We start from the raw sequence: 56,605 nt of genomic DNA, 5'->3' as shown, positions 1-56,605 counted from the left end.
CCTCCAGCACCTCCGGCCAGCGGTGTTCGGCGGGGTGCCGCAGACCCGTTGCCGGGTCCGCGCCCCAGGTGAGGCTGTCTCCGAAGGCGAGCACCGTTTTCATCGCCCCTTACCTCACCCGATTGTTGTCGATGAAGGTAAAATCGATGTCCTCGCCAAGGCCCGGCCGGTCAGGGACATGCACGAAGCCGTCGCGATCCATCGGGTCCGACAGCGATTTCAGATAATCGTGGCCGTCATCATATTCGAGGAAGGGGTGCAACAGGCCGCGCTCATACCAGCGGCAATTCTTGGTGGCGGCGACAACATGAAGGTTCATGGCGGTATTGCCATGCACCTCGCATTCCATGCCGAAGGCTTCAGCCAGATGCATGGTCTTCAGCGCCGGGGTGATGCCGCCGACATCGTTGACGCCGGTGCGCAGAATATCGCAGGCGCCGGATTTGATCCATTCGGCCCGGTGCCAGTGCTTGCCGGCCGCACTTTCGGGGCCGACGACCGGGATATCGAGATTGTCGGAAAGCCATTTGTAGGAGGACAGAGATTGCTCATCCATCGGCTCTTCGATCCAGTCGAAGCCGAGTTTTTCGAGGCCACGCCCAAGCGCCAGCGCATCGGTGCGGGAATACCAGTGGAAGGCGTCGATCATCAGGCGAATATCGGGGCCGACCGCCTCGCGCACGGCCGCGCAGGCCTTGAGGTCCATCTTCACATCCGGCGCCCAGCTGACCGGGGGCATCCATGTGTGCAGCTTGATGCCCTTATAGCCGCGCTTAACGAGTGTTTCGGCAAAGCGGCCGTAATCTTCCGGAGTCGCCAGCCCGCCTTCAAGCTCGTCGCCGCACATGATGGAGCCATAGGCCAGCACTTTGTCGCGATAACCGCCGATCAACTTGTATACAGGTTGGTTGAGCGAGCGGCCGGCAAGGTCCCAAAGCGCGCAGTCCACCACCGCCAATGTGCGGTCGGTCAGCTGCGCGGCCGAACCACGCTGCCAATGGGCAAGGTCCTGCCACAGTCGTTCCCGGTCGCGATGGTCCTCGCCGATCAGGACTTTCTTGACGAATTTTTCGATGACATGCGGGCGAACGATCTCCGGCGCGGTGAAGGAGTGGCCTTCCTGTCCATCTTCCGTGCGGATGGTCAGCATGGCCTGTTCCACCTGATGCGCCGGCCCCGGATGCGCGTGACCGGCGCTGTCCGAGTGGCGACGGGTCGTCGTGCGGAAAACACGGACCTCGACGTCGGTGATGATCATAATTCCTCCCTCATGCAGGTATGGCAGCGTTTGTGATTGCTGCAATGTCATACATGTATGTGTTATTTGTCAACATGTATGATAATCTGTATTACATGTTGGTGCGGAAAATCAAGGCCATTTGCGCATCGTGTTGCACAGCTCTTCAATGTGAGAGGGCGACTGAGGGATATCTTGCCATTCGGAGAAGAAGGTCCAGCGGGAGGCGTGAGCGCGGCCTATTCCAAAGGAGGGGTGGTAATCCATAATTTTAGTAGACTATTGAATCGCGCAATGATCTTTCAACAAAGGCCGGGACTATAAACGAACATGCCGTGCCAGCCGTGCCTGTCATCATGCATTCTACATGGGTATGCGCCGCATTGAACGGCTGTCCGGAACGGGGATGGCTGCATCTGCGCTGCTGAGCTTCAACAGTCATTTCCGGATGTACAGCCATGCCTCTTTCCCATATCTCCCAATTTGCCTTTCTCGTTCCCGGCAATTATCAGGACGACGATCCGGCACGAGGGCTGGAAGAAACCCTGCGGCTTTTCGAAACCGGAGAGGCGCTGGGTTATCACAGCGCCTGGGTTCGCCAGCGCCATCTGGAACGGGGCGTGTCATCGGCGGCGACTTTCCTCGCGGCGGCATCGCAGCGCACGAAACGGATCGGCCTCGGCACCGCCGTCATTCAGCTTGGTTACGAAAATCCCTTCAGGCTGGCGGAAGATCTGGCCACCGTGGATGTCCTGTCGCGCGGGCGGTTGAATGTCGGGGTTTCGGTGGGCGCGCCACCCTTCGCCCATCTTATTTCGGATTATGTCGATACGGTTCCCGATGCCGATTACAGCCATGCCCGCGCCGAAAAGCTGGCAAGGGCCCTGCGGTCGGAACCGCTATCCAGCGAGACGGAAGCGGGTAATGCGGCCGGCGCGCAGGTGCCGCGCCTGCGTCCAGTCGCCAGGGGGCTGACGGACCGGCTATGGTATGGCGGTGGATCGCAGAATTCCGCGCTTTGGGCGGGGAAGGCAGGCTTCAATCTTCTGACGGGCAATATCGTCAGCGGCGAAAATACCGATGATTTTCTGACCGCGCAGGCGGCGCTGGTCAGCCGCTTCCGGCAGGAATGGGCGCATGAGCGCCAGCCGCGTGTCGCTCTTGGCCGCGTGATCCTGCCGACCGATAGCGCGAGCCCCGCGACCCGCCGCCGTTACAAGGAATTCGCCGCCGAGCGTGACAAGCGCACGACCACGCCGCATGGCGCGCGCCGCACGCTTTTCCTGCCCGATATCGTTGGAACGACGGACGAAATTCTGGAGAGACTGTCGCGCGATCCCGTTCTGCCGCACGTCTCGGAATTCCGCCTCGAACTGCCCTATGAATTCCAGCCGGAAGATTATCGCCAGATCGTCACGGATTTCGCCTCCGTCCTGCCGCAGCTCTCAGGCGGGCAGCCGGTTTTGAAAGTGGCGACGGGCCAATAATATGTTCCGTTCCCGCCATTCCCGCCTCATGCGGGAGGGGCGGGAGATCGACATTTGCGATAGCGCCACCGCTGCTATTCAATCTGGATAAGGCAGGCCATAGCGGTCGCGGATCGTCGCGCCTTCATATTGGCGCGGGTAAACACCCCGATCCTGAAGCACCGGCACGACCTTTTCGACGAATTCAGCAATGTCGTCGGGTGCTCGCGGCGGCTGCAGGGTGTAACCACCCGGCCTGCTGGGTCTCGTCACGGCTGAAAAGGATGGCGGCTGGGGCGAGGGCATGGAAACGGCACATGCCGTCATTACGGCCATTGCAAAAGGCGATCCGTCGACCGCCCTCATCCTTGCCATGCATTACAGCGTTCATGCCGCGATACGGCGCGGCAAGTGGCCGGCAGCACTTGCGGCAAGGGTACTGGCCGCCAATAGCAGGGAACCGGCGCTCCTGAACAATGCGCAGGCGGAGCCGGGTGTCGGTTCGCCGGCCCATGGCGGCCTGCCGGAAACGACGGCGCGGATCGAGGGCGATTTCTGGGTAGTCAATGGCCGCAAGAGCTTCGTCACCGGCCTGCCGGGCCTGAAATGGGCGATCGTGCTTGCCGTGACGACGGAAGAGACGCCGCGCCTCATTCAGCTTCTTGTTCCTCTCGATGCGGCTGGCATCGCCCAGGAAAAAGCATGGGAGGCGACCGGCATGTATGCCACAGCCAGCCATGATCTGGTGCTGGAAGACGTGAAGGTGCCGCTTGCCGATATCGTCGCCGAGCAGCCGGCGGATGAGCCACTGCGGCGCGATGAAGCGGACGGGTATAATTTCTTCGTTCTGCTGGCCTCCGTCTATCACGGTGTCGCGCTTTCGGCGCGGGACGATTTGTTGCGCCATCTGAATGGCCATGTTCCGGCAAGCCTTGGCGCACCGCTGTCCTCCATCCCCCGCATTCAGGAAGGTCTCGGCCAGATCGAGGTGCTGCTGGCGGCGAACCGACGCCTCCTTCTCTCCGTCGCCCGCGATGTCGATGCGGGGGAGAGGGTGGGAACCGATGCACTGGCCGTTCGTCATGTGGTTATCGACAATGCCGTGGGGGTGACTGATCTGGCGCTGGAGCTTGGCGGCAATCGCGGCCTGCGCCGGGATTACGACCTTGAGCGCCATCACCGCGACGCCATAACGGCAAGGGCGCATGCGCCGCAGAGCCATATGATCCGAACGATTCTCGGTCGTCAGAGCATCAAGGCGGCGGGCGGCTGAAAGCAAAAGGGCGGCCCTGTCCGAGGTGGGCCGCCCATTTTCAGGTTACGCCCATCAATCCAGCAGCAGCGGCAGCAAGCTCTCGCCCTGCCGCTCGATTTCCTTGAGATAGGGCGTGTCGGAAAGCACGAAATGGCTGATGCCCAGCGCGCGGTATTTGCGCAGTGACGCGGCGACATCTTCCGCCGAGCCGACAAGCCATGTGGTTCCCGCCCCGCCGCCGCCGAATTTGCCCGGCGCGGTATAGAGATTGTCGTCCAGCACGTCGCTCTGACGGTGCAAATCCAGCAGGCGGCGCTGGCCGACCGCCACGGCCTGAAGATGGTCGTTCCAGCGTACGCCATTGTTTGCGGCCATCTCGGCAACTTTCGCTTCCGCATCGCGCCATGCCTCGGCTGTGGTTTCGCGTACCAGCGTGGTGATCCGCAGGCCGAATTGCAGCGGCGGCAGATCGCGGCCGAGCTTTTCGCTGAAGTGCCTCAGCCGCTCGATCCTTTCGCGCACGCCAGCGAGCGGTTCTCCCCAGAAAAGCTGCACATCGGCCTCGGTTGCGGCAACCTGCTCGGCTGCTTCGGAAGCGCCGCCGAAATAGAGTTTGGGATGCGGCCGGCCTTCGCGCACGGCGATGCGCGGCGAAACGGTGGAGTTCGTGACCCGGAAATGATCGCCATTAAAAGTGACGTTTTCCTCGGTCCAGAGCCGCCGCACCAGCCGCATGAATTCTTTCGTGCGGGCATAACGCTGCGCCTGATCGCCTTCTTCATCGCCATAGGCGGCAAGCTCATCCCTGCCGGAAACGATGTTGATCCGAACTCTACCGGCGGAAAGCTGGTCGAGCGTGGCGGCGGCGGATGCGAGGTTGGCCGGCTTCCAGTAGCCGGGACGGATAGCGATCAGCGGCTCGAATGTGGTGGTGCGGGCCGCAAGCGCCGCCGCCACCGTAAATGTATCCGGACGTCCCCAGCCGGTGCCGAGCAGCGCGCCTTTCCAGCCATGGGTTTCAAGCGCTTTGGCATGGCTCGTCAATGTATCGAGACTATTGTGGTTTTCGCTGACGGCGTCGCCCCGGTGGCCGGGTTTGACGTCATTGGGGATGTACCAGAGAAATTCGCTTGTGCTGATCACATTATCCGCCTGAATTTTCGTTTTATGGTGCGGTGGAATGGCCCTGCTGACGTTTGGCCTTCACCGCTTGTGTCTCCCGCGAGGCGCAAGCCTCCGCAGCTGCGAGAATGGCAAAGCGGCGGCGGCCCGGCGAAGCAGCGATGTTTCTTTTGTCATGCGGCGGAGGAAAAGCTTTCCGTCTGGAAAGACTATATTGCACATATTTTCTATATAAAAAATTTGAGGAAATGATTCCCTACGGACGAAATTATTCCCTCCCTGGAGAACGCATTTTCTGCATGATCTAAATTGGATGGATCGATTTTCCGCGAGGCTTCGAAAGGTGAGCAAGGCAATAGTCGACGGAAATCGCGAAATTCACCATGCTTGCGGCATACCGCCCACAACTCATGGAGCAGGCATGTGTACCACCTTGATTGTCCCTGGCCTGAATGGTTCGGATGAAGGACATTGGCAGCGGCACTGGTTGCTGGATGATCCCGACTCGAAGCTTGTCGATCAGGACAATTGGCAATGCCCGGTTCTCGCGGACTGGCTCGATCGTCTCGAGGCCGCGCTGGCGACAGTCGAAAGCGCTTATATCGTCGCCCACAGCCTCGGTTGCCTGCTGGTGGCGAATATGGCGTCTCGTCCCTCGGCCGCCAAGATAAAGGGCGCGCTTCTGGTCGCACCCGCCCATCTCGACCGCGTCGAGGCGATGCATCCATGTATCGTCCGGTTCGGCGCGTTTCCGCGGCAACCGCTTGCTTTTCCCAGCCTCGTCGTGGGCAGCATGAACGATCCCTATATGGATTGCGAAGAGTACGCGCGCAGTGCGAGCCTGTGGGGGAGCGATCTCATCAATCTCGGCGCCGTCGGACATATCAATATTGCCAGCGGCTACGGACGATGGCCTGAGGGTTATGCTCTTCTCGAACGGTTGAAGGCAGATGGCGCACCTGCAAAGGCGGTGGCCGGATCGAGGCTGCGCAGATTGACTGCCCTGGGCGACGCGCATTTTTGAGGAAATGACTGATCGTTCGGTTCCGTGCCCGATTATTGGCAGCCGGAAACGGATTTTTTCCCGCCGCCGCAACCTTAGTCCACATTTGCCGGCGATCCTCCAATTATAGAATAGTAATTTTATGGAAAATATTGACGATTTCGGACGGTCGCCTGAGGATAAGGGGAGTTGAGCAAAGGAGGCGCACATGCCGCAGGGACTTCATGCGTTTACTTTCGATCTGTTCGGTTTGACCCGGCGTCAGCCGCGGGAAGAGGAACAGGTCAGCCTTCATCCTCTGGATCATTCCGGACGCATCAGGCAGGAGAAAAGCGATCTCGAACTCGAACGGGAAGAGATCTGCGAAATGAACTTTGCGATGCTCGGCCTTTATCCGGTCTTCTGACTACCATCAGCGAGGGTTCCTTTTCCCTTTGCAGCGCGGTTCATCCGGGAGAGAAACTCTCCTCGCCGGATGGAAATTGGAACAAAATTTCTTAAACGCGCCGGGGAATTGGCTACCCTTTTATCATCAAGCGCATTGCCCAAGGGCAGATTGCAAAGGACCTGCCGATGAGCACATCCGATAAACCACTCGATTTTCTATGGTTCATACCTACCTCAGGCGATGGCAGCTATCTCGGCTCGGATGATCTTTCGCGTCCTGCCGATCCCGGCTATTTCCGGGAAATAGCCCAGGCTGCCGATCGGCTCGGTTATTCAGGCGTGCTCATCCCCACCGGTGTCGCCTGTGAAGAATCCTTCATCCTTGCGGCCAATCTCGCTGCCTATACCGAGAAGCTGAAATTCCTCGTCGCCATCCGTCCGGGCGTCGCTTCGCCCGCCTATTATGCGCGGCTTGCTTCGACGCTCGATCGCGTTTCCCATGGCCGGCTGCTTCTCAACATCGTGGTTGGCGGCAGCGCGCAGGAATTGGCCGGTGACGGCATCTTCCTGCCGCATGACGAGCGTTACGACCACGCCGATGAGTTCTTCCAGGTGTTCAATTCGCTGATCGAAACCGGCAAGGGAAGCCTCGACGGCAAATATATCAAGGCGGTGGACGCGAAACTCGGGCTGCCGCCGGTGCAGGAACCGCGCCCGCCGCTTTATTTTGGCGGCTCTTCCGATGCCGGCATCGAGTTTTCCGCCGGTATCACCGACAAATATCTCACCTGGGGCGAACCGCCGGCGCAGGTGGCGGAAAAAATCGCCAAGGTGCGCGCCGCCGCCGCCAAAAAGGGGCGCAAGGTTACCTTCGGCATCCGTCTGCATTTCATCGTTCGTGAAACCGACGAGGAAGCATGGGCAGATGCAGAGCGGTTGATCTCGAAGCTCTCCGACGAAACCATCGCATCCGCTCAGGAAGTCTTCTCTAGGGCTTCGGATTCCGTCGGGCAGGCGAGAATGCAGGCGCTGCACAATGGCCGGCGCGACCGGCTGGAAGTCTCTCCGAATTTGTGGGCGGGCATCGGTCTCGTCCGTTCGGGTGCGGGCACGGCGCTGGTCGGTTCGCCGAAGACGGTAGCGGCGCGGCTCAGGGAATATCAGGCGCTAGGCATCGATACCGTCATCGCCTCGGGGTATCCGCATCTGGAGGAAGCCTATCGGCTATCCGAACTGCTGTTTCCGGAAATCGGCCTTGGCGGGCCTCGCAACCAGATACGATCTTCTTTCGGCGCGAAACAGGTTTTCGGTGGCGGCGGTCATGGCGGCAACGTCAAGCTGGTGTCCGGATCCTGATCCTTCGAGGGGAGGCGACCTGTGCCTCCCACCTTTTCGGCAGATAACCTTGCAGTGGGAATAAATCGGACGGCGGCACATAAAACATTATTTCTATAGAATATTATCATTATGGAAAACGATGTCTATTTCATCCCCCGCTGCCGCTGCTAGCTATTGAACAATTCAGCTGTTTTCAGGAGCAACCCGATGACATTGCAATATGCGGCCAAGGATCAACAATTCATCAACCTCCGCGACCCGGTCGCCGGCAGGGCGGCGGATGCCGACAGCCTCAAGGCGGCGCTGAGAACGCTGGGCGGCGGTGTCAGCGTGATTACGGCGGGTGAGGGCGACGAGCGAACGGGCGCGACCGTGACCTCGGCCACCGCTTTGTCGGTCGATCCGCCGCGCATTCTGGTGGCGCTCAACCGATCCTCATCCACATGGCCGGTGGTGCAGCGTTTCGGTCATTTCGCCGTCAACATCGTCGGGGCGAACCATCAGTTCGTCGCCAATCAGTTTGCCGGCATCGGCGGCCTGAAGGGTCCGGACCGGTATCGCGGTGCGGAATGGACACGGCTGTCGAGCGGTGCGCCCATTCTCGAAGACGCTGTTGCCGCGATCGATTGCACCATTGAAGAGACGATCGAACGGCACAGCCACGTCATCGTCATCGGCAAGGTTGAGGCGATCCGCATCGGCTCCGGCCATTCGCTGCTCTATCAAAACGGGCGTTATCATTCTCTGGACTGAGCGCCGGTCGTTCGGCGCTTTCACTTTGTCATTCTTTGAGGGAGTTGAGCATGGGATCCGTCACGCCTCTCGGCGAAAGACTTCGTTTCGTTCCTCCACGCCTCGGCGCGGATATCGATGTGCTGACCGTTGCCCGCACGATCGCCGAAAACTGCGCCGTTGAAAGTCCGGGGCAAATCCATGCGCGGATCGCCCGTTCCGGTCTTCTTGCTCTTTCCGTTCCAACGGAACTGGGCGGGACGGACATCACCAATGATGTTCTCTCGCAGGCGCTCGCCATCATTTCCGCAGCCGATGCGGCGGCGGCGCATGATCTCGTCGAACATTTCACCGCGCTTGAATTCATCAGGAATGCGGGCAGCGAAGACCAGCGCAAGGCGCTCTTCGCCCGTCTCGATCTTGGCGAGACCTTCGCACTGGCAGTATCTGCCGCGGATCTGGATCAGGCGGTTACGGTGACGGAAGACGACTACGCCCTGCGGCTTCCCGATGACGTTGCGGGGTCGGTGAGGGGCCACGCGGACTGGATTGTCGTGCCAGCCGTCAACACGGCCGGGCAGCCTTTGCTCGTTGTTCTGCGCAACCGCCCCAATACGTCATGGGAAGGTCTGTTACGCGCGGATCAGGTGGTGTTTCTGGCTCAGGGCGCCGGAAATCTGGCCGTTTCCGTTTCCACCCTTTTGAAAGCCGCCGTGGCTCTGGGGCAGAAGCAGCGTGAACTTTCGGCGCTGCTGATCGACAGGCTGGCCGGCGATGGCGCGGCGCGACCCGTGATAGGCGAAATATTTCTCGCCATCGAACTCCTGAAGGCGCAGATATCCAGCCTTGCGGCCAACATCGATGCGGCCCAGGTGGGAGCGGAAAACGTCACCTTTCGTTCGGTTCGCAACAATGCCATCACGCTTGAAATCCTGATGGCGCGCCTCGGTCTTGTCGAAGGCGTCAGTGAAGCCGGGCTGATCGCGTCGCTGGACGACGATCTGCGCAGGCAATAGGCAAATCTCGGATGGAGGGCCGTGCGGAATCCTATTCGCCGGCCGGAATGGAGCGGGCGTTCTGCCCATCCTTGGCCACGAATTGTGCGAGTGTCATGTTGTCCAGAATGGTTGCGATGGCGTCACGCACGTCCGTCATCGAAACCCTAACCTGACAGGTCTCCGGATCATCACAGTCGTCACAGGCTTCAAAAGCCGTGCGGCTTGCGCAGCGAATGGGGGCCAGAGGTCCGTCCAGCGTGCGGATGACCTGCCCGATCATGATTTCCGATGGCGTTTTCGACAGCGAATAACCGCCATTCGGACCCTTCTTGGAGCGCAGAATGCCGCTATTGCGCAGCTCCAGAAGAATAGTATCCAGGAATTTTTTCGGGATATTGTTGCGGGTTGCAATTTCGGTCACGAAGGCGGTCTCGCCCTGGGGCAACCGCGCCAGATCGACAAGAGCCTTTAATCCGTATTTGCCTTTTTTGGTCAACATCGCATGATCCGAAAAGAGAGTCGGCACGTTTTACGGCGCCGAGCCATATTATTCCTAACTTACTAAGTAGTTTTTAGCGAATTCTCGCGCAAGCCCGTTTCGTCCGGGTTTGGCGTTGAAAGCGGCCTGTTGCAGCCTTTTGGCGCCATTCCTTCGGCTCTATCGATGGCTTTGCAAGGGCTGGCTTCCGAAAACATCACTGAAAACAATATTTTCTCTGATCGCGCTGCAACGTGGAACGATCATCCTTTATTAGAATATAAAATCGGTAGACAAAGTATGCATCAAAGACACGCGAGGTGATGATGTATACGCTCAGTTTGCTGGACAAGAGCCCGGTTCCAACGGGTGAGGACGCGGCGAGTGCATTCCGCGACACGATCAATCTTGCCAGGCGCGCCGAAGAGCTGGGTTACCGCCGTTTCTGGGTGGCCGAACATCACAATTCGCCGGAGCTTGCCGGTTCCGCACCGGAAGCGCTGGTTTCGTGGATATTGGCGAAAACCTCCCACATTCGCGTCGGCTCGGGCGGCGTCATGTTGCAACACTATAGCCCTTACAAGGTTGCCGAGGTTTTCAATGTCCTGTCGTCGCTTGCGCCCGGCCGGGTCGATCTCGGCATCGGCAAGACACCGGGCGGGTTGCCGCTGGCGACGTCGGCCTTGCAGCAGGCCTATGATCCTGCCAGCAAACCGGATTTCGAAACGGCCTTCAGTGAACTCACCACGTTTTTGTCCGGCGCCGCGCCGCAGGACCACGCACAGGCCGAGCTGCGGGCAACACCTGCGCCGCCAGTCGCTGCGGAAAGATTTCTGCTCGGCGCCAGCCCGGAAAGCGCAAGGCTTGCGGCTTCAAGGGGGTGGAATTTCGTGTTTGCCGGCCATCTCAATGGCGATGCGGAGGTTCTCCGCCGCAGCCTCTCGGCTTTCCGGGAGGAAAGCGGCGGAAGCGCTCCGATCCTTGCTTTGTCGGCTTTTGCGGCCAGCGACCCCGCCCATGCCGCGAGACAGGTGGAAGGTCAGCGCATCTACCGTGTATTCCTCAGCGACGGCCGGGCGTTCAACCTCGGCCGGCGTGAACAGGCGGAGGAATTCGCCCGCCAGTCCGGCGATACCGATTACCGCATCGAAGAGCGCAAGCCCAACGTCCTGCATGGCGGGCCGGAGGATATTCACAAGGCGCTTCGTGCGCTTTCCGAAGAGCACGGCATCGAGGAATTCATCATCGAGCCGCCGCATGTCGGTGCCGATCAGCGGCTTGCCTCGATAGAACTGCTTGCCACGCATCGCCTTTCCCGGGCGGCGTAATTTTCTCTGAGGAGGGAATGACATGACGAGAAAGAAAATCCGTTTCGGCATCATGCTTCAGGGCCCCGGCGGGCACATGAATGCCTGGCGGCACCCCAAAAGCCCGGTGGATGCTAGCGTCAATTTCGATTTCTTCAGGAAGACCGCGCTGAAGGCGGAAGGGGCGGGCATCGCCTTCGCTTTCGTGGCGGATGGGCTATATATCAATGACAAGTCGATCCCGCATTTCCTCAACCGGTTCGAGCCGCTGACGATCCTTTCGGCGCTCGCCTCCGTGACCTCGAAGATCGGTCTCGCCGGCACCGTTTCGACCTCCTATAGCGACCCCTTCACCATTGCCCGTCAGTTCGCCTCGCTCGATCTGCTGAGCGGCGGCCGCGCCGGGTGGAATGCCGTGACGACGCCGCTTGAAGGTACGGCGAAGAATTACAGCCGCAACCACCCCGAACATGCGCTGCGTTACGAGATCGCCGACGAATATCTCGAAGTGATCAAGGGCCTGTGGGACAGCTGGGACGACGACGCTTTCCTGCGCAACCGCGAGACGGGACAGTTCTTCGACCGCGCCAAACTCCATACGCTCGGCCATAAGGGCCGCTTCTTCCAGGTGGAAGGCCCGCTCAATATCCAGCGTTCGCCGCAGGGGCAGCCGGTCGTATTCCAGGCCGGTTCCTCCGATGCCGGCATCGGTCTTGCGGGCAAACATGCGGATGCGGTCTTCACCAATTCCGCTTCGCTGGAGGAAAACCAGACCTTCCTCAAGCGTGTAAAACAGAGCGCCGTTGCGCAGGGCAGGTCCGCTGCCGATGTGAAGATTTTCCCTGGCATCGGCCCGATTGTCGGCGAGACGCAGGAGGAAGCGGAGGCGAAATACGACGTCATTCGCAACCTCATCACCATCGAGGATGCGCTCGCTTATCTCGGCCGTTTCTTCGATCATCATGATTTCAGCGCCTATCCGCTGGACGAGCCTTTCCCTGAGCTCGGCGAGATCGGCAAGAACAGTTTCCGCTCCACGACCGACCGCATCAAGCGGCGGGCCAAGGAAAAGAACCAGACGCTGCGCGAGGCGGCGCTGGAGGCAGCGACCCCGCGTGAAGGTTTTATCGGCACGCCAGACAAGGTGGCTGACGAAATCATCCGCTGGGTGGAGCACGATGCGGCCGATGGCTTCATTCTGGGCTTCCCGGTGATTGCCGAGGGATTGGACGATTTCATCCGCCTCGTCATCCCGGTGCTGCAACGGCGCGGTTATTTCGATCCGCATCTGGAAGGGGCGACGCTGCGCGACCATCTCGGCCTGCCTTTCAGGGAAAGCGTCTATTCCCGCCGCGAAAACGGGTCGGACAAGGCCATCGCCTGAGCTTGCTGCCGGGCGGAGACGATTGCCGCCCGGTGCAGATTTCAAGACGCGGCGCGTAGCGAGCCGCGCAGGAGACAGAACCATGAATATCCGCATTGACGGCGCGCGTCCGCAGGACGACGCCGAACGGGGAATCCTCGCCTTCATCGACGAGAGCATCGCCATCCGGCATGATCTCCACCGGCATCCCGAGCTTTCGCTCAAGGAAAAACGCACGGCGGCGCTCATTGCCCGCTATCTCTTGTCGTTCGGATATGAGGTGACGGAAGGTGTCGGCGGCCACGGCGTTGTCGCCACGTTGAAACGCGGTCATGGCGAAAAACGCGTCGGCATTCGCGCCGATATCGACGCCCTGCCGATTGTCGAGGAAACCGGCCTTGCCTATGCCAGCCAGACGCAGGGCGTCATGCATGCGTGCGGTCACGATGGCCATACGACGATCCTGCTTGCCGCTGCCCGGTATCTTGCCGAAACATCGAGTTTTTCCGGCACGCTGACGCTGATCTTCCAGCCGGCCGAGGAAATCGGCGCCGGGGCAAGGGCGATGATAAAGGACCGGCTTTTCGAGCGGTTTCCGGTCGATGCCGTCTTCGGCCTTCATAATTGGCCGGGTGTCGACACCGGACAGTTTGGCTTCGTCGAAGGCCCGGCCATGGCCTCCGTCGACAAGGCGAAGGTGCGGATTGTCGGCAAGGGCGGGCATGGCGCCGCGCCGCATGAGACGGTCGATCCGGTTCTCGCCTCGGCAAGCTTCGTCACCGCCCTGCAGAGCATCGTTTCGCGCAATGTCGATCCGCGCGAGATGGCGGTGCTGACGGTCGGCTCCATCCATGGCGGAACCGCCTCCAACGTCATTCCCGAAAGCGTCGAGCTTCACATCACCGCCCGGGCTTTTTCGCCTGCCGTGCGTGACAGGCTGGAGGAGCGGCTCCCGGCGCTGGCCAAAGCGCAGGCCGAGAGTTTCGGCGCGAAGGCCGAGGTCGCCTATTCCCGCGGCTTCCCGCCGGTCATCAACCACATCCCTCAGACGGGTTTCGCCCGCGATATCGCCAAACGGTATTTCGCCGCCGGGCAGATCGCCGAAGCGTTCCAGCCGCGCACGGCGAGCGAGGATTTCGCCTTCATGCTGCAGGAGCGGCCCGGTTCTTATCTCTTCGTCGGCAATGGCGACAGCGCACCGCTGCACAGTCCCCACTACGATTTCAACGACGCGATCATCGCGCCGGCAGCACGCTTCTGGGTGCGGCTGGCGGAAGCCTATCTCTCCTGACGCGAAAATTAGGACAAGGACATGAGCGACAGTTTTTTCTACACATCCGTCAAGGATCCGCTCGCAGCGCCGCTTCTGGAGGAGTTGCTGTTCGAATATGACAGCCGCTACGGCACGTTCTTCAATGCGGAAGGGGCCAAGGCGGAGCTGAACAAATATCCGCCGGAAGCCTTCAGCCCGCCATCGGGCAATTTCCTGCTGCTCCTGCGCGACGGCAAAGCGATCGCCGGCGGCGCCTTCATGCGTTACGACGACGAAACGGCGGAATTCAAACGGGTCTGGACCCATTCCGCCCATCGCCGGCAAGGGCTTGCGAAAATCGTGCTCCGGGAACTGGAGCAGCAGGCGATCCGGCAGGGTTATGCCCGCGTGTATCTGACCACTGGCTTCCGTCAGCCGGAAGCGGTCGGTCTTTATCTCACCAATGGTTATCGCGCTTTGTTCGATACCGCGGCCGATCCCGAGACGATCCGGTCGTTGCCCTTCGAAAAATGGCTGTCCGAACCCGCACCCGTCTCTGTTCCGGGAGGAGCGCCGATAGCGACTGTGCGGCCGCAACCCTCTTCCGCCCATCCGTGAAAGGCCTTTTTCCGATGACGATAGCCTCTGATTTTCCGCATCTCGCCGTGGGCGACAAGAAGAGTGAACCGATCACGGGCGGTTACTCCCATTTCCGCATCGTTCCGGCCCGCTACCCGCTGCGGACGGTGGGCACGGTTTTCTCCGTCCTCATCATTGCCGCCGTCGTGCATTCCGTTTTCGGCAACCCGCGCTGGGGCTGGGATGTGTTTGCCGAATGGTTCTTCGCCGAACCGGTGCTGGTGGGTCTCGGCCGGACGCTGCTCCTGACCGCGCTCGGTGCGTTGTTTGGTTTTGTGTTGGGAACCCTGCTGGCGCTTGCCCGTGTTTCCCGTTCGCCGCTGCTGGTCGCTGTCTCCTGGACCTATATCTGGATTTTTCGCTCCATCCCGCTGATCGTGCTTTTGCTGATCCTCAACAATCTCGGCTATCTCTATGAAACAGTGACAATCGGTGTGCCCTATACCGGCATCAATTTCTTCAGCTGGAATACGACACAGCTGATGACGCCCTTTGCGGCGGCCGTTTTGGGGCTGACGCTCAATCAGGCCGCTTTCGCCTCCGAAATCGTTCGCGGCGGAATCCTTTCAGTCGATCAGGGGCAGCTCGAAGCTGCCGCCGCGCTCGGCCTTCCGCGCAGGCGGCAGGCGTCCCGCATCGTCCTGCCGCAGGCGATGCGCTCTATCCTGCCCACGGCCTTCAACGATATTATCGGCTTGGCCAAGGGCACGTCGCAGGTCTATATCCTCGCGCTGCCGGAGCTGTTCTATACGATCCAGATCATCTATCGCCGCAATCTGGAAGTGATCCCGCTGCTGATGGTCGCCACCGTCTGGTATCTGGTGATCCTGACCGCGCTTTCCATTGTTCAGCATCACATCGAACGCCACTTCTCGCGCGGTGCGCTGCGCAATCCGCCGCCCTCGCTGTTTGCCACGCTCTATCGCACATTCCTGCCGCGCAGGCCCTTGCCGGAAGCGGTGGAGACGCCAGCGCCCCCCATTGAAAGACCTGAACGACCGGCTGCCGCCAGGACGGGAAGTTTCCAGCTCGGCAATCGTGGCGGTTCGGTCAATATCCACGGCGTTTCCAAGTCCTTCGGAACACTGAAGGTGCTGGACGATGTCACGCTCTCCATTCCGGCAGGCAGTGTCACCACCATTCTCGGCCAGTCCGGCTCCGGCAAGTCCACATTGCTGCGCTCCATCAACCATCTGGAGCGTGTCGACGACGGCTTCATCGCCATCGACGGCGAGCTGGTCGGTTATCGTCAGAAAGGCGACACGCTTTATGAGCTGAAGGAAAAGGACATTCTGAAGCGCCGCGCCGAAGTGGGCATGGTGTTCCAGAGCTTCAATCTGTTCCCGCATCTGACCGCGCTTGAGAACATCGTAGAAGCGCCGGTCGTGGTTCGCGGCATATCGAAAGAACAGGCGGAAGCCGAGGCGCGCGATCTTCTGGCCCGTGTCGGTCTGGCCGAAAAGGCCGGTGCTTACCCCCGCCAGCTTTCCGGCGGGCAGCAGCAGCGTGTGGCGATTGCCCGGGCCTTAGCGCTGCGGCCGAAGGTGCTGCTCTTCGACGAGCCGACATCCGCGCTCGACCCGGAGCTTGTCAATGAGGTGCTGGATGTCATCAAGGAGCTGTCCCGCTCCGGCGTCACTCTCATCATCGTCACCCACGAAATCGGCTTTGCCCGCGAAGTCTCCGACAGGGTCGTCTTCATGGAACAGGGCCGCATTCTCGAAACGGGCACGCCGGAGAAAGTGTTCAACAAGCCGGACCACCCGCGCACGGCCGAATTTCTCGCAAAAGTTCTCTAATCAACAACAAAGGAAACACTCACATGGCATTTTCATCGAAATTATTGTCCCTGCTTGCCGGCGGTCTTTTCACCGCCACTGCTGCGCTCATCCCGGTCGTGCATGCGCAGGAGGTTGACCTGTCTCCCGAACAGAAGGGGCGGGTGCGCGTCGAAAAGGTGGAAGAGGCAATCAAGCTTCTGCCCGCCGGCCACAAATTCATCGCCGACGGAAAGCTGACGGTCGCGACCGTTCCCTTCCGGCTGCCGCTGGTGGATTATGCGAGCGACACAAAAACGCCGATCGGCGTGGAACCGGATATCGCCCAGCTGGTCGCCGACAGCCTTGGCCTTGAGCTGCAGCTTGTGCCCATCGCCTGGGCGGACTGGCCGCTCGGTCTTGCATCCGGCAAATATGACGCCGTTACTTCCAACATCACGGTGACGGAAGCCCGCAAGGAACAGTTCGATTTTTCCAGCTACCGCAACGATCTGCTCGGCTTCTATGTCGGCAATAACAGCAAGGTCACATCCATCGGCAAGCCGGAGGATGTCGCAGGGCTAAAGGTCATCGTCGGGGCCGCCACCAATCAGGAGCAGATCCTGCTGAAATGGATCAAGGACAACAAGGCGAAGGGGCTGGCCGATACCGAGGTGCAATATTATGACGATCAGGCCGTGCTTGACGTCGCCCTGCAATCCGGCCGTGCGGATGCCTATCTCGGCCCTAATGCGACCTCTGCCTTTCAGGCGGCAAGCCAGAAGAAGACGAAGCTTGTCGGCACCTTCTCCGGCGGCTGGCCGGAAGCGGCCGAGATCGCCGTCGCTTCGAAAAAGGATGCAGGCATAGCGGAGGCCATCACCGCCGCGCTGAACGCCCAGATCAAGAACGGCAATTACGGCAAGGTTCTCGCCCGCTGGAATCTCGGTTCCGAAGCCATCACCGAATCCCGCACCAATCCGCCCGGCCTGCCCAAGAGCTGAGGCCAGATTTCGAAAAAGCTGAGTTGCCAAAAGCTGAGTTGAAGGTGGGACATCACTCAGCCGGTAGCGCGGGCATCCTCCCGTCCGCGCTACCTCCGTCCCGCAGTCATTCTATCGGGAAACCACAATGACCTTCACCTCTCGTCTCGCCACGGCCACGCTCGGCGTCTTTCTCTCCATCGTCGGTCTTGGGTCGGCTTCGGCAGCGGATGTTTTCGACCTGTCGCCGGATCAACCCGGCCGCATCCGGGTTGAAAAAGACCCCGGCGCAATTGCCGCCGTTCCCAAGGATTTCAAATTCGTCACGCCGGGCAAACTTACTGTCGCGGTCGCACCCGGCGGACCGCCGCTCGCGACCTATGCGACGGATGCAAAAACGGTGGTCGGCGCAGATCCCGACTATGCGCTTGCGGTGGCCGACAGCCTTGGCTTGGAGCTGGAACTGGTGGCGGTGGCCTGGGCGGACTGGCCGCTGGGGCTTGCCTCCGGCAAATACGATGCGGTGATCTCGAATGTTGGCGTTACCGAGCAGCGCAAGGAAAAGTTCGATTTCTCCACCTATCGTCAGGGCCTGCACGGATTTTTCGTCAAGGCAGACAGCGGCATAACCGCCATCCGCGAGCCGAAGGACGCGGCCGGCCTGAGGATCATCGTCGGCGCCGGCACCAATCAGGAGCGTATTCTGCTGAAATGGAGCGACGAAAACGTCGCCGCCGGATTGAAGCCGATCGAGCTGCAATATTACGATGATGAAGCGACCCGGCTTGTGGCGCTTTCAGCGGGGCGGGCGGATGTGATCGTTCAGCCGCATGCGCAGCTGGTCTTCATCGCCGCGCGTGACAAGACCATCAAGCGTGTCGGCACCCTTTCCGCCGGCTGGCCGGAGCGGTCCGATGTCGCCATCACCACCCGCAAGGGATCGGGACTGGCCGATGCGCTGACGCTTGCCACCAACGACCTGATCAAGAGCGGCGCTTACGCGAAGATTCTGGATCGCTGGCAGCTATCGGAAGAAGCCCTGCCGGAATCGCGGACCAACCCGCCCGGCCTGCCGAAAAGCTGACCGGTCGAACACATGCGGCGGACTGCAATACCCGCAGGCTCAGGCCTTGCGGGTATTGTTTTGTCCGTCAATTCTGGGCGGGAAGGGCGCGAAAGAGCTTTCGCAATTCACCGACGAAGGGTTTGAAGAAGCGCGAGAGCGGCCGGGCCGTGTTGGTGGAAACGGCGACATTCATCGTTACGTCAGGCATGAATGGGCGCACCGTCACCCCCTCGAAACTGTTCCAGCGCACCAAGCCATCGACAAGGGCGATGCCGATGCCGCCGCGTACCAGCGGTACGGCGCCGACCGATGAGGTGACCTGCACCGAAACGTCGCGCACAAGCCCGTCGCGTTCGAAGACCTCGTTCAGCTGCGGGCCGATCTCGTCCGCATGGTTGCCATAGGAAATCAGCGGCCTGCCGGCGAGGTCGCGGGGCGTGACCGTCATCATTTCGGCGAGAGCATCATCATGCCGCATCACTGCCACGACCGGTACCGAGGCGAGGATTTCGCTGCGCACCGTTGGCGCCTGAATGGTGGAAAGCGTTACCGCAAAATCGATGTCACCCAGCAGCAATTGTTCGGCAATCTCTTTTTTGGGCAGGGCGTTGAGGTGGATTTTGACGGTTGGATGCGCCTGCCGGAAGGCAAGCAGTGCCTCGGGCAGCACGGAATAGGTAACCGGCAGGCTGGCCCCGATGCGCAGAAGGCCAAGCTTGCGCTCGCCAATGGTGCGCGTCAGCTTTTTCAGAACTTCAAGTTCGCGAAAAACCCGGTCGGCATCCTCATAGATCAGATGCGCTTCCATCGTCGGCACCAGCCGCCCGCCAATGCGCTCGAACAGCTTGTAACCCAGCTGGCTTTCCAGATGGTGCAGCACCTTGCTGACGCCGGGCTGGGAAACGGCAAGCGAATTGGCGGCCGCCGTCACCGAGCCGTCGCGCATGATGGCGCGGAAAATTTCAAGCTGTCGGGCGTTCATGGAAACCTCCAGCGTCATCTCTTCCATAACCCAAGGTTCTGTTCAAGCGACCATTTGCGATTGGCGGCAAACCTTCTGCCGTGGAAATCTGTGAAGGTGCAGGAGAGGTGCCTGCGAAGATTTCGGGAAAGGAAACGCGGATGCCGGCCAGATTCAGGCGCATTGCCGAAGAGCGACGCGCGGCTTGCCCTGTCCTGGTTGACGGCATGCCGGTCGAGGCGCTGGAGGGCGACACAGTGCTGACGGCGCTGATGCTCTCGCGCGGCTTTGCCCGTTTGTCCGAGTTCGCCGATGGCGAGCGGGCGGGGTTCTGCCTGATGGGCGCCTGTCAGGATTGCTGGGTCTGGACGGGTGAAGGCGAGCGGCTGCGCGCCTGTTCCACCGCCGTACTCCCGGGCATGGATATCAGAACCGAGGTTCCGGAGGGGTTATGGCCGATTTGCGCGTCGTGATCGTGGGCGCCGGCCCTGCCGGTACGCGTGCCGCCGAGGCGTTGGTGCGGGCGGGGCTCCGCCCCGTCGTCATCGATGAGGGAGATCGCAGCGGCGGCCAGATCTATCGCCGCCAGCCGCAAAATTTCCGGCGTTCCTATGCGGCCCTTTACGGCACGGAAGCGGGCAAGGCGAAGGCCTTGCACGAGGCATTCGATGGGCTTTCGGGCCATATCGATTACCGGCCGCAGACCCTGGCATGGGCAATCCGCGACAATCGCATTCATATTCAGCGCGCCGAGACAGCCGAAGCTCTCAATTTCGATGCCCTTATCATCGCATCGGGTGCGACCGACCGCATCATGCCTTTGCCGGGCTGGACGAGACCGGGATGTTTTTCGCTTGGCGCGGCGCAGATATCCCTGAAGGCGCAGGCCTGCGCGATAGGCCGGCGCGTGGTTTTCATGGGCACGGGACCGCTGCTTTATCTCGTGGCTTATCAATATATGAAGGCAGGCGCGGCCCCCGTGGCGGTGCTGGATACCACGCCGTTTTCCACGCAGATCAAGGGTCTGCCGGGGATGACGGCGCGGCCGTTGCAGCTCCTCAAGGGCATGCGGCTCGTTGGGGCGCTGTTGGCCGGCGGGGCAAGGATCGAGCGGGGTATCGTCCCGTTAGAGATTATCGGTGACGCCGAGAGCGGTGTGACCGGTATCCGCTACCGGAATGCCTCCGGTGAGGAAACGCGCCTCGCCTGCGATGCGGTCGGTATGGGTTATCATCTGCGGGCGGAAAGCCAGCTTGCCGATCTTGCCGGTTGTCGCTTTTCCTTTCATCCGCCGATCCGGCAATGGTTGCCGGATGTGGACGATATGGGGCGCAGTTCGGTGCCGAATATCTATCTGGCGGGCGATGGCGTGCGTATTCTCGGTGCAGATGGTGCGGAAGCCTCCGGCCGGCTTGCCGCCTTCGCGCTTCTTGAGGATCAGGGTTTGAAGCCACCCCGCGCGGAGATCGGCCACTGCCGGAAGCAATTGAGAGCTGCGAGGCGCTTTGCGCAGGGAATGGCCCGGGCCTTCCCCTGGCCGCACCAGTTGGCGCAGACACTTGCCGACGACACGATTATCTGCCGCTGCGAGGTGGTAACGGCGGGAGAGCTGCGCGCGAGCGTGACCGGCAAGGGCGCAACGGAGGTCAATCGCTCGAAAGCTTTCTCGCGGGCCGGCATGGGCCGGTGCCAGGGGCGGTTTTGCGGGCAGGCGGGACAGGAGATTGTTGCCGCCGCCTCTGGTCTGCCGGTGGAATCGGCGGGACGGCTGCGCGGGCAGGCGCCGGTAAAACCGCTGCCGCTGGCGATTGTGAGGGGAGACGATGATGCGTAACACGCTTGCGGAGGCGGATGTCATTATTGTCGGCGGGGGTATTGTCGGAACGGCCACGGCATTCTTCCTGCGGCAACGGGGCGTCAGCGTCATTCTGCTGGAGCGTTTCCTCGTCGGCCAGCAGGCGAGCGGCACCAATTTCGGCAATGTCCGCCGTCAGGGCCGTTACCTCGGGCAGCTTCCGCTCGCCAACAGATCGCGGGATATCTGGAGCCGCATCCCGCAACTGACCGGCGCGGATGTGGAATTCATGCCCGTCGGCCATATCCGGTTTCTCTGGACGGAAGAACAGATCGCCACGGTCGAGAAATACCGCGACGATGCCGCGCAATATGGTCTGGAATTGCATATCCTCCCGCGCGAGGTCATCCGGCAGAAATTCCCCTTTATCGGACCGGAAGCGGTTGCCGGATCATGGTCGCCGCATGATGGTCACGCCAATCCGCGCCTCGTCGCGCCCGCCTTCGCCCGTGCGGCGCAGCGGGACGGTGCAACGATCGTGGAAAATTGCGAGGTTCTGGCCATCGAAAAGGCCGGTGAGGATTTCCGGGTAATGACGGTGGAAGGGGATTATCGCGCGCCCGTCGTGCTGGTCGCCAGCGGCGCATGGGGCGGCGGGTTTGCTGGCGCTTTGGGCGAGGCGGTGCCGCTGGAGGTTGCCGGCCCGCAAATGGGCGTGACGGAACCCTTGCCATGGTTCATTCACCCGGTCGTTGGCGTCTCCACCAAAATTCCCGGCGAAGTGATCTATATGCGGCAAATCCCGCGCGGAAACGTCATTTTCGGTGGGGTGAAACGATGCGCCGCCGCGGTGGATGAACGCCGGGCGAAATACGATCCCGCCGGGCTCGATGCCCAGCTGCGTCAGCTTCTGCGGCTGGCGCTCGCCTTGCGCCATGCCCGGCTGATCCGCACCTGGTCCGGCGTGGAGGGCTATATGGCCGATGATCTGCCGGTCATGGGAGACAGTGCCGCAACCTCCGGCCTTTATTATGCCTTTGGCTTCAGCGGCCACGGTTTCCAGATCGGCCCGGGTGTCGGCGACGTGATGGCGGAGCTGATAGCGACCGGGAAGACCACGACGCCGATTGCGGATTTTCACATCGGCCGTTTCCGTCGTGGTCAGCCTGTCGCATCCCACTAAGCGAGGATCAGAAATCCGCGACCTTGCCCCAGGACGAGTTCAGGAAACGGCTGGGGTGATAGGGGGCGGCATCGACGATCGGGTTCGAGCCCGTCACAATATCGGCGATCAGATGGCCGGCGCCCGGCCCTATGCCGAAACCATGGCCGCTGAAACCGGCGGCGAGAATGAAGCCGGGCAATTCGCTGGTTTCGCCAATTGCGGGCACGCCATCGGGCGTGCTGTCGATGAAACCGGCCCAGGCGGCGGAAATCTGCGTTTTGCCGAGGGCGGGCAGAAGCTCCAGCGCCCTTCTATGGGTCTCGCGGATGGCGGCGGCGTTGGGTTTCGGGTCGAGAATACGAACCCGTTCCATCGGCGTCGGCGCATCGAGCCGCCAGCGTTTCAACGTCTCGTGGCCGCCGCGAATGCCTTCCAGCCCGCCCGGCCGCAGGCTTCGCCAGCGCTTGAGGAACATCGGGATGAATTCACGGGCAAACCGCATCTGCTGCGCCGTCGGGTCAATGCGCCCCAGCCCGCTGATGGCAAGTGTGTAACCGCCGTCTTTTCTCTTCGTTGCCGAAACGGCGGCGGTGTGCAGCGCATCCGGCAGTCCTTCCGCACCCGGTGTGACGGAGAGGATGGAAGAGCGGACGGAGGCCTGCGGGAAACGAATGCCGAGCTGCCGGCAAAAGGACGACGCCCAGGCCCCGCCGGACATGATGGCGGTTTTGGTGCGGATCGTGCCTTTTTCGGTGACGACGGCGCTGACCCGGCCGCCTTCAGTCTCAAGCCCGCGTGCGGCGCAATTTTGATGCACCGTGCCGCCCAGCTTGATGATGGCGCGCGCCACGGCGGGTGCTGCCATGGAAGGATCGGCCGTGCCGTCCGTCGGCGAAAACACGCCGCCCTTCCAGCGCTTTCCCGTGGATCGGCCGCGTTCGCTCGCCTCATCGGCCCTCAGCATATGGGTCGTCACGCCTGCGGTAATGGCAAAGTCGCGCCAGCGCGCCCAGCCGGCAAGTTCGGCCTCATTGTCGCTCAGGTAAAACAGCCCGCAGCGGCGAAAACCCGTGTCCTCGCCGCTCTCTGCGCCAAACTCTTCCCAGAGCGCCAGGCTCTTGGTGGAAATCGGCAATTCGCGGGCGTCGCGGTTCTGCTGGCGGCACCAGCCCCAGTTGCGGCTGGATTGCTCGGCCCCGATCAGGCCTTTTTCGACCAGCGCCACTTTCAGGCCGCGCCGGGCAAGATAATAGGCGGCGAAGACACCGACGATTCCACCGCCGATAATGACGGCGTCTGCGGATGTCGGCAGTTCCGGCGATGTCGTGATCTGTTGCAGCGGGGCGGGCATGGTCGGACTCCTTATATTCGTCCTAATTTACCTCAGCCGGCGTGTAAACGCTGCCAGACTGGGCCTCTTGCCGGAATCTCCTGCTGTTGGGCGACGCCTCTGCAACTCTTTATGCTGCATCAAAAAAATATCCCCACGTCGACAGGGCTCGCCCATGTGGTAAGATTTCCTTTGCCGCGCCAGAATTTTATGCCGCGTGTTCAAAAAACAAAAAAGGGGTTCCGCACGTGATGAAACTTGACCGGATCGATATCAAGATCCTCTACGAATTGCAGAAAAACGGTCGCATCACCAATGTCGAGCTGGCGGAACTTGTCAATCTGTCGCCAAGCCCCTGCCTGATGCGGGTGAAGAAGCTGCAGGCGGAAGGTTATATCGAGGGTTATTCGGCGCAGATCAACATCAACAAGCTCGGCCAGACGCTGACGGTGTTTACGGAAATCACGCTGAAGAACCATCGCCAGATCGATTTCGCCCGCTTCCTCGGCGTTGTCGAAAAGATCGACCAGGTGGTGGAATGCCACCTTGTTTCGGGCGGTTACGATTACCTGCTGAAATTCGTCACCTCTGGCATCGTCGAATACCAGTCGATCATGGAGCGGCTGACCGATATGGATGTCGGCATCGACAAATATTTCAGCTTCGTGGTGCTGAAATCGCCGATCATCAAATCGCATATGCCGCTGACCAGCCTGTTTCCGCTGTGAGGTGGAGGGAGCGCCTCAGGCATCCGCAGAACCGATGGATTTGGGAAGGCGTTGCATTCACCCTCCGTTACCCCGGACTTGATCCGGGGTCCAGCGCGATCAAGTCTTTGATCGCATGAGACTCATTTCACGACGCAGACGCGTCGTGGCTGGATGCCGGATCAAGCCCGGCATGACGGAGGAGAGGTTCTCATACCTGTTTGGCATTCGTCCAGCTCACCTTTTCGAAAACGCCCGCACCAGCTCCGCATCCTGCTGGAGATTGTCGAGCCATGTCGGGTCGAGTTTCGGCACCGAGGAAAACAGCAGTTTCGAATAGGGGTGGGAGGGCGATTTGATCGCTTCGGTTTCCAGGTGCTCCACCTTCTGCCCGCCATACATCACGACAATCTCGTCGCAGATGGTCTCCACCACCGAGAGATCGTGGCTGATGAAGATATAGGAGAGGTTCAGCTCCCGCTGCAGTTCTCCGAGAAGATCGATGATCGCGGCCGCCACCACGGTATCGAGCGCAGAGGTGATTTCATCGCAGATGATGAGCGAGGGTTCGGCGGCAAGTGCGCGGGCGAAATTGACGCGTTGCTTCTGCCCGCCGGAAAGGCCGGAAGGGTGGCGGTGACGCACCGAGCGCGGCAGCTTCACCATATCGAGAAGCTCATCGATCCGGGCGTCGCGCGCCTTGCCTTTCATGCCGTGATAGAAGGTCAGCGGCCGGCCGAGAATATCCTCGATGGGTTTCGACGGGTTGAGTGCGGTATCGGCATATTGGAACACGATCTGCATCCGGCGCAGCTGGTCGCCGGTTCGACGCCGTGCATCCGCATCCAGTTCCCGGCCTTCGAAAATGACATGGCCGCCGGCCGCGGGCAGAATGCCGGCGATGGCGCGCGCCAGCGTCGATTTTCCGCAACCAGATTCGCCGATGATGCCGAGATTACGACCGGGATAGACCGAGAGGCTGACGTTATCCACCGCACGCACCAGCGGCATCTTGTCTTCGCCCTTCGTTCCGTAACCGGCGATCAGCTTTTCGATGTCCAGCAGCGGCGTTGCCTGCTCCTGTCTGGCGGGTGTGATGACACGCGCCTTGTCATGAAAAGCCGTCAGCAGTTCCTTCGTGTATGGATGCTGGGCATTTTCGAGGATATCCGTGGTCGTACCGGTTTCCTGAACCTCGCCGCCTTTCAGCACAACGATCCGGTCGGCGATCTGGGCGACGACGGCGAGATCGTGCGAAACATAAACGCCGCCGATGCCGTTCTTGCGCATTGCCGATTTGAAGGCGCGCAGAACCTCGATCTGGGTCGTGACGTCGAGCGCGGTGGTCGGCTCGTCGAAGATCACCAGCTTCGGATTGCCGATCAGCGCCATTGCGGCGGAGAGGCGCTGAAGCTGGCCGCCGGACACCTGATGCGGGTAACGCTCGCCGATGGTCTCGGGGTTGGGCAGCGACAGTGCCTTGAAAAGTTCCACCGCCCGCGTGCGTGCTTCCTGCGGCGGCATCAAATGGTGGATGCGGGTGACTTCGATGACCTGGTCGACGATTTTCTGCGCCGGGTTGAAGGCGGCGGCGGCGCTTTGCGGCACATAGGCCACTTTTGTGCCGCGGACTTTGGCGCGTTCGACTTCGGAAAGCTGCACCATGTCCTGGCCCGCCACCTTGACGCTGCCGCCGGAAATGCGGCAGCCCGGCCGGGCATAGCCCATCAGGGTCAGCGCGATGGTAGTCTTGCCGGAACCGCTTTCGCCGATCAGCGCGACGATTTCGCCATCGGCGATGTCGATGTCCACGCCTTTGATGATGTCGATACGGCGGCCGGAATCGGTGGTGGCCTCGACTTTCAGTCCACGGATTTCAACGAGATTGCTCATTATTCGCTCCTGTCGCGGATTTTCTGCGGCAGATTGTCGATCAGCAGGTTGACGCTGATCGTCAGGCTGGCAATGGCCAGCGACGGGAAGATGACGGCGGGGGCCGCAAACGGCAGGCCGCCGATGTTCTCACGCACCAGCGCCCCCCAGTCCGCATTCGGCGGCTGCAGGCCGAGGCCGAGGAAGGAGAGGCCCGATAAAAGCAGCACGATGAACACGAAGCGCACGCCAAGATCGGCCAGGACGGGCCGGACGATGTTCGGCAGGATTTCAGAGCCGATGAGGTAGAACAGGCTTTCGCCGCGCACCCGGGCGACGGTGACGAAATCCATGGTGTTGACGTTGACGGCGAGCGCCCGGGCGAAACGATAGGCGCCCGGTGTATAGATGACCGAGAGCGTGATGATCAGCACCGGAATGGAAGAGCCGACGGCGGCGACGACCACGAGACCGAAAAGCTTGCTCGGAATGGAATTTACCGCATCGAGAAACCGGCTGAGCGCCGCATCGAACCAGCCGCCGATGACGGCGGCGCACATGCCGAGCACGACGCCGGAGGTGCAGGCGATGGTGACGGCGGCGAGCGATATACCGACCGTGAAACGCGCGCCCATGAGAATGCGGGAGAACACGTCACGGCCGAGATAATCGGAACCGAGCCAGAGATCGGAGGTCATCGGCCCGAAATAATCGAGATCGACGATCTCACCGACCGGATGCGGAATGAGATAGGGCGCGAAGATTGCGACCATGGCCCAGAAAAAAATGACGAGAAAGCCGAAAACGCCGACTGCGTTGATCTTGTAACCCAAACGCGAGGTCCCCGAAGTTGTTTTGATATTGTCGGCCATCAGCGCAGCCTCGGATTGGACATGATGGCGATGATATCCGCCGTCGTGATGAGGAGGAGATAACCGACGCAGAAGATCATCGCGCAGCTCTGGATCAGCGGCAGGTCGCGGGTTGCGACGCCATCGACCATCAGCTTGGCAATGCCGGGATAATTGAAGATTGTCTCGACGATGATGACGCCGCCGACGAGATAGGAAAGCGACAGCGCCACCGCATTGACGATGGGGCCGAGCGCATTGGGAAGCGCATGGCGAAGCACGATGCGCATGCGCGGCGCGCCCTTCAAAAGCGCCATTTCCACATAGGGCGTATCCAGCGTCTCGATGACGGCGGCGCGGCTCATGCGGATCATCTGTGCGGAAACGACGAAGGTCAGCGTGATGACCGGCATGGCATAGACCCGCAGCACATCGAAAAGCGTGTGAACCTCGCTGACCAGCGACAGCGCCGGAAGCCATTTCAGATAGACGGCGAAAAGCAGCACGGCGAGTGTGGCGATCATGAATTCCGGCACCGAGATGACGCCGATGGTCAGCACGGTTACGGCCCGGTCATAAAGCGTTCCGCGCAGCATGGCGGAGCTGATGCCGAGGGTCAGCGCCAGCGGCACGGCGATGATGGTGGTAATGCCGGCAAGCTTCATGGAGTTGACGAAGCGCGGTCCGATAAGATCGGCAATCGCCATGTTGTTGGCGTAGGACGTGCCGAGTTCACCCTGCAGCAGGCCGAGAAGCCAGCGGACGAAACGCAGGAGGGCCGGATCGTCGAGATGCATGGCGGTGCGCAGGCCGGCCACGGCCTCCGGCGTCGCCGCCTGGCCAAGCAGGATCGTCGCCGTGTCGCCGGGCAGCAGGCTGGTGGCGGAAAAGACGATAAACGACACGATAAGCAGCGTCGTCAGCATGACGACCAGCCGCCTGGCGATAAGGGATAATATCCGGCTGTTCATTCACATGCTCCTGCGACGTGCCTGATTGTGGAGGCTTTCCGCAACGACGGAAAGGCTACCGGGCGCATTTTCGCGCCCGGCCCCATGGTCTATCAGGCTTCGAGCCAGACGTATTCCGCAAAGGCATAACCCATCATGCCGCCGAGCGGATTGGCTTCCAGCCCCTTCAGCTTGGAACTGATGGCGTCGACATTCGAAATATAGGCGGGAATGATGGTGCCGGCTTCGTCGGCGATCATCGTTTCCAGTTCGAAGTAGATCTGCTTGCGCTTGTCCATATCGAGCATGCCACGTGCTTCGAGCATCAGCTTGTCGAATTTCGGCGACTTGTACTGGCTTTCGTTCCACGGTGCGTCGGAAGCATAGAGCAGCGAGAACAGGATATCCGGTGTCGGGCGCGGGTTGATGTTGCCGAAATGGACAGGCGCCTTGAGCCAGTAATTGCTCCAGTAACCGTCCGAAGGCACGCGCTGCACATCCAGTTTGACGCCGATTTCGGCGGCGGAAGCCTGGATGATCATCGCCATGTCGACGGAAGAGCTTGCCGCATCCGACGCGATGACCGGAATGGATTGGCCAATGAGGCCGGCCTTCTGGAAGTGGAACTTCGCCTTGTCAGGATCGAAGGCTTTCGGCTTGAGGTCCGGATTGTGATAGGGGCTCATCGGCGGAACCGGCTGGTCGTTGCCGACTTCGCCGAGGCCGCGCAGGGCCGCCTTGACGATCTGCTCGCGATTGACGATCGACTTCATGCCGGCGACGAAATCGGCATTGTTACCGGGCGCCTGGTCAAGACGCATGTTGAGGTTGGTGTAGTTCCCCGATGTCGTCTTGGACAGAACGACACCGTCCTGCTTGTCGAGCAGGCGAAGTGCACGCGGGTTGATGGAAGCCGCGAGCTGGATATCGCCGGAAAGAAGGGCGTTGACGCGTGCATTGTCGTCCGAAATCGCCATGAATTCGAAGCTGTCGATGTGCGGGCCGCCAGACTTCCAGTAATTGGTGTTCTTGCTCATGATCGAACGCACGCCCGGCTCGAATTTTTCGAGCTTGAAAGCGCCAGTGCCGTTGCCCTTGGAGAAATCCGTGGTGCCGTCGGCAACGATCATGAAATGGTGCAGGGCCAGAATGGATGGCAGGTCGGCATTCGCGTTCGCGAGCGTGATTTCGACTGTGCTCTTGTCAAGAGCCTTGAAGCCGGTCATCTGCGCGGCAATCTTTGCGACCTTGGAACCGACGGCCGGATCGAGATGGCGCTTCAGCGAATAAACCACGTCGTCGGCCGTCAGGGCCTTGCCGTCGTGGAAGGTGACGCCGGAACGCAGCTTCACAGTCCAGGTTTTGGCGTCCTTCGTTTCGATAGCTTCGGCCAGCTCCAGCTGTGGTGTTCCGGAAACATCGAGGAAGCTCAAACGGTTATAGAGCGCGCAGCAACGAACATAGTCCGTCGAAAGTGAGGCTTTTGCCGGATCGAGCGTATCGGCGGTGGAGGAGGACCAGCCGGCAGCTTTCAGCGTGCCGCCGGATACCGGCGTTGCGGCCACGGCATTTGAAGCGCGGCCGAGGATGGCCGAACCGGCGGAAAGGGCGACGCCGCCCGCCAGCAGCATGTGAAGCAGCTCACGCCGCGTTGCGCCGCGCCGGATCGCCTGTTCAACGGCGGCATCGTCGGAGCGGGTCCAGTTTGTAATCCTGTCACTCATGGTCTTCCCCTTTTGTATGATTTGTTGAAATGCGTCTGAAGAAATTTCCGGCATGCCGCATCCCAGTTCGCGGCACGCCATTGGCGGGGCGGCTCAGCCGCCCGTCTGTTTCACTGCTTCGGCAAGGCCGGCCATCGAGGTGAAGTGGTAGTCAGGCTCGGTAAAGTTTTCCGGCTCGATCGTACCGCCATATCCTTTCTGGGCGTGGCGACGCTCGATCCAGCAATTGGTCATGCCCAGTTTCCGGGAAATGCCGATATCGTGGTACTGGCTTTGCGCGACGTGCAGAATGTCGTCCTTCGATGCGCCTTCGCTTTTCACAAAGGCGAAGACCTTTTCGAAGAAGGCGGGATCGGGTTTTTCGGTGCCGGTGTCATCCGCCGTGAAAGCGGCATGAAACGGATTGCCGAGTTCCTTCGAGAAATATTCGAAGGCCCAGCGCTGGGCGTTGGTCATGGCGATGAGGCGATGCGTCTTGGCAAGTTCGGCCATGGCGGCGCGGCTGTCTTCAAAGCCTTTCCAGCTTTTTGCCGCATCGCGCAGGCGTTCACCGAATGCGCGTTCCGCCGGCAGGCCAAGTTCGGGAGCGATGATCAGGTATACGCGGACGAGGTCATCCGGAAACAGGTCGGTCGCGTCGGAATAACGGGCCGCGCGGTAAAGCGCGAGCGCCTTTTCACCATCGACCTCCACGCCGTTTTCCGCGCCGATTGCGGCCAGCGTCGATTTCAGGCCGCCTTCGAAATCGATGAGGGTCCCCACCACGTCGAAGCTCATATATTTGAAGTCGCTCAGTTTTTTGGGCAATGTCGGTCTCCGCTTTGCCGCCTTAAGCCTCTTGGGGAGCCTGCGGCAGATTATTCTGTTCCCGGACGGGATCCTTGCCCCGTTCCCATTTACGATTACGCCCTTTTTTATGGCGTTTAGTGCCGTTTGCATTAATAGTTTGGCACTTTCGGCACACCGGATTCGCCGAAATGGATCGGCTCTTCGGCAGAATATTGCGAATATGCGGTGCGTTGCGACATTTCGAGAGGATGCCGCAACGCCACCCGGCTCGCCTCAGGCCATGGCGGCCCGGACCGCGGGGTCTTCGAGCGTCTGGTCGAGGGTCTTCAGCGTCCGCTCGATGATGGCGTCGATCTCGCTGTCGGTGCAGCAGAGCGGCGGCGCGTAACCCAGAATACCGTTCGCAAAGGCGCGCACGATCAGACCGTTTTCCCAGGCGCGGTCGAAAACCTTGCGTGCGGGGGCCGCAGCGGCCGGCAGCGGCGTCTTTTTGTCCTTGTCGGTCACGAGTTCGACGGCGGCGAGCATGCCGCGCCCGCGGACATCGCCGACCAGCGGATGGCTTCTGAGGCTCTCAAGCCCCGCCATCAGCCTTTCACCGGCGCGGCGGCCGTTTTCCAGCAGCCCGCCCTCGTAAAGTTTCAGCACTTCGAGACCGACGGCGGCGCTGACGGGATGGGCGGAATAGGTATAGCCATGCCCGATTGCGGCCTCGCCTGCGAAGTCGGCTATTGTATCATAGACGTGGTCCCCCATGAAGACGGCGCCCATCGGCACGTAGCCGGAGGTCAGACCCTTGGCGGTGGTGATGAAGTCCGGCACGATATCCTCGTCGGCACAGGCAAACAGCGGCCCCGTGCGGCCAAAGCCGGTGATGACCTCGTCGGCGACGAAGAGGATGCCATAGGACCGGCAGAGGTCACGCATGGCTTTGATCCAGCCGGGAGGCGGCACGAGAACCCCGCCGGAACCCTGGATCGGTTCCGCATAGAAGGCGGCGACGTGGTCCGGACCGATCGTCTCGATCTTGTCCTTCAGGATTTGCAGGGAGGATGCGATGATGGCGGCCGGGTCGCTTCCCACCGGGTTACGGTAGGCGTAGTGCGACGGGATTTTGTGCTGCCAGTCGTAGGGCACGCCAAAACCGGCATGGAAAGCGGGCAGGGCGGTGAGGCCCGAACCGGCGGTGGTGGAGCCGTGATAACCCTGTTCGATGGAAATGAACTGGTCGCGCTGCGGCTGGCCCTTGGCGTGCCAGTAATAGCGGATGAACCGAATGGTGCTGTCCACCGCATCGGAGCCACCAAGCGTGAAATAGACGTGGTTGAGATCGCCCGGTGCGCGGTCGGCAAGCTCCGAGGCCAGCCGGATCGCCGGTTCGCTGCCAATGTCGAAATAGGCGGTTGCATAAGGCAATTCCCGCATCTGCTTTGCCGCTGCTTCAACAATGCTGTCGTGCCCGTAGCCGGCATTGACGCACCACAGGCCGGCAAATCCGTCGATCAGCTGATGGCCGGTCATATCGGTGACGGTGGCGCCGCGTGCCGATTGCAGCACCCGCACGCCCAGCTTTTCATGGCCGCGGAAGGAGGAGACAGGGTGCACCAGATGGGCGCGATCCAGTTCGATCAGTGAATTGCTTAACATGGGGTCTCTCCGGATTCAGCCCAGCGCCTGGCTGGTCAATGCGAATGTTTTCAGTTTTTTGTCGGCGGGGATTTCGGTTTTCGACCGGCGCATTGCGATGCCGCCGCCGACATGGCCAAGACCGCGTTCGGCAAGCCAGGGGGCAAGGCCCGTATCGGCCGTGGTGTCCACACGAAGGAATGCGCCGGGACGTTCAGAAAACACGAATGCTATCAGATCTTTCGCGATTTCAGCGTTTTCCGCCACGACCGGGCCGATGACTTCGCCGCGCCCGAAGGCGCGAAGTGCTGCAAAGCCCTTGATGACGCCGTGTTCCTGCACGAGGGCGAAACGCGCCCTGTCGGCAAGTGCTGCAAAGAGGGCCGTGCGATCCGCACCGAAAGCCTGCGCATCGAGCGCGGCGAGTTCGGCCGGATCGATGGTTTCCGCCCAGGTGACACCTTCCGGTCTGTCGGTCGCGGCCGGAATGCCCTGATGCTGGAGCACCTCGCCGCAGGCGGCGAAGCCTAGCTTTTCATAAAGGGGCAGGCCGTCGGCCGTGGCGACAAGACGGCACTCGCGATTTTCTGCTGCGTCCAATGCCGCGCCCATCAGCTGGCGTCCAAGGCCGCGGCCGCGCATGCTCTCGTCCACGATCACCATATTGACGGTGGCGCAGGTGTCTCCAAGAATCGTCGCCATGGCGGTTCCGACGACGCGCCCGTTTTCCAGGGCTACGAAACCCTTGCTCAGGGAAAGGACCAGCGCCCAGTCTTCTTTCCGGTGCGGCCAGCTGGCCTGGCGGGAAAGTTCAACGGCCGCGTCGAGGTGGTCCGGTTGAAACGTTTGGATATCGATCAGGCTCGCCTGCATGCCGGAACTCCGTTTTTCTGCTTATTCATTGATAGACCGATGCCGAAAGAAGATTGTCCCGACAAATGGGAAGGTTCGATATGTTTCGCTGTTGCTTTTATCCGCCGCCGCATCTTATGCCGCATCTTGTCCGCACCCGGCCGTAAACCGGGGACTGGCGGCGGCTTCCGGTTTGCCTCAACGCAACTCTCTGCCAAACTGGCGGCTGCATACGCAACAATCTGCTTCCGCGAATGGCAATTGCGGTGCGCCGACCGGGCAAAGGCTTTCTATGATCTGATTATTGCAGCCACCACCAATCCCCAAGCAAGGATGACGACGACATGACCATCTTCCGCCCTAAATACATCACTTTCGATTGCCACGGCACGCTCATTCATTTCCAGATGGCAGAGGCTGCCCGCGATCTCTACGGTGATCGTCTGGGAGAGGCGGAGATGGAAGAGTTCATCAAGAATTTTTCCGCCTATCGTCTCGACGAGGTCATGCATGACTGGAAGCCTTATGCAGAGGTCGTCCACAATGCCCTGTCGCGCACCTGCAAGCGCAATGGTGTAGCCTTTAAGGATGAAGATGCAGCAATGATCTATGAGCGGGTTCCGACGTGGGGGCCGCATGCCGACGTTCCGGCGGGTCTTTCCAAGGTCGCCAAGGAGATCCCGCTGGTCATTCTGTCCAACGCCATGAACTCACAGATCATGTCGAATGTCGCCAAACTCGGCGCACCGTTCCATGCCGTCTATACGGCAGAGCAGGCACAGGCCTATAAACCGCATTTCAAGGCTTTCGAATATCTGTTCGACATGCTCGGTTGCGGCCCGGAGGACATCCTGCACGTGTCGTCCTCCTTCCGCTACGATCTGATGTCCGCCCATGACCTCGGCATCAAGAACAAGGTCTGGGTCAACCGTGGCCATGAACCTGCAAATCCCTATTACGGTTACACGGAAATTTCAGACATTTCCGGCCTTGCGGGCGTTGTCGGACTGTAAGAGAGGACATTGATCATGAAGCTCGTCTCCTATTGGCACGACACGGCGCCCCAGTTTTCCGGGGCGGCGCAAGGTCCTGTCGAAGGCCATTATGATGTGGCCGTCATCGGTGGCGGCTTCACGGGTCTCGGTGCCGCGCGCCAGCTTGCGAAAGCCGGTGCGCGCGTTGTCGTTCTGGAAGGGCAGCGCGTGGGCTGGGGCGCTTCGGGCCGCAACGGTGGCCATCTCAACAATGGCCTTGCCCATTCCTATCTCTCCGCCAAGGCGGAACTCGGCAAGGAGCGGGCTATCGCGCTCTACAAGGCGCTCGATTCCTCCATCGATACGCTGGAGGCGTTGATTACGGAGGAGGGGATCGAGTGCAATTTCCGCCGGGCAGGCAAGCTTAAAATGGCGTCGAAACCGCAGCATTTCGAAGGTCTGGCGAAGAATTTCGAGGAGCTGCATGCCGAGGTCGATCCCGATACGGCGCTTCTTTCCGCGGCCGATCTCAAGTCGGAGATCGGTTCGCCCTTTTATGGCGCCATGCTCTCGAAAAAGAGCGCCATGATGCATATGGGCCGTTATGTGGCCGGCCTGGCCGAAGCCGCCAGCCGTCATGGCGCCGTGATCTTCGAAAATGCGGCGGTGACGAAGCACATCCAGAACGGCAGGACCCATGAACTGGAAACTCCGCGCGGCAAGGTGACGGCCGACAATGTTCTGGTGGCGACCGGCGCCTACACGCCGTCCGGCTTCGGTTATTTCCGTCGCCGCATCATCGCCGTCGGCAGTTTCATCATCGCCACGCGGCCGCTGACGGATGCCGAGGTTCAGGCCTCGGTTCCGGGTAACCGCACCTATGTCAACTCCATGAATATCGGCAATTATTTCCGTCTGGCGCCGGACAATCGCTTGATCTTCGGCGGTCGCGCCCGCTTTTCCGCCACGTCGGACCAGCGTTCGGACGCCAAAAGCGGCGCGATCCTGACGGAAAGCCTGCATCGCATCTTCCCGCAGCTTTCCCATGTGCCGATCGATTATTGCTGGGGCGGCCTGGTGGACATGACCAAGGACCGTTATCCGCGCGCCGGTTTTCATGACGGTGTGTGGTACGCGATGGGTTACTCCGGCCACGGCGCGCAGCTCTCGACGCATCTCGGGATGATTATGGCTGACGCCATTCTGGGACGGCCGGACAAGAATCCGCTGAAGGGGCTTGATTGGCCGGCGGTTCCCGGTCATTTCGGCAAGCCGTGGTTCCTGCCGCTGGTGGGCCTTTATTACAAGATGCTGGACAAAATTCAGTAGAAGGGCTGTTAGTTTTTCCGTCATGCCGGACTTGATCCGGCATCCAGCCACCGCGCGTCTGCGCGGTGAAAGAGTCTTCTGCAATCAAGGACTTGATCGCGCTGGACCCCGGACCAAGTCCGGGGTGACGGAGTGTAAATGCTGCGCTTTTCCAAACCTATTTGTGTCAGGACTGTATTTCCAATTCCCGCAATGCCGCTTTTTCAATTCCGCGCTTCAAAAAAAGAAGGGCCGCAGAGCGGCCCTTTAGGCGGGGATGAAAGAAGTGGGCGTCAGGCAAGCCCACCGATATGAAAGGCCTTGGTCTCCAGATATTCTTCGATACCGATCTGTGCACCCTCGCGGCCGAGGCCGGATTGCTTGACGCCGCCGAAAGGGGCGACCTCGGTGGAGATCAACCCGGTGTTGAGGCCGACCATGCCGAATTCCAGCGCTTCGCCCACACGCCAGGCGCGCTTGAGGTTCTCGGTGTAGAAATAGGCGGCAAGGCCGAAGGGTGTTCCATTGGCGATGGCGAGCGCCTCTTCCTCCGTCTCGAAACGGAAGAGCGGAGCGACCGGTCCGAAAGTCTCCTCGCTTGCCAGCTGCATCGCCGTCGTTGCGCCCGTCAGCACCACGGGCGCTGTATATTGCGGACCTTCCGGCAGATTGCGCGGCTTGGTGATGACCGTGGCACCCTTGGAAACGGCGTCATCGATATGGGCGCGGATTTTCGCGATCGCCGGTTGGTTGATCATCGGGCCAATGGAGACGCCCGCTTCCGTTCCGGGGCCAACGCGCATGGCGTCGACGCGATCCGCCAGCTTCTTCGCAAAGGCGTCATAAACGCCGGACTGCACCAGAATCCGGTTAGCGCAGACGCAGGTCTGGCCCCCATTGCGGAATTTCGAAACCAGCGCGCCTTCAATGGCAAGATCGAGATCGGCATCGTCGAACACGATGAAGGGTGCATTGCCGCCCAGTTCCAGCGACAGCCGTTTGATGCTGTCCGCAGCGCCGCGCATCAAAAGCGAACCGACGCGGGTGGAGCCGGTGAAGGAAATTTTCCGAACCGTCTCGTTGGCCATGATTTCGTTGCCGATTTCCGTCGGCATGCCGGTGACGATGTTGATGACGCCCGCGGGAATGCCGGCCCGTTCGGCAAGCACGCCAAGCGCGAGCGCCGAATAGGGTGTGAATTCCGAAGGCTTGATGACGACGGTGCAGCCGGTGGCGAGTGCCGGCGCGACCTTGCGGGTGATCATCGCATTCGGGAAATTCCACGGCGTTATGATGCCGCAGACGCCGACCGGTTCCTTCAGCACCACGATGCGCCTGTCCGGCGTCGGTGAAGGGATGGTACCGCCGCCGATACGCCGGGCCTCTTCGGCAAACCATTTGACGAAGGATGCGCCGTAGCGGATCTCGCCTTTGGCCTCCTCAAGCGGCTTGCCCTGTTCGGTGGTCAGGATCAGGCCGAGATCGTCGATATTCTCGATCATCAGCGCGAACCATTTTTCCAGAAGCGCTGCGCGCTCCGCGTGGGTCTTTTTCTTCCACGGGCCGAAGGCGGCGTTGGCGGCTTCGATGGCCGCGCGGGTTTCTGCGCCGTCCATATCCGGCACGGTGCCGATGACCGCCTGCGTCGCCGGATCGATCACATCGACCGCCTTGCCCGATGCCGCCGCCTTCCAGGCGCCGCCGATCAAGCCCGTCTGGCGAAAGAGTTCCTTGTCCTTCAAACCTTGCATCATCTGTCTCCGAAATCAGTCGAGTGCCGCAAGAACCGCGGCGGTGATGGCGTCTGTCTTGTCCTTGCCCGGCACCGTGCCGATACCCCGGCCGGTCGCCGTTTCCAGCGCCGTCATGATACGCACGGCCGCGTCTTTTTCACCGAGATGTTCGAGCATCATCGCGCCGGACCAGATGGCGGCGATGGGGTTGGCGATGCCGAGATGGGCGATATCAGGGGCCGAACCGTGCACCGGCTCGAACATGGACGGCGCGCTGCGGTCAGGATTGATATTGGCGGAGGCGGCAAAGCCGAGGCCGCCCTGAATGGCTGCGCCGAGGTCGGTCAGAATATCGCCGAAGAGGTTGGAGGCGACCACGACATCGAGGCTTTCCGGCACCATGACCATGCGGGCCGCCATGGCGTCGATGTGATAGCTGGAAACCTCGACGTCGGGATATTCGGCAGCGAGCTTGTGGGTCACCTCGTCCCAGAACACCATCGAATATTTCTGGGCATTGGACTTGGTGATTGAGGCAAGCTTGCCGCGACGCTTCTGCGCCTGTTCGAAGCCGAAACGCAGAATGCGCTCCACACCCTTGCGGGTGAAGATCGAGGTTTCGACGGCAACTTCGTCGTCGGTGCCCTGATGCACGCGGCCACCGGCGCCGGAATATTCGCCCTCCGTGTTTTCACGGATGCAGAGAATGTCGAAGCCATCGGCCTTCAAAGGCCCCTGCACGCCGGGCAGAAGCCGGTGCGGGCGGATATTGGCATATTGCACGAAAGCCTTGCGGATCGGCAGCAGCAGGCCGTGCAGCGAGACAGAGTCCGGCACTTCCGCCGGCCAGCCGACTGCACCGAGCAGAAGGGCGTCGAAGCCGCGCAGGGTTTCGATGCCGTCCTTGGGCATCATCGCGCCGGTTTCCTTGTAGAAGGCGCAGGACCAGGGGAATTCCGTTCCTTCAAGCGCAAAACCGGAGGTTTTGGCGGCGGCGTTGAGCACCTGCCATGCGGCGTCCGTTACGCTTTTGCCGATGCCGTCTCCGGGAATGAGTGCGATGCGATGCGTTTTCAAGACATTACCCCTGTTACAGTCCGATGAGGACGCTTTTGCTCTTGCGGTTGGCGAGATAGGCCTCGCGTCCGAGATCCTTGCCGATGCCGGAGCGTTTGTAACCGCCGGTCGGCAATATGTGGTCGCGCGAGCGGCCGTAACGGTTGACCCAGATCGTGCCCGCCTGAATGGCGCGGGACAGGCGCATGACGCGCGAGACGTCACGGCTGAAAAGACCCGCCGCCAGACCGTAGGTCGGATGGTCGGAAAGCGCCAGAGCCTCTTCTTCCGTGCGGAAGGTCTGCAGCGTCAGCACTGGGCCGAAGATTTCCTCGGTGACGGCAGGAGACGTCTGGTCGACATTGGCGATCAGCGTCGGCTGGTAGAAATAGCCGGGACCGTCCATGATCGCGCCGCCCGTCAGGCATTCGCCGCCATGGGCGACGGCCGCCTGCACGATGCCGTCGATGCGCTTGCGCTGCACCTCGGAGATGATCGGCGAATATTGTGTCGTCTCGTCCCAGGTCGGGCCGGGCTTCACTGCCTTCATACGGGCGATGATCGCGGTGGAAAGGGCATCCGCAGCACTTTCCTCGACGATGATGCGCGAGCCCGCCACACAGGCCTGCCCGGCATTGGAAAGGATATTGCCGGCGATGGCCGCTGCCGCCTTCTCGATATCGGCATCGGCGAAGACCAGTTGCGGGCTCTTGCCGCCAAGTTCCAGCGTCATGGGCTTGATGCCGGTGCGGGCGATGTTGGCCATGATGGCGGCGCCCGCGGCCGTGGAGCCGGTGAAGCTGACCTTGGAGATATCAGGGTGTCCGGTGATGGCATTGCCGGTCACGGGCCCGTCGCCCAGCACGATGTTGATGAGACCTGCCGGCAATCCGGCCTTTATCGCCAGCTGCGCCATGAAGATGCTGGAGAAGGGCGTCATTTCAGACGGTTTCAGCACCACGGCATTGCCTGCGGCGAGCGCCGGGCCGAGCTTCCAGCCGGCCATGGAGACGGGGAAATTCCACGGCGTGATGGCGCCGACGACGCCATAGGGTTCGGTCATGATCATGCCGAGGCTCGCATCGTCTGTCGGCACCAGATCGCCGCCTTCCTTGTCCGCGAATTCGGCAAAGAAACGGATTTGTTCGGCGGTGACGGCGATATCGCCGGCGATCAGTTGGCCCACCGGTCGCGTCGAGGAGAGCGCCTCGATTTTCGCCAGCGTCTCGGCTTCCTGTTCGATCAGGTCGGCCCAGCGCTGCAAGACCTTTGTGCGCTCGCGCGGGCGCACGCCGCCCCAGTTGCTGCTCTTCAACGCGGCCTTGGCAGTCTGCACAGCCTCATCGACCAGCGCCGCATCCGCCTTGGGACAACCAGCATATTCTATGCCGTCCGAAGGGCGGTGCATGTCGATGCCGTTTGCCGCCGGAACCAGCCGGTCGCCGATGAAGTGGCCGATCGGCAGGGATAAGCTGTCTGGATCGAAGCTGAGCGTCATGTGGAATCCTCTTTGGATATGCCCCAACGCTAATCCCTGATGGCAAGCAGCATCGACCGACTGCGGCGCGGGCGGTGAATGAAAATCCTGTTTTGCCACTGGCAGACAGCGCAATCTTCGGCGGCCGGTATGTGCCGCAGGTCAAACGCCGTAGCGGGCGCTTATCCGGTCGAAAATCCCGGCCATCCGCTCGCTAAGGGGGCGGGGATCATCGCCCTCATTTTCGACCGCTTCAAACACCCGGTGTTTCAGGAAGAAGCGCCATCCCACGGGCGATTTTTGCAGGAATTGTGTCAGAAGATCATAACGTTCCCGGGTCCAGACCGCCTCGAAGGCGAGCCGTTCGGGTCCGTAGCTGATGATATCGTCCGTCTTCCGGCGCGGCGCGGCGCGCAGGGCAGCCGTCGCCTCCTCATCGATCTCATCACCGTTGAGCGCCACCCCATAGTGTCTTGCAGCATTTTCTGCCGAGACCGCACCACGCCGCACATCGCGCAGCACGGCCTGCGGCGGGCGGGTGAAGGGGTCGCCGTAACCGCCGGCTCCCGGTCCTATGACACGAATGACATCGCCCGGGCCGCAATGGACGATATCGGTATTGCCGAGCGAGATTTCGCCCTCGGTATCGGGATTGCGCAGGAAGCGGGAAATCAGCCCCGGACCTGCGCCGTTGACACCCCAACTCGCCATAACCGAACGGTTGCGGTTGCGGGCCGTGACCACCGTTTCCGGCGAGGATATTTCAAACTCCATAACAGCCGAAAGCCCGCCGCGAAAACGGCCTGCTCCGCCGGTGTCGCGTTGGAGCCCATACCGGCGGAAGAGGATCGGTACTTCCGCTTCGCTTATTTCAATCGGCGTGTTGCGCAGAAAACCGGTGGCGCCGCCCGCGCCGTCGCTGCCGTCGCAGAAGGGCGTGCCGCCGCCGCCGCCGCCAACCGGGCCGATGGAGGCCATGACCGGGCGGCCGTTCCTGTCGCTGGTCTTGATGTTCATGATGGCGTTTCCGCCGGGTGAGGCGGCGGGAATAAGCTCCGGCAGGGCCTTTGCAAAAGCGCCGATGGTGACGATCTGCGTCATGGCGCAGGTCAGCGAACGCATGCCGACGGCGGCCGGGCGCTGGCAATTGACGATCGTGCCTTCCGGCAGCACGGCCCGCGCCGGGCGCAGGGTGCCGGCATTCAGGAGCAGGCTGTTGTCGAGCGTATAAAGCACATAGGTCAGGCCCACCATGACGAGCGAATGCCGCTCTCGGCCGCCGGTCGGCATGTTCAGCGACGAGCCGAGCTGCGGGTCGCTGCCGGTATAATCGAGGATGGCTTCGCCGCCGCGGATTTTCAGCGTCAGCGCCACGCGGCATGGCCGGCCGCCAACGGAATCCTCATCGGCATAATCGGCAAAGAAATAGTCGCCATCCGGCACCCGGGTGAGGATTTGCCGGGTCTGCTCTTCCGCATAGTCGAAAATCTGGCGCACACCGTCCAGAAAATCGTCAAAGCCGAAACGGGCGATGATCTCCTGCATCTTGCGTTCGCCGATATTGACGGAGGCGATCTGGGCGTGAAGGTCGCCGATATTCTGCTCCGGCATGCGGACATTGGCCTTCATCATGTCGATGATGAAGGGATCGAGCCTGCCTTTGCGAACGAGCTTGACCGGTGGGATGCGCAGGCCTTCCTGCTCGATTTCGGAAAGCGAGCGGGACAGGGAGGCGGGAACCGCGCCGCCGACATCGGTATTGTGGATGTGCCCAACCACGAAACAGGCGATCTTGCCCTCATGGAAGACCGGTTTCCAGATGTGGATATCCGGCGAGTGGGTGGCGACGAAACCGCTATAGGGATCGTTGGTGATGCAGATATCGCCCTCTTCATATTCCTCGAACATGGAAAGCAGCGGCGCGTAATCGATGCCGCTATACCAGGGCGCGCCGAATTGCCGGGGATTGGCGAAGGCCAGCCCCTCGCGCGTCACCACCTGACAGGAAAAATCCTCGGTTTCCTTGACGAAGGCGGAATGGGCGGTGCGCATCAGCGTAAAGGCCATGGCATCGGCGGCGGCCGAGCAGAAATTGGCGAGCACCTTGAGATTGCGGCGATCGATGGTCATGGGTCAAAACTCCCGCTTGGTAATGACGAGATTGCCGAAACGGTCCACATGGACCGAAAAGCCGGGCGGCACGACGGTGGTGGTGTCGTCCTGAAGGACGATGGCGGGACCGTTGAAATCGTGGCCGGCCGCCAGATCGTCACGGTGATAGATCGCCAAGTCGTGCTCCATGCCGCCAAACCAACCTTTCGTGTGAAAGCGCGGTGTTGCGGGGCTGGTGGCCGCGCCTGTCTCGCGAAGCGGCGGCTTCGGTGTTTTCCCGGAGACGACGAGCCTGAGATTAACCATCTGCACGGCCGCCCGCTCATCGGAATGACCGTAGAGGCGGGCATGTTCTTCGTGAAATGCCCTGTTGATCGCGCCGGCGTCGCCGCTGCCCAGCCATTCCGGCTGGAGCGTGGTTTCGATTTCGTAGGATTGGCCGCGATAGCGCATGTCGGCGGAAAGCCGCATCTCGTAATCGCCGTTAAAACCCTGTTCTTTCAACCAGTTGCGGCCGGTTTCCTGCATTTCGGCGAGAAGGGGGGCGAGATCGGAGGCCTCCCTGTCGTTCACATCGCAATAGGTGGTTCGGATGAAATCGTTCTTCAGATCGGCAATCAGGCCGCCGAGCGCGGAAACGACGCCCGGGGTGGGCGGCACCACCACACCCTTCATGTCCAGCTCGCGGGCGAGGAAGCAGGCGAGCATCGCGCCGGCGCCGCCGAAAGCGAAGAGGTGAAATTCGCGTGGGTCGATGGCGAAACGGGAGGTGAGGGCGTTCACCTCGGCATACATGCCGGAGACGGCGATATCGACAATGTTGCCGGCGAGCCCCTCGACGGAAAGGCCGAGCTTTTCGGCGAGCGGCGAGAGCGCGGCGCGCGATGCGGCGTGATCGACGGTCACCGCGCCATAACCTAGCGGCATATGGCCGATGAGATTGGCGGCCGCCATGGCATCCGTGATCGTCGGGCGGTTACCGCCGCGTCCGTAACAGGCCGGCCCCGGCGTCGAGCCGGCACTTTCCGGCCCCACCTGCAACAGGCCGAGACTGTCGACCCATGCGACCGAGCCGCCGCCCTGGCCGACGGAACTGACGGAAACGGAAGGGACATGGATCTGGAAATCGCCGATCAGCTCGCCGACCCCATATTGGGCTTCGCCGTTCAGGATAACGGCAACATCGGCGCTGGTGCCGCCGATATCGAGGCTCATCACCCGGTCAAAGCCGCTGGCCTTTGCCAGATAACCCGCGCCGATGACGCCGGAAGCGGTGCCCGACAGGATCATCTGCACACATTCCCGCCGCGCCTGATCGATGCCCATGACGCCGCCATTGGTCTTGGTGATGAGGAGCGGGCAGGCAATGCCTTGCCCGCGCAGCACTGTTTCGAAACGGTCGAGGTAATGTGCGACGCGCGGCTGGACATAACCGCTGATGACGGCGGTGACGGTGCGCTCATATTCGCGGATGATCGGCCATGTCTCGGCAGAGGAGACCACCGGCAATTGCGGCGCGATGCGTTCGATCATCGCCTTCACGGCCCGTTCGTTTTCGGGATTGCGGTAGGAATGCAGGAATGCGAGCACAATTCCATCGCAACCGGCTGCAAGGGCGCCGGCGACAGCCTGCGCTACATTCTCTTCGTTTGGGGCGAGCTTTACCTCGCCGGTCGCCAGCATGCGCTCGGCTATGCCGAAAACCCGTTCACGCGGGATGAGCGGTTCCGGCCGCACGGAATAGAGATTGTGGATCTGCGGAATTTTCAGGCGTGCAACGCCCAGCACATCCTCGAAATTTTCGGTGGTGAACAGCGCGACGTTCTGGCCGTTGCGCTGGATGACGGTGTTGACGCCGACGGTGGTGCCATGGGTGAAATAGGAAACGTCCTTCGCTTCGATGCCGTCGCGCTTTTTCAGCGTGTCCAGCGCGAGAAGGATTTCTTCTCCGGGCGCATCGGGGCGGGAAAACACCTTCAGGGTGGAAAGCGCGCCGGTCCCATCGTCGAACACGGCAAAATCCGTAAACGACCCGCCAACATCGACGCCAATGCGATATCCCATCTCTTCCGTCTCCTTTTCCAGTGCGGACGATGCTGTCATCGGGACCGGAAAAGGGCCAAGCATTTATGGGGTAAGGGTCATAGCCCCAGGTTATGAGGACGGCCGAGGTGACCCATAGGGAGGGTTGTTCAATCCTCGCAGGGTTTCGGCACCGTCATGTAATATTCGGGATGCGGTGCGGCGCGATAACCGGCCTTTTCGTAAACGCCATGGGCGTCGCGGGTCGCCAGCATCCAGCTCGATACCGTCGAAAGCTCCGGGTGTTTGCGTATCTCGGTGGCGATCCAGGACGCAAGGCCGCGACCGCGATGATCCTCCACCGTGAAGACATCGCGCAGATAGCCGAAAACGGCATAATCCGTCACCAGACGGGCGAAGGCGGCCATGGAGCCGTCAGGGGCGTAAACGCCGACCGGCAGCGAATGCGAAAGCGCCCGCTTCAGCCGGTCGGCGGTCATTCCCTGCGCCCAGTAGGAATCGCGGGCGAGAAAACCATGGACCAGATCGAAATCCACCCGTGCCGGATCGGTGCTCAAGACGTAGCCGTCGCGGGTGATTTCGAAAATGGCCGGTTCCCAGTTCATCCGTTCACCGTAACATAGATCTTGCGGACGGTTTCAATGGTTTTCCACACGCCGACGAAGCCCGGCTTCATGACGAAACTGTCGCCAGCCGTATAACGCAGCGGTGCGCCGCCTTCCGGCGTGATTTCGATGACGCCTTCGAGAATATGGCAGAATTCGAAGGTTTCGCCCTTGATCGAACGGCTTTCGCCCGGCGTTGCTTCCCAGATGCCGGTGTGGACGGTGCCGTTGCGGGCTTCGTCCAGCGGCCAGGTCTTGAAGGACGGATCGCCGGAAATGAGGCGTTCCGGCAGGGCCTTGGAGGCTTTGGGTTCGAAGGCGGGGTGTGTGTCGATGGTCTTGAGAAGTGGCATGGGTGTCCTTTCCTGGAACGGGATGATCAATATCCGCGATTGCGGTCGACGAGGCCGAGCGGCTCGAGGCCGGACTGGTATCGTTTGATGTTTTCGACAACGGTGCGTGCTGCCGAATGCGGCTGGGTGACGCTGGCGATGTGCGGCGTCAGGAGAATTTTCGGATGCGTCCAGAAGGCGTGGTCTTCCGGAAGCGGTTCCGGATCGGTGACGTCGATCACGGCACCCGAAAGCCTGCCGCTGTCCAGCGCATCGATGAGGGCGTCGTGGTCGAGCTGTTTGCCGCGCCCGGCGTGAACCAGCCCCGCACCCTCGGGAAGCATCCCCAGGCGTTCGCCATTCAGAAGTCCCGTCGTTTCGTCGGTCAGCGGCAGCAGGCAAACGAGAATATCGCTGGTCGAAAGGATCGTGGACAATCCGGCTTCGCCATGATGGCAGGTCACACCATCGATCTCGCGCGGTGAACGGCTCCAGCCGGAAAGCGGAAAACCGAAGGGTTTCAGCCGTTCCAGCGCCGCAACGCCCAGCATGCCGAGGCCGAGAACGCCCACCCGGCACTCTTCCGCCTGACGCTGCGGCAGGGCCTTCCAGAGTTGCTGGCGCTGCTGTTTCAAATAGACCGGCAGGTTGCGGTGAAGCGCCAGCACGCCGAGGCTCACATATTCCTGCATCATGCGGATGATGCCTTCATCCACCATGCGCACGACTTTCACATGCGCAGGGACGGTGTCGATGTGAAACTGATCGACGCCCGCACCGATGGAAAACAGGATTTCGAGATTGCGGTAGCGGCCGATATCATCAGGCACGGTCCAGGTAATGACGTACCGAACCGCATCCGGATCGACGCTTTTGGCATCCATCGAAAAAGGTAGTTCCGGCAGGTCGCGGGCCAGAGCCTGCCGGAAAATCTCGCCGCGCTTCGCGTCGGAATTGAAGAAGAAAGTCATCTGAAATCCGTGGTTCCGAAGGTTTAAACCGTGCAGCGGCTCGCCAGTGTTTCCAGCATTGACTGGCAGGCCGACAGTTCACCGGCCGTTATGAATTCGTCCGGCTTGTGGGCGCGGCCGATATCGCCCGGGCCGCAGATGATGGCATCGATGCCGGCCGCCTGAAAAAGCCCGGCCTCCGTGCCATAGCTGACGGCGGCGATGCAGGGCGCGTCGGTCAACTCTTCCAGAAGCTTCACGAGCGGCGCATCTGCGGCAAGGGACAGCGCCGGATAATCGCTCATCGGCGTCCATTCTATGTCGATGCCCTTGACGGCGAGCGCTTCGACGCCGTCGCGCACCGGCTGGAGCAGGGCGACCGGCGATACGCCAGCAATCGCCCGCGCTTCCAGTTCGATGGCGCAGAGATCGGGGATGATATTGATCGCCTGTCCGCCTTTCGCCGTGCCGATCTGCAGGGAGGAATAGGGCGGCTCGAACGTCGCTTCGAAAGGCCCCTGGGTGAGACCCTGTGCGGTCTCGACCGCCTTTGCCATGATGCCGGTCATCAGATGAATGGCGTTCACGCCCTGATCCGGCCGCGAGGAATGGCCGGAGCGTCCGCGAATGGCGATGCGTGCGGCGGCCTTGCCCTTGTGGGCGCGCACGGCGCGCAGATTGCTCGGTTCGCCGATGATTGCGCCCGCCGGTTTTGCGCATAGTTCCGGCAAGCGGGCGATGAGATGCGGAACGCCACGGCAGCCCGCCTCCTCGTCATAGGAAAAGGCGATGTGAACGGGCCGCTTCAGCGCCATGCGTGAAAATGCCGGTGCTGCGGCGAGAACCGTGGCCAGAAACCCTTTCATGTCGGTGGTTCCGCGTCCGTAGAGACGCTCGCCTTCGGTTCTCAGCGTAAAGGGATCGGAGGACCATTCCGGCTCACCGGCAGGCACCACATCCATATGGCCGGAAAGGATGTATCCGCTGGCATCGGTCGGGCCGAAGCTGGCAAAGAGATTGGCGCGGTCGCCTTCCGGGCCGGCAAGCAGCGATACTTTTGCGCCGTGGCTTTCCAGATAATCGGCGATCCATCCTGCGATGTCGCCATTGGCGGTTCCGACCACCGACGGGAAGCCGACAAGACGCTCCAGAATGTCGATTGCGTTCATGGCTGTCTCCGTCGCTTCAACGCCGAAAAGCTTAGAGCGGCCTGCGGCGTTTATCTGCTGAAATACGGGTGATTTCAGTAGATTGTTGTGTCCTTCCAGCGCTTTCGGAAAATTCCTGCTGGCGAGGCTGGTTATCTTCGGATGTCGTGAGCTGGGCTGCCGGGATCTAGGTTCCGCGCCGGAGGGAATGAGAGCCGTTTGTCATGGAGCTGCTCAAGGTCGATAGTTTCGAGTTGCGGACAGTGGATATCGCCGATGTGGAGGCCGATCATCTGCATGCTTTGTCCATGGCTGTCGGATGGCGATATCACGCAAACGAATGGTGTTTCCTGCGGCAGTGCGGCGTCGGGCTTGCCGCGCTTGACGAGATCGATCGCGTTGTCGCAACGGCAATGCTGTTTCCTTATGATGAGGGTGTCGCGACGGTCGGCATGGTCATCGTTTCTCCCCGTTTGCAGGGGCAGGGCGTTGGACCATGGCTGGTGGGCCAACTCATCGCGGGCTACCCTGATGCCTCCCTGCGGTTGAACGCCACGGAAGCCTCGCGACGGCTTTTCGCACGGCTGGGTTTTTCCGGGGATACGGAGAAAGTACATCTCCAGCGCGGCAAGGTGCGCTGCCCTGCCGAGATGCCGACGCTTGGAAGAAAGCAGAGAATCGAGCCGCTGTCCTGGGATCATTTGTCCGCCGTGGTGGATCTGGATCGGGCGGCTTTCGGTGTTTCGCGCCGGGGCGTCCTGCAACGCCTTGTTCAGGAAAATACGGGTTACGGCCTGTTCGAGGCTGATCGTCTTGCCGCCTTTGCATTGCGGCGTGCGGCGGGGCGGGGCCATATTGTCGGCCCGGTCATCGCCGGTGACGAGGCGGATGCGATTGCGTTGGTGAGGCGACATTTTTCCGATCTCGACGATCAGCTTGTCCGTCTCGATACCGTGCGGGATAGCGGTCTTCTGACCGAGTTTCTGACGCAATCCGGGCTGGTGGGGATCGAAACGCTCACCGCCATGTCGAAAGGCGCGCCGCAACCGGCAGGCTCCGGTTCCGCAAAGATTTTCGCCCTGGCAAGCCCGTCTTTGTGCTGAGGTGCGGCACTATCGCAATTGACGCCCCGCCTCTTGCCCCTTATGTGAGAAAGCGACGGTTCCTGCAGCCGAAAGGCGAAGGGATTAATAGGGAACATGGTGCCGGCGATCTTTTTCGCCCAATGCCGTGGCTGCCCCCGCAACTGTAAGCGGATTGTCGTTCATCCCCGTGACGCTTCAGGCGTCATGCCACTGTATTCTCCGGAATGCGGGAAGGCAGATGAGTGACGCAAATCCGTGAGCCAGGAGACCTGCCGTCGAAATATAAACCATCGTTACGGGCGGGGAAGCCCGGAGGAGGAGATTGTAATGTTATTTCATAACATTTCGTTTGCGTCCTATTGCCGTTCTCCGTACAAGACGTCCCGCTGTTGCTGCGCGTTCTGACGCCTGCTGCTCTGGAATAAGATTTACTTTCGACTGGAGAACACATGTTTCATTCTAGACGCCTGCCTGTCCATGCCGGTTTTCTGGCCGCTGCGCTTGCGGCTTTGCCTGTCGCCGGCGCCAATGCTGCCGAAACGACCTATCCCCTGACGATCAACAGCTGCGGTCAGGAGATCACCTTCAAGCAGGCGCCCGCCCGCACCGTGTCCGTCGGCCAGAGCACGACCGAGGTTCTTTACCTCCTCGGCCTCGCCGACAAGGTGGTCGGCACGGCGCTGTGGATCGGTCCGGTTCTGAAGGGCTACGAAGAGGCCAATGCCAGGGTCGAGCGGCTGGCTGACAATGATCCGAGCTTCGAGGCGGTCATCGGCAAGAAGCCGGACCTCGTGACGACGCAGTTTCAGTGGCAGATCGGCCCGGAAGGCGTTGTCGGAACACCGGCGCAATTCGCCGAGCTTGGCGTTCCCGTTTATACCTCGCCCGCCGATTGCATGGGCAAGGACAATTCCGGCGGCGGCGACGGCGTGCGCAACACCGTCTTCACCATGGATTTGATCTACCAGGAAATCCGCGATCTCGCCAAAATCTTCAACGTGCAGGATCGCGGTGAAGAGGTCGTTGCCGACCTGAAAAAGCGTGAAGAAGCCGCCCGCGCCAAGATCGCCTCGGCAAATGGCAAGCTTTCGGCTGTCTTCTGGTTCTCCAGCGCCGAGCTGGATATCGATCCCTATGTGGCTGGCCGCAATGGCGCTCCCGGCTACATCATGTCCGCGCTGGGCTTAAAGAACGTCATCGAAAGCGATGAAGAATGGCCGACCGTCGGCTGGGAAACCATCGCCAAGGCCAATCCGTCCATCATCGTTGCCGGCAAGATGGATCGCCGCCGTTTCCCCGCCGATGATGTCGCCGTCAAGCTGAAGTTCCTCGCCACCGATCCCGTGGCCAGCATCATGCCAGCCGTCAAGGAAGGACATGTGTTCGAGATGGACGCGCAGGCGATGAACCCGACCATTCGCACCATTGAAGGCATCGAAACGCTGGCCGAGGCGATTTCGGCTGCCGGCCTCGCGAAGTGAACGGTCTTTCCATCCCTCTCGGCAGAGTAGGGCTGGCTTTTGCCGCGCTCGCACTGCTGCTCGTCGCACTGATGGCCGGGGCGGCCATCGGCGAGACCGCCATTCCTTTCGACGTCGTGGCGAAAACAATCGCCAACCGCGTCTTCCATGCGGCCTATCCGCTGGAGCCGCTGGATGAGGGCATCGTCTGGAGTTATCGTCTCAGCCGCGCGGTCGTCGCCGCCTGTTGCGGCGCTTCTTTGGCGCTGGCCGGGGCGGTGCTGCAATCGCTTCTGCGCAATCCGCTTGCCGATCCTTATATTCTCGGCATTTCCGCTGGCGCCTCCACCGGTGCCGTCGCTGTCGCGCTGCTTGGCTTCGGAGCGGGGTTCCTGACGATGCCGGCCGGGGCGCTCATCGGTGCCTTCGTTGCGTTTTCGCTGGTCAGCCTTCTGGCGGTGCGGGCGGGACACGGCAACAGCGCCATTATTCTGGCGGGGGTGGCCGGGTCGCAGCTGTTTAATGCCATGACCTCTTTCATCGTCACCAAATCCGCCAATGCCGAACAGGCGCGCGGCATCATGTTCTGGCTGCTGGGCAACCTCTCCGGGGTGCGCTGGCCGGATGTCTGGCTTGCGCTGCCGATCAGTCTTGCGGGACTTGCGGTGTGTCTCTGGTATGCCCGGGCGCTCGATGCCTTCGCCTTCGGCGGTCAGGCTGCTGCCTCGCTCGGCATTCCGGTGCGCTGGGTCTATGCGGTGCTGATCTCCGTTTCGGCGATCATGACGGCTGCGATGGTGTCGCTGGTGGGCTCCATCGGCTTCGTGGGACTCGTCATTCCACACGCCGCACGCATCTTCGTCGGCGTTCGCCATGGCATATTGCTGCCGGTGACGGCGCTGACCGGCGCGGTTTTCATGATCGTCGCGGATATTCTCTCGCGCATTGTCATCCCGGGGCAGGTGCTGCCCATTGGCGTCATCACCGCGCTCGTCGGCGCGCCCGCCTTTGCCTTCATCCTTGGGCAGAAGAGGGGGCGTTCATGAAATTATCCGCTCACGACCTGCATTTCCATGCCGGCAATATCGATATTGTGCGTGGGGTCTCGCTCGATGTCGGTTCGGGTGAGTTTCTCGGCATCATCGGACCGAACGGTTCCGGCAAAAGCACACTGCTTTCCATGCTGGCAGGCATTCGCAAGCCGCGCCGGGGGCACGTTACGCTCGGGGATGAGCCGCTTGCCTCATTGGGACGGCGAGACCTTGCCCGCCGGCTTGCCTTCGTGGAGCAGCAGGCCGAAACCACCGAACGCATCACCGCACGACAGGCGGTGGAACTTGGGCGCACGCCCTATCTCGGGCCGCTTTCCGCCTGGTCGCAGCAGGATGACGCCATTGTTGATGCAGCACTTGCCAATGTCGATATGGCCGATAAGGCGGAGCGCAACTGGCACCATCTTTCCGGCGGCGAACGCCAGCGCCTGCATATCGCCCGCGCATTGACGCAGGAGCCGCATATCCTGCTTCTGGACGAACCGACCAACCACCTCGACATAGGCCACCAGATCGGCCTGCTCGATCTGGTGCGCCGGCAGGGCCTGACCGTTGTGGCGGCGCTGCACGATCTCAATCACGCCGCCATGTTCTGTGACCGGGTCGCCATCATGCACCGGGGCGAGATGATTGCGGTCGGTCCGCCGCGCGAGGTTCTGACACCGGCGAGAATAGCCGCCGTCTTCGGGGTAGAATGCGTCGTCACCACGGATGAGGGCGGCTTTTCCCATATTCGTTTTCTGCCGGCCCACGGGCGGGCCGAGCATGCAAGGAAAGTACTGGCACGATGATGAAATTGCTGAATTTTGCCGGGATTGCCGTGGCGATAAGCATGGGTTTTCCCTTTCATGCTTCCGCCGAGACCTTCGAGGTGAAAATGCTGAACCGGGGAGAAAAAGGCCCGATGGTGTTCGAACCCGACTTTCTGGAAATCGTCCCCGGCGACCGTGTGCGCTTCGTGCCCACCCACAAGAGCCACAATGCCGCGACCATCGATGGCATGATCCCGGAAGGTGTCGAAGGTTTCAAAAGCCGGATCAATGACGAATTCGAGACCGGCTTTGAAAAGCCGGGCTTTTACGGCATCAAATGCTCGCCGCATTACGGCATGGGCATGGTCATGCTGATCAAGGTCGGCGAGGCGGCCTTGCCGCAAAGCTACAGGACGGTGGATGTGCCCGGCCGGGCGAAGCCGCGCTTGGAGGAATTATTCGAGCGGGCTGGAAAATGAGACTGCACTGAGCTCCCATCCGTCATGCCGGACTAGATCCGGCATCCAGCCGCGGCGCGTCTGCGCCGTCGGAAGAGTCTTTTGCGATCAAGGACTTGATCGCACTGGACTCCGGATCTAGTCCGGGGTGACGGAGTAGTTCCCCGGCTTCACTGCGCACACCGCATAACGATGCTGCAGCCCGCGCAGAATGCCTTTCAGCAGGCTGAAATTTTTCGCCTGGGCGCGGTGAATGGCCTGAAGCTCCTGATCGATTGCGACAGGTTCGAAGCCGGTCGCACGCAACAGCGCCGCGACATCGCCAGCCCTTGCGCCCTTCGAAAAATAAACGCGGGAAAGAATGCTGTTGAAGGTGTTTTCCGGGTCCGCCGGCTTGTGCGGCTGGTCCGGTTTGACGAGGCCGATGCTTTCGAGACCGGCCGCCAGTTTCTTCACCAGTTTTTCGCGCCAGCCGGTATTTACGAAATCGCCGTCAACGATCAGAAGCCGTCCGCCCGGTTTCAGAACGCGGAACCATTCGGCAAAGCTTGCCTGCGGGTCCACCAGCGTCCAGACCAGATGACGGGTGATGATGACATCGGCGCTTTCATCCGGCTCCATCGTGTTTTCGGCATCGCCGACGAAAAAGCGGATGCTACGGCCACGGCTTTTCGCTTTTTCACGGGCAAGCGCCAGCATGGTTTCCGACCAGTCCATGCCGGTGACCTGAAAACCGAGATCGTCCATCAGGTGCGAGATGACGCCGGTGCCGCTGGCAAGATCGAGCGCCCTGCGGCCTTCTCCGCGGCCGAGATGTTTCAGGATAAGCGCGTGCCAGGCCTCGCGCTCGTCTTCGGAAAAAATTTCATGTCCGGGGGAAAGGTCGAAAGTCGCGGCGCGGCCGGACCAGTAGGATTTGATTTCGTCTCTTAGACTGTCGTTTTTGCCATATTGGATTGTGTCGATCATCGGTCTTCAACTCATGTACCGGTCAGTTAAGAATGGCTCTAAAACATAAATGTTGACTAGTACAGTCAGAAAATAATACAGCCGCGCCAGTCAACACTGGAGAGCAATATCCGATGCGCATCTCAGCCAAATCTGCGGCACTTGCCCTTGGCCTTCTCGTATCCGCCGCATGGCCGGCATTCGCCGAAAAGGTCACCGTCAAGGATGTGACGGGCCGCGATGTCGAAGTGAATGTGCCGGTATCGCACGTCATCCTCGGTGAAGGCCGCCAGATTTATTTCCTGGCTGCACTCGACAAGGAAAACCCTTTCCAGCACGTGGTTGGCTGGCGCGACGATCTGGCGAAAGCCGACCCGGAAACCTATGCGGCCTATCTCGCCAAGTATCCGGAGATCGCCAAGCTGCCGACTTTCGGCGGCATGAAGGACGGCACTTTCGACATAGAACAGGCTGTTGCCCTGAAGCCTGACGTGATCCTGATGAATATCGACGCCAAGACGGCGACCGAAGAAGCGGGCTATATCGAAAAGCTCGCCAAGGTCGGCATTCCGCTGGTCTACGTCGATTTCCGTGAAAAGCCGATGGAAAATACCGAGCCGAGCATGCGCCTCATGGGCCAGCTTACGGGCAAGGAGAAGATCGCCGAGGACTTCATCAAGTTCCGCGCCGACTCCATCGCCAAGGTCACCGATACGCTCGAAAAGGCCAATCCGAAGAAGCCTGTGGTGTTCATGGAGCGCGCCGGCGGTTATTCCGATGATTGCTGCATGTCCTTCGGCAACGAGAACTTCGGCAAAATGGTGGAGCTTGCCGGCGGCATCAACATGGCCAAGGACATCATTCCCGGCACTTTCGGCACCGTCAATCCGGAACAGATCATTGCCTCCAACCCGGAGCAGATCATCATCACCGGCGGCAACTGGAACGGTTATGTTCCGGGCGGCAACTGGGTCGGCGTCGGTTATGGTGCGGATTTGAAGGAAGCCCATCGCAAGCTTGAAAACCTGACCAAGCGCCCGGCTTTCACCGGCGTGCAGGCGGTGAAGGACGGTAATGTCCACGCCATCTGGCATCAGTTCTACAACAATCCCTATCAGTTCGTGGCCGTTCAGGAAATCGCCAAGTGGCTGCATCCGGACCTCTTCAAGGACCTCGACCCGGAGGCGACCTTCAAGGAACTGCATGCCCGCTTCCTGCCGCTCGACTACAAGCCCGGCTACTTCGTTTCGCTGAAGGACGCCAGGTAATAAAGGGACGGTGAAGGGGAGCGCCGTCCGACCGATGGATAAAGCCGCAGCCATGCGGCTTTATCGCTTTGTTTTGGAACTCAATGAGGACTGCTCATGCGGCTCAACGCTCTCAGGCATCTTGCGGTGCTGGCTTTCTCCCTTCTCGCCGTGCCGGTTCTGGCGGCTGAGATTACCGATGTCACCGGTCGAAAAGTCGAGCTGGATTTGCCGGCCAGACGCGTCATCGTCGGTGAGGCGCGCCAGGTACATGTCATTGCCGCGCTCAAGGGCGAAAAGACCTTCGACACCATCGTCGGCTGGCGTGACGATCTTCTCAAGAAGGACCCCGACAGCTACACCGCCTATGTCGAGCGTTTTCCGCAGATCGAGAAACTGCCGCGCTTCGGTTACGTGCCGCAGGGCGATTTCAGCCTGGAAACGGCCATCACCCTTTCACCCGATGTGATCACCCTCAATCTGGAAGCGGAGAAGTCCGCCAAGGAGAGCGGTTTCGAAGAAAAGGCCGCCGCCGCCGGCATCAAGATCATCTATCTCGATTTCCGCATCGATCCTGAAAAGAACAGCGAAGCCTCGGTCGAAATTCTCGGCAAACTCTTCGGCGCCGAAGAGCGGGCGAAGGAATTCATCGCTTATCGCCGCGCCGAAATCGCCCGCGTGACCGACCGGCTCGCCAGCGTCAAGGACTTGAAGCGCCCGAACGTCTTCATTGAACGCGCCCCCGGCATTTCCGGCGAAAACAATTGCTGCCGCACTTTCGGACCGGTCAATTTCGGCGCGATGGTCGATCTTGCCGGCGGCCACAACATCGCCGACGGCATCATCAAGACGACCTTCGGCGATCTCAATCCCGAACAGCTCGTCGTTGCCGATCCTGACCACGTCATCGTCACCGGCTCCAACTGGGCCGCCGAATCCGACATCAACCAGTTCGTTCCTGTGGGACGCGGGGCGGATATGGCTCTCTCCCGTGAGCGACTGGCCAATCTGATGAAGCGCACGCCGTTTCCGGAACTGAAGGCCGTGAAGCAAGGCAATGTCCATGCCGTCTGGCACCAGTTCTATGGCGCGCCCTACGAATTCTTCCCGATCCAGCAATTCGCCAAGTGGTTCCATCCCGATCTCTTCGCCGATCTCGATCCGGAAAAGAATTTCGAGGAGTTTCACCGCAAATTCCTCCCCGTCACCTACAAGCCGGGCTATTTCGCCTCGCTCGAAAAAGGTTTGAACCAATGAGTTCGCTGAATGAAAGCGCGGTTGGCATCAGTGGGCGCGATCAATATCGCGCCCTTGCCGCGCGCAGGATAATCATCCTCTTCGGGCTTTTTGTCGCCCTGTGTTTCAGTATGGCCGCCGACATGGCGCTCGGTCCGGCGCGCTATTCGCTCTCCGAGGTTCTGGCGACGATTGCCGATCCGGCCGCCGTTGGAAACCAGCTTCGGGTGGTGATCTGGGATATTCGCATGCCGATCGCGCTGATGGCGGTGACAGTCGGAGCGTCGCTTTCGGTTGCGGGTGCGCAGATGCAGACCATCCTGTCGAACCCGCTCGCGAGCCCCTTCACGCTCGGCATTTCGGCGGCGGCAAGCTTCGGTGCGGCGCTGGCGCTGGTTGGCGGCGTGGCGATCTTTCCGGGCGCCGTGCATTACATGGTGCCGATCAACGCCTTCATCATGGCCATGGTCGCGGCTCTCTTCATCCATTTCGCCTCGACGCTTCGCGGGGTGACGGTCGAAACCATCGTGTTGCTTGGCATCGCGCTGGTGTTCACCTTCAATGCGGCGCTGTCGCTGCTCGAATATCTGGCCTCCGAACAGGCGCTTGCCGCCGTGGTTTTCTGGACCATGGGCAGCCTGACGAAGGCGACCTGGGACAAGGTCTATATCACCGCCGCCATCCTCCTCGTCACCGTGCCGTTGTTCATGCGCAATGCCTGGGCGCTGACGGCACTCAGGCTCGGCGATGACAAGGCGGCCAGCATGGGCATCAATGTCCGGCGGCTGCGGTTGACGACCATGCTGACGGTCAGCCTGCTGGCGGCCATTCCGGTTTCTTTTGTCGGCACAATCGGTTTCGTCGGGCTGGTCGGTCCGCACATCGCCCGCATGGTGGTGGGTGAGGACCAGCGTTTCTTCCTGCCCGGCTCGGTGATCTGCGGCGCGCTGCTTCTGTCGGCAACCTCGGTCATCAGCAAGATTCTCATTCCCGGCGCTATTCTGCCTATCGGCGTCATCACGGCGCTCGTCGGTGTTCCGTTCTTCTTCGCGCTTATTTTCGGCAACAGGAGGCGCGCATGGTAGCGCTCGCACTGAAAGATGTCGGCGCCGCCTATGGGCGCATCACGGTTCTCTCCAAGGTCGGCATCGATACGCTGGAAAGTGGCAGTGTGACGGCCGTGATCGGCCCGAATGCCGCCGGCAAGTCCACGCTTTTCAAGCGCATCGCCAGCCTGATTTCCGGCCCCGGACTGGTCGAACTCTCCGATACGGCCCGCGGCAACCGCGCCATCTGCTACATGCCGCAGGATACCGGCGCCAATGCCGTTCTGACCGTGTATGAATCCGTGCTTCTTTCCGCCAAGCAGGGCGGCGGCTGGCGGGTCCATGACGATGAGCTGTTCGAGATCGACGCCATTCTCAAGGCGCTGAAAATCCATGACCTTGCTTTCCGCGGGCTTGGCGAATTGTCGGGTGGTCAACGCCAGCTTGTTTCGCTGGCGCAGGCGCTTGCGCGAAAGCCGGAAGTGCTGCTGATGGACGAGCCGACGTCTGCGCTCGATCTTCACCGGCAGATCGAGGTTCTGGGTTTCGTCACCGATCTGGCGCAGAAGACCGGCATG

Annotated in this window: 52 protein-coding genes, 2 pseudogenes and 1 riboswitch (2 of these 55 running past the window's edge); of the genes and pseudogenes, 30 read left to right on the top strand and 24 right to left on the bottom strand. The window is 60.9% G+C overall.

The features are described from left to right. Positions 1–103: the 5' portion of an SGNH/GDSL hydrolase family protein gene (locus tag PH605_RS06160; RefSeq protein WP_142844684.1), read on the bottom strand. It extends 527 nt beyond the left edge of the window; only the first 103 of its 630 coding nucleotides appear in the window; its start codon is at positions 101–103; its stop codon lies off the left edge, out of view. A gap of 6 nt (positions 104–109) precedes the next feature. Continuing rightward, the gene (locus tag PH605_RS06155) at positions 110–1,258 is read right to left on the bottom strand and encodes a mandelate racemase family protein (RefSeq protein WP_065657151.1); all 1,149 of its coding nucleotides are present in this window, start codon (positions 1,256–1,258) and stop codon (positions 110–112) included. 437 nt (positions 1,259–1,695) lie between these two features. On the opposite strand from PH605_RS06155, the gene PH605_RS06150 reads away from it, so the two are divergent. Next, on the top strand, positions 1,696–2,724 hold the full coding sequence (locus PH605_RS06150) for an LLM class flavin-dependent oxidoreductase (RefSeq protein ID WP_142844683.1): 1,029 nt from the start codon (positions 1,696–1,698) through the stop codon (positions 2,722–2,724). A 78-nt stretch (positions 2,725–2,802) separates the two neighbouring features. Here the strand turns inward: PH605_RS06150 and PH605_RS06145 are convergent. Continuing rightward, a pseudogene (locus tag PH605_RS06145) lies at positions 2,803–2,952 on the bottom strand (NtaA/DmoA family FMN-dependent monooxygenase); the annotation flags it as partial. A 4-nt stretch (positions 2,953–2,956) separates the two neighbouring features. Between PH605_RS06145 and PH605_RS06140 the strand changes: the two are divergent. Beyond that, a pseudogene (locus PH605_RS06140) lies at positions 2,957–3,976 on the top strand (acyl-CoA dehydrogenase family protein); the annotation flags it as partial. 54 nt (positions 3,977–4,030) lie between these two features. Here the strand turns inward: PH605_RS06140 and PH605_RS06135 are convergent. Next, positions 4,031–5,101, bottom strand: coding sequence for an LLM class flavin-dependent oxidoreductase (locus tag PH605_RS06135; RefSeq protein ID WP_078053479.1), 1,071 nt, complete (start codon positions 5,099–5,101; stop codon positions 4,031–4,033). 400 nt (positions 5,102–5,501) lie between these two features. Between PH605_RS06135 and PH605_RS06130 the strand changes: the two genes are divergently transcribed. The 5 genes from PH605_RS06130 (at position 5,502) to PH605_RS06110 (ending at position 9,556) form a co-directional block, all read left to right on the top strand. Then, positions 5,502–6,104 (top strand): alpha/beta hydrolase, encoded by a 603-nt coding sequence (locus tag PH605_RS06130; RefSeq protein ID WP_078053480.1) that lies wholly within the window; start codon positions 5,502–5,504, stop codon positions 6,102–6,104. A 187-nt stretch (positions 6,105–6,291) separates the two neighbouring features. Then, on the top strand, positions 6,292–6,489 hold the full coding sequence (locus PH605_RS06125; protein WP_003524684.1) for a hypothetical protein: 198 nt from the start codon (positions 6,292–6,294) through the stop codon (positions 6,487–6,489). Between the two features lie 167 nt (positions 6,490–6,656). After that, the gene (ssuD, locus tag PH605_RS06120) at positions 6,657–7,826 is read left to right on the top strand and encodes an FMNH2-dependent alkanesulfonate monooxygenase (RefSeq protein ID WP_020808882.1); all 1,170 of its coding nucleotides are present in this window, start codon (positions 6,657–6,659) and stop codon (positions 7,824–7,826) included. A 189-nt stretch (positions 7,827–8,015) separates the two neighbouring features. Continuing rightward, a complete protein-coding gene (locus tag PH605_RS06115) occupies positions 8,016–8,561 on the top strand; it encodes a flavin reductase family protein (protein WP_142780525.1) in 546 nt (181 codons plus the stop codon). A gap of 50 nt (positions 8,562–8,611) precedes the next feature. Next, the gene (locus PH605_RS06110; protein ID WP_142844681.1) at positions 8,612–9,556 is read left to right on the top strand and encodes an acyl-CoA dehydrogenase family protein; all 945 of its coding nucleotides are present in this window, start codon (positions 8,612–8,614) and stop codon (positions 9,554–9,556) included. A 31-nt stretch (positions 9,557–9,587) separates the two neighbouring features. Here PH605_RS06110 and PH605_RS06105 read toward each other — a convergent pair whose 3' ends face one another. Continuing rightward, positions 9,588–10,037 carry an RrF2 family transcriptional regulator gene (locus PH605_RS06105; RefSeq protein ID WP_142844680.1) on the bottom strand — a complete coding sequence of 150 codons (450 nt, stop codon included), beginning with the start codon at positions 10,035–10,037 and terminating at the stop codon, positions 9,588–9,590. Positions 10,038–10,339: 302 nt separating this feature from the next. On the opposite strand from PH605_RS06105, the gene PH605_RS06100 reads away from it, so the two are divergent. From PH605_RS06100 to PH605_RS06070, 7 genes are all read left to right on the top strand, one after another. Then, on the top strand, positions 10,340–11,344 hold the full coding sequence (locus tag PH605_RS06100) for an LLM class flavin-dependent oxidoreductase (protein WP_162856825.1): 1,005 nt from the start codon (positions 10,340–10,342) through the stop codon (positions 11,342–11,344). Between the two features lie 22 nt (positions 11,345–11,366). Continuing rightward, positions 11,367–12,707 (top strand): LLM class flavin-dependent oxidoreductase, encoded by a 1,341-nt coding sequence (locus tag PH605_RS06095; protein ID WP_142844678.1) that lies wholly within the window; start codon positions 11,367–11,369, stop codon positions 12,705–12,707. Between the two features lie 82 nt (positions 12,708–12,789). Further along, the gene (locus PH605_RS06090) at positions 12,790–13,977 is read left to right on the top strand and encodes a M20 aminoacylase family protein (RefSeq protein ID WP_142844677.1); all 1,188 of its coding nucleotides are present in this window, start codon (positions 12,790–12,792) and stop codon (positions 13,975–13,977) included. A gap of 21 nt (positions 13,978–13,998) precedes the next feature. Then, a complete protein-coding gene (locus PH605_RS06085; RefSeq protein ID WP_065657179.1) occupies positions 13,999–14,556 on the top strand; it encodes a GNAT family N-acetyltransferase in 558 nt (185 codons plus the stop codon). A gap of 14 nt (positions 14,557–14,570) precedes the next feature. Further along, on the top strand, positions 14,571–16,376 hold the full coding sequence (locus PH605_RS06080; RefSeq protein WP_142844676.1) for an amino acid ABC transporter permease/ATP-binding protein: 1,806 nt from the start codon (positions 14,571–14,573) through the stop codon (positions 16,374–16,376). A gap of 23 nt (positions 16,377–16,399) precedes the next feature. Beyond that, complete coding sequence (locus PH605_RS06075; RefSeq protein ID WP_142844675.1) at positions 16,400–17,338, top strand: ABC transporter substrate-binding protein; 939 nt, start codon at positions 16,400–16,402, stop codon at positions 17,336–17,338. Between the two features lie 127 nt (positions 17,339–17,465). Continuing rightward, positions 17,466–18,401, top strand: a complete 936-nt coding sequence (locus tag PH605_RS06070) for an ABC transporter substrate-binding protein (protein ID WP_125145801.1) — start codon at positions 17,466–17,468, stop codon at positions 18,399–18,401. A 67-nt stretch (positions 18,402–18,468) separates the two neighbouring features. Here the strand turns inward: PH605_RS06070 and PH605_RS06065 are convergent, their stop codons facing one another. Continuing rightward, entirely contained in the window at positions 18,469–19,392 is a 924-nt protein-coding gene (locus PH605_RS06065) for a LysR family transcriptional regulator (protein WP_142844674.1), read from the bottom strand. Positions 19,393–19,505: 113 nt separating this feature from the next. Here PH605_RS06065 and PH605_RS06060 point away from each other — a divergent pair, with 113 nt between their 5' ends. The 3 genes from PH605_RS06060 to PH605_RS06050 are packed head-to-tail and all read left to right on the top strand — an operon-like array spanning position 19,506 to position 22,322. Then, entirely contained in the window at positions 19,506–19,817 is a 312-nt protein-coding gene (locus PH605_RS06060; protein WP_142844673.1) for a (2Fe-2S)-binding protein, read from the top strand. After that, on the top strand, positions 19,796–21,178 hold the full coding sequence (locus PH605_RS06055; protein ID WP_142844672.1) for an FAD/NAD(P)-dependent oxidoreductase: 1,383 nt from the start codon (positions 19,796–19,798) through the stop codon (positions 21,176–21,178). Before PH605_RS06060 ends, PH605_RS06055 begins: the two co-directional genes overlap by 22 nt. Next, the gene (locus tag PH605_RS06050; protein WP_142844671.1) at positions 21,171–22,322 is read left to right on the top strand and encodes an NAD(P)/FAD-dependent oxidoreductase; all 1,152 of its coding nucleotides are present in this window, start codon (positions 21,171–21,173) and stop codon (positions 22,320–22,322) included. The genes PH605_RS06055 and PH605_RS06050 overlap by 8 nt, the downstream gene beginning before the upstream one ends. Before the next feature lie 7 nt (positions 22,323–22,329). Here PH605_RS06050 and PH605_RS06045 read toward each other — a convergent pair whose 3' ends face one another. Then, positions 22,330–23,655, bottom strand: a complete 1,326-nt coding sequence (locus tag PH605_RS06045) for an NAD(P)/FAD-dependent oxidoreductase (RefSeq protein WP_142844670.1) — start codon at positions 23,653–23,655, stop codon at positions 22,330–22,332. 230 nt (positions 23,656–23,885) lie between these two features. Between PH605_RS06045 and PH605_RS06040 the strand changes: the two genes are divergently transcribed. Continuing rightward, entirely contained in the window at positions 23,886–24,362 is a 477-nt protein-coding gene (locus tag PH605_RS06040; RefSeq protein WP_003506856.1) for an Lrp/AsnC family transcriptional regulator, read from the top strand. 216 nt (positions 24,363–24,578) lie between these two features. On the opposite strand, the gene PH605_RS06035 is transcribed toward PH605_RS06040, so the two are convergent. From PH605_RS06035 to PH605_RS06005, 7 genes are all read right to left on the bottom strand, one after another. Then, positions 24,579–26,234 (bottom strand): ABC transporter ATP-binding protein, encoded by a 1,656-nt coding sequence (locus tag PH605_RS06035; protein WP_142844669.1) that lies wholly within the window; start codon positions 26,232–26,234, stop codon positions 24,579–24,581. Further along, complete coding sequence (locus PH605_RS06030) at positions 26,234–27,085, bottom strand: ABC transporter permease (RefSeq protein ID WP_059753371.1); 852 nt, start codon at positions 27,083–27,085, stop codon at positions 26,234–26,236. The genes PH605_RS06035 and PH605_RS06030 overlap by 1 nt, the downstream gene beginning before the upstream one ends. Further along, entirely contained in the window at positions 27,085–28,035 is a 951-nt protein-coding gene (locus PH605_RS06025; protein ID WP_003524664.1) for an ABC transporter permease, read from the bottom strand. The genes PH605_RS06030 and PH605_RS06025 overlap by 1 nt, the downstream gene beginning before the upstream one ends. 92 nt (positions 28,036–28,127) lie before the next feature. Next, complete coding sequence (locus PH605_RS06020) at positions 28,128–29,738, bottom strand: ABC transporter substrate-binding protein (protein WP_142844668.1); 1,611 nt, start codon at positions 29,736–29,738, stop codon at positions 28,128–28,130. Between the two features lie 93 nt (positions 29,739–29,831). Next, a complete protein-coding gene (locus PH605_RS06015) occupies positions 29,832–30,545 on the bottom strand; it encodes an HAD-IA family hydrolase (protein ID WP_065657190.1) in 714 nt (237 codons plus the stop codon). Positions 30,546–30,800: 255 nt separating this feature from the next. Next, positions 30,801–32,174, bottom strand: coding sequence for an aspartate aminotransferase family protein (locus tag PH605_RS06010; RefSeq protein ID WP_142844667.1), 1,374 nt, complete (start codon positions 32,172–32,174; stop codon positions 30,801–30,803). A gap of 15 nt (positions 32,175–32,189) precedes the next feature. Beyond that, positions 32,190–33,026, bottom strand: a complete 837-nt coding sequence (locus PH605_RS06005; protein WP_142844666.1) for a GNAT family N-acetyltransferase — start codon at positions 33,024–33,026, stop codon at positions 32,190–32,192. On the opposite strand from PH605_RS06005, the gene PH605_RS06000 reads away from it, so the two are divergent. From PH605_RS06000 to PH605_RS05990, 3 genes are read left to right on the top strand one after another with little or no spacing between them, the layout of a single operon-like run. Continuing rightward, positions 32,991–33,353, top strand: coding sequence for a hypothetical protein (locus tag PH605_RS06000; RefSeq protein ID WP_125145792.1), 363 nt, complete (start codon positions 32,991–32,993; stop codon positions 33,351–33,353). The two genes, PH605_RS06005 and PH605_RS06000, sit on opposite strands and share 36 nt — an antisense overlap. Next, complete coding sequence (locus PH605_RS05995) at positions 33,350–34,018, top strand: haloacid dehalogenase type II (RefSeq protein ID WP_142844665.1); 669 nt, start codon at positions 33,350–33,352, stop codon at positions 34,016–34,018. The genes PH605_RS06000 and PH605_RS05995 overlap by 4 nt, the downstream gene beginning before the upstream one ends. 15 nt (positions 34,019–34,033) lie before the next feature. Next, on the top strand, positions 34,034–35,308 hold the full coding sequence (locus PH605_RS05990) for an NAD(P)/FAD-dependent oxidoreductase (RefSeq protein WP_142844664.1): 1,275 nt from the start codon (positions 34,034–34,036) through the stop codon (positions 35,306–35,308). A gap of 272 nt (positions 35,309–35,580) precedes the next feature. Here PH605_RS05990 and PH605_RS05985 read toward each other — a convergent pair whose 3' ends face one another. The 9 genes from PH605_RS05985 to argE all read right to left on the bottom strand — a co-directional run bounded on the left by PH605_RS05985 (position 35,581) and on the right by argE (position 46,764). Further along, positions 35,581–37,038, bottom strand: a complete 1,458-nt coding sequence (locus PH605_RS05985) for an NAD-dependent succinate-semialdehyde dehydrogenase (RefSeq protein WP_142844663.1) — start codon at positions 37,036–37,038, stop codon at positions 35,581–35,583. Positions 37,039–37,053: 15 nt separating this feature from the next. Then, the gene (locus tag PH605_RS05980) at positions 37,054–38,097 is read right to left on the bottom strand and encodes a tartrate dehydrogenase (RefSeq protein ID WP_142844662.1); all 1,044 of its coding nucleotides are present in this window, start codon (positions 38,095–38,097) and stop codon (positions 37,054–37,056) included. A gap of 13 nt (positions 38,098–38,110) precedes the next feature. Then, positions 38,111–39,574 (bottom strand): aldehyde dehydrogenase family protein, encoded by a 1,464-nt coding sequence (locus PH605_RS05975; protein ID WP_031234532.1) that lies wholly within the window; start codon positions 39,572–39,574, stop codon positions 38,111–38,113. Between the two features lie 141 nt (positions 39,575–39,715). Further along, positions 39,716–41,683: a hydantoinase B/oxoprolinase family protein gene (locus tag PH605_RS05970; RefSeq protein ID WP_125145787.1), complete on the bottom strand. Its 1,968-nt coding sequence runs from the start codon at positions 41,681–41,683 to the stop codon at positions 39,716–39,718. 3 nt (positions 41,684–41,686) lie between these two features. Next, the gene (locus PH605_RS05965; protein WP_142844661.1) at positions 41,687–43,729 is read right to left on the bottom strand and encodes a hydantoinase/oxoprolinase family protein; all 2,043 of its coding nucleotides are present in this window, start codon (positions 43,727–43,729) and stop codon (positions 41,687–41,689) included. 128 nt (positions 43,730–43,857) lie between these two features. Beyond that, complete coding sequence (locus PH605_RS05960; protein ID WP_142844660.1) at positions 43,858–44,313, bottom strand: GNAT family N-acetyltransferase; 456 nt, start codon at positions 44,311–44,313, stop codon at positions 43,858–43,860. Next, positions 44,310–44,666, bottom strand: coding sequence for a cupin domain-containing protein (locus PH605_RS05955; RefSeq protein ID WP_003524651.1), 357 nt, complete (start codon positions 44,664–44,666; stop codon positions 44,310–44,312). Before PH605_RS05955 ends, PH605_RS05960 begins: the two co-directional genes overlap by 4 nt. Positions 44,667–44,692: 26 nt before the next feature. Next, on the bottom strand, positions 44,693–45,616 hold the full coding sequence (locus PH605_RS05950) for a 2-hydroxyacid dehydrogenase (protein WP_142844659.1): 924 nt from the start codon (positions 45,614–45,616) through the stop codon (positions 44,693–44,695). 23 nt (positions 45,617–45,639) lie between these two features. Further along, positions 45,640–46,764 (bottom strand): acetylornithine deacetylase, encoded by a 1,125-nt coding sequence (gene argE, locus PH605_RS05945; RefSeq protein ID WP_142844658.1) that lies wholly within the window; start codon positions 46,762–46,764, stop codon positions 45,640–45,642. A gap of 203 nt (positions 46,765–46,967) precedes the next feature. Here argE and PH605_RS05940 point away from each other — a divergent pair, with 203 nt between their 5' ends. The 5 genes from PH605_RS05940 (at position 46,968) to PH605_RS05920 (ending at position 51,571) form a co-directional block, all read left to right on the top strand. Continuing rightward, positions 46,968–47,846 carry a GNAT family N-acetyltransferase gene (locus PH605_RS05940; protein WP_142844657.1) on the top strand — a complete coding sequence of 293 codons (879 nt, stop codon included), beginning with the start codon at positions 46,968–46,970 and terminating at the stop codon, positions 47,844–47,846. Between the two features lie 39 nt (positions 47,847–47,885). Further along, positions 47,886–48,119, top strand: a riboswitch (cobalamin riboswitch). A gap of 158 nt (positions 48,120–48,277) precedes the next feature. Then, positions 48,278–49,309 (top strand): ABC transporter substrate-binding protein, encoded by a 1,032-nt coding sequence (locus PH605_RS05935; protein WP_003524647.1) that lies wholly within the window; start codon positions 48,278–48,280, stop codon positions 49,307–49,309. Then, the gene (locus PH605_RS05930; RefSeq protein ID WP_142844656.1) at positions 49,306–50,334 is read left to right on the top strand and encodes a FecCD family ABC transporter permease; all 1,029 of its coding nucleotides are present in this window, start codon (positions 49,306–49,308) and stop codon (positions 50,332–50,334) included. Before PH605_RS05935 ends, PH605_RS05930 begins: the two co-directional genes overlap by 4 nt. Next, positions 50,331–51,131 (top strand): ABC transporter ATP-binding protein, encoded by an 801-nt coding sequence (locus tag PH605_RS05925; protein ID WP_065657204.1) that lies wholly within the window; start codon positions 50,331–50,333, stop codon positions 51,129–51,131. The genes PH605_RS05930 and PH605_RS05925 overlap by 4 nt, the downstream gene beginning before the upstream one ends. Further along, complete coding sequence (locus PH605_RS05920) at positions 51,128–51,571, top strand: pseudoazurin (RefSeq protein ID WP_142844655.1); 444 nt, start codon at positions 51,128–51,130, stop codon at positions 51,569–51,571. The genes PH605_RS05925 and PH605_RS05920 overlap by 4 nt, the downstream gene beginning before the upstream one ends. Positions 51,572–51,688: 117 nt before the next feature. On the opposite strand, the gene PH605_RS05915 is transcribed toward PH605_RS05920, so the two are convergent. Further along, entirely contained in the window at positions 51,689–52,519 is an 831-nt protein-coding gene (locus PH605_RS05915) for a class I SAM-dependent methyltransferase (RefSeq protein WP_142844654.1), read from the bottom strand. 113 nt (positions 52,520–52,632) lie between these two features. Here PH605_RS05915 and PH605_RS05910 point away from each other — a divergent pair, with 113 nt between their 5' ends. The 4 genes from PH605_RS05910 to PH605_RS05895 form a co-directional block, all read left to right on the top strand. Then, the gene (locus PH605_RS05910) at positions 52,633–53,766 is read left to right on the top strand and encodes an ABC transporter substrate-binding protein (protein WP_078052491.1); all 1,134 of its coding nucleotides are present in this window, start codon (positions 52,633–52,635) and stop codon (positions 53,764–53,766) included. A gap of 96 nt (positions 53,767–53,862) precedes the next feature. Then, a complete protein-coding gene (locus PH605_RS05905; RefSeq protein ID WP_065657208.1) occupies positions 53,863–55,002 on the top strand; it encodes an ABC transporter substrate-binding protein in 1,140 nt (379 codons plus the stop codon). After that, the gene (locus PH605_RS05900; RefSeq protein ID WP_142844653.1) at positions 54,999–56,066 is read left to right on the top strand and encodes a FecCD family ABC transporter permease; all 1,068 of its coding nucleotides are present in this window, start codon (positions 54,999–55,001) and stop codon (positions 56,064–56,066) included. Before PH605_RS05905 ends, PH605_RS05900 begins: the two co-directional genes overlap by 4 nt. Beyond that, a protein-coding gene (locus PH605_RS05895) for an ABC transporter ATP-binding protein (protein ID WP_003524635.1) crosses the window boundary here: on the top strand, positions 56,060–56,605 show its 5' portion. Its footprint extends 207 nt past the window's final position; the window shows 546 of its 753 coding nt (coding positions 1–546); the start codon lies at positions 56,060–56,062; its stop codon lies off the right edge, out of view. Before PH605_RS05900 ends, PH605_RS05895 begins: the two co-directional genes overlap by 7 nt.

It is taken from the genome of Agrobacterium sp. CFBP 3001, from assembly GCF_027871605.1.
Lineage (GTDB): Bacteria > Pseudomonadota > Alphaproteobacteria > Rhizobiales > Rhizobiaceae > Agrobacterium > Agrobacterium leguminum.
Note: the sequence above shows the minus strand (reverse complement) of the source record. Positions and strands in the feature narration are given on the sequence as shown.

Coding starts and splice junctions, on each gene's coding strand:
- PH605_RS05910 (WP_078052491.1), top strand. CDS start 52,633: ATGCGCATCTCAGCCAAATCTGCGGCACTTGCCCTTGGCCTTCTCGTA.
- argE (WP_142844658.1), bottom strand. CDS start 46,764: ATGAACGCAATCGACATTCTGGAGCGTCTTGTCGGCTTCCCGTCGGTG.
- PH605_RS06040 (WP_003506856.1), top strand. CDS start 23,886: ATGAAACTTGACCGGATCGATATCAAGATCCTCTACGAATTGCAGAAA.
- PH605_RS05940 (WP_142844657.1), top strand. CDS start 46,968: ATGGAGCTGCTCAAGGTCGATAGTTTCGAGTTGCGGACAGTGGATATC.
- PH605_RS06005 (WP_142844666.1), bottom strand. CDS start 33,026: ATGCAGGCGAGCCTGATCGATATCCAAACGTTTCAACCGGACCACCTC.
- PH605_RS06125 (WP_003524684.1), top strand. CDS start 6,292: ATGCCGCAGGGACTTCATGCGTTTACTTTCGATCTGTTCGGTTTGACC.
- PH605_RS05925 (WP_065657204.1), top strand. CDS start 50,331: ATGAAATTATCCGCTCACGACCTGCATTTCCATGCCGGCAATATCGAT.
- PH605_RS06155 (WP_065657151.1), bottom strand. CDS start 1,258: ATGATCATCACCGACGTCGAGGTCCGTGTTTTCCGCACGACGACCCGT.
- PH605_RS06020 (WP_142844668.1), bottom strand. CDS start 29,738: ATGAGTGACAGGATTACAAACTGGACCCGCTCCGACGATGCCGCCGTT.
- PH605_RS06105 (WP_142844680.1), bottom strand. CDS start 10,037: ATGTTGACCAAAAAAGGCAAATACGGATTAAAGGCTCTTGTCGATCTG.
- PH605_RS05935 (WP_003524647.1), top strand. CDS start 48,278: ATGTTTCATTCTAGACGCCTGCCTGTCCATGCCGGTTTTCTGGCCGCT.
- ssuD (WP_020808882.1), top strand. CDS start 6,657: ATGAGCACATCCGATAAACCACTCGATTTTCTATGGTTCATACCTACC.
- PH605_RS06095 (WP_142844678.1), top strand. CDS start 11,367: ATGACGAGAAAGAAAATCCGTTTCGGCATCATGCTTCAGGGCCCCGGC.
- PH605_RS06085 (WP_065657179.1), top strand. CDS start 13,999: ATGAGCGACAGTTTTTTCTACACATCCGTCAAGGATCCGCTCGCAGCG.
- PH605_RS05995 (WP_142844665.1), top strand. CDS start 33,350: ATGACCATCTTCCGCCCTAAATACATCACTTTCGATTGCCACGGCACG.
- PH605_RS06080 (WP_142844676.1), top strand. CDS start 14,571: ATGACGATAGCCTCTGATTTTCCGCATCTCGCCGTGGGCGACAAGAAG.
- PH605_RS06090 (WP_142844677.1), top strand. CDS start 12,790: ATGAATATCCGCATTGACGGCGCGCGTCCGCAGGACGACGCCGAACGG.
- PH605_RS06050 (WP_142844671.1), top strand. CDS start 21,171: ATGCGTAACACGCTTGCGGAGGCGGATGTCATTATTGTCGGCGGGGGT.
- PH605_RS06065 (WP_142844674.1), bottom strand. CDS start 19,392: ATGGAAGAGATGACGCTGGAGGTTTCCATGAACGCCCGACAGCTTGAA.
- PH605_RS06075 (WP_142844675.1), top strand. CDS start 16,400: ATGGCATTTTCATCGAAATTATTGTCCCTGCTTGCCGGCGGTCTTTTC.
- PH605_RS06150 (WP_142844683.1), top strand. CDS start 1,696: ATGCCTCTTTCCCATATCTCCCAATTTGCCTTTCTCGTTCCCGGCAAT.
- PH605_RS05900 (WP_142844653.1), top strand. CDS start 54,999: ATGAGTTCGCTGAATGAAAGCGCGGTTGGCATCAGTGGGCGCGATCAA.
- PH605_RS05960 (WP_142844660.1), bottom strand. CDS start 44,313: ATGAACTGGGAACCGGCCATTTTCGAAATCACCCGCGACGGCTACGTC.
- PH605_RS06010 (WP_142844667.1), bottom strand. CDS start 32,174: ATGTTAAGCAATTCACTGATCGAACTGGATCGCGCCCATCTGGTGCAC.
- PH605_RS05915 (WP_142844654.1), bottom strand. CDS start 52,519: ATGATCGACACAATCCAATATGGCAAAAACGACAGTCTAAGAGACGAA.
- PH605_RS06045 (WP_142844670.1), bottom strand. CDS start 23,655: ATGCCCGCCCCGCTGCAACAGATCACGACATCGCCGGAACTGCCGACA.
- PH605_RS05985 (WP_142844663.1), bottom strand. CDS start 37,038: ATGCAAGGTTTGAAGGACAAGGAACTCTTTCGCCAGACGGGCTTGATC.
- PH605_RS06100 (WP_162856825.1), top strand. CDS start 10,340: ATGATGTATACGCTCAGTTTGCTGGACAAGAGCCCGGTTCCAACGGGT.
- PH605_RS05970 (WP_125145787.1), bottom strand. CDS start 41,683: ATGACCATCGATCGCCGCAATCTCAAGGTGCTCGCCAATTTCTGCTCG.
- PH605_RS06025 (WP_003524664.1), bottom strand. CDS start 28,035: ATGAACAGCCGGATATTATCCCTTATCGCCAGGCGGCTGGTCGTCATG.
- PH605_RS05990 (WP_142844664.1), top strand. CDS start 34,034: ATGAAGCTCGTCTCCTATTGGCACGACACGGCGCCCCAGTTTTCCGGG.
- PH605_RS06070 (WP_125145801.1), top strand. CDS start 17,466: ATGACCTTCACCTCTCGTCTCGCCACGGCCACGCTCGGCGTCTTTCTC.
- PH605_RS05920 (WP_142844655.1), top strand. CDS start 51,128: ATGATGAAATTGCTGAATTTTGCCGGGATTGCCGTGGCGATAAGCATG.
- PH605_RS06035 (WP_142844669.1), bottom strand. CDS start 26,234: ATGAGCAATCTCGTTGAAATCCGTGGACTGAAAGTCGAGGCCACCACC.
- PH605_RS05905 (WP_065657208.1), top strand. CDS start 53,863: ATGCGGCTCAACGCTCTCAGGCATCTTGCGGTGCTGGCTTTCTCCCTT.
- PH605_RS05965 (WP_142844661.1), bottom strand. CDS start 43,729: ATGGGATATCGCATTGGCGTCGATGTTGGCGGGTCGTTTACGGATTTT.
- PH605_RS05955 (WP_003524651.1), bottom strand. CDS start 44,666: ATGCCACTTCTCAAGACCATCGACACACACCCCGCCTTCGAACCCAAA.
- PH605_RS06060 (WP_142844673.1), top strand. CDS start 19,506: ATGCCGGCCAGATTCAGGCGCATTGCCGAAGAGCGACGCGCGGCTTGC.
- PH605_RS05950 (WP_142844659.1), bottom strand. CDS start 45,616: ATGACTTTCTTCTTCAATTCCGACGCGAAGCGCGGCGAGATTTTCCGG.
- PH605_RS06055 (WP_142844672.1), top strand. CDS start 19,796: ATGGCCGATTTGCGCGTCGTGATCGTGGGCGCCGGCCCTGCCGGTACG.
- PH605_RS06115 (WP_142780525.1), top strand. CDS start 8,016: ATGACATTGCAATATGCGGCCAAGGATCAACAATTCATCAACCTCCGC.
- PH605_RS06130 (WP_078053480.1), top strand. CDS start 5,502: ATGTGTACCACCTTGATTGTCCCTGGCCTGAATGGTTCGGATGAAGGA.
- PH605_RS06110 (WP_142844681.1), top strand. CDS start 8,612: ATGGGATCCGTCACGCCTCTCGGCGAAAGACTTCGTTTCGTTCCTCCA.
- PH605_RS06030 (WP_059753371.1), bottom strand. CDS start 27,085: ATGGCCGACAATATCAAAACAACTTCGGGGACCTCGCGTTTGGGTTAC.
- PH605_RS05975 (WP_031234532.1), bottom strand. CDS start 39,574: ATGACGCTCAGCTTCGATCCAGACAGCTTATCCCTGCCGATCGGCCAC.